This is a genomic window from Muricoccus roseus (assembly GCF_900141905.1).
In the GTDB taxonomy this organism is placed as follows: Bacteria; Pseudomonadota; Alphaproteobacteria; order Acetobacterales; family Acetobacteraceae; genus Roseomonas; species Roseomonas rosea.
This window is the reverse complement of the sequence record NZ_FQZF01000003.1, coordinates 1-56,356: the sequence shown is the minus strand read 5'-3', so window position 1 is coordinate 56,356 and position 56,356 is coordinate 1. Positions and strand designations below refer to the sequence as shown.

General features: G+C 72.0%; 48 protein-coding genes and 1 tRNA gene (1 of these 49 cut by a window edge). 36 read left to right on the top strand and 13 right to left on the bottom strand.

All coding sequences use genetic code 11. The annotated features are described in order from the left end of the window. The 5 genes from BUB97_RS25415 to BUB97_RS02655 all read left to right on the top strand — a co-directional run. Window positions 1-161 carry the 3' portion of an SH3 domain-containing protein gene (locus BUB97_RS25415; RefSeq protein ID WP_277614019.1) on the top strand. It extends 214 nt beyond the left edge of the window, so the window shows 161 of its 375 coding nt (coding positions 215-375); its start codon lies beyond the left edge, outside the window; the stop codon is at window positions 159-161. Window positions 162-278: 117 nt separating this feature from the next. Beyond that, window positions 279-1,253, top strand: a complete 975-nt coding sequence (locus BUB97_RS02670; protein WP_073131215.1) for a Bug family tripartite tricarboxylate transporter substrate binding protein — start codon at window positions 279-281, stop codon at window positions 1,251-1,253. A 194-nt stretch (window positions 1,254-1,447) separates the two neighbouring features. Further along, complete coding sequence (locus tag BUB97_RS02665) at window positions 1,448-3,319, top strand: hypothetical protein (RefSeq protein WP_073131213.1); 1,872 nt, start codon at window positions 1,448-1,450, stop codon at window positions 3,317-3,319. Further along, on the top strand, window positions 3,316-4,188 hold the full coding sequence (locus BUB97_RS02660; protein ID WP_245818160.1) for a DUF2272 domain-containing protein: 873 nt from the start codon (window positions 3,316-3,318) through the stop codon (window positions 4,186-4,188). Before BUB97_RS02665 ends, BUB97_RS02660 begins: the two co-directional genes overlap by 4 nt. 183 nt (window positions 4,189-4,371) lie before the next feature. Next, the gene (locus BUB97_RS02655) at window positions 4,372-4,743 is read left to right on the top strand and encodes an H-NS histone family protein (protein ID WP_217659553.1); all 372 of its coding nucleotides are present in this window, start codon (window positions 4,372-4,374) and stop codon (window positions 4,741-4,743) included. Window positions 4,744-4,818: 75 nt separating this feature from the next. On the opposite strand, the gene BUB97_RS02650 is transcribed toward BUB97_RS02655, so the two are convergent. Both BUB97_RS02650 and BUB97_RS02645 read right to left on the bottom strand, forming a co-directional pair. Further along, the gene (locus tag BUB97_RS02650) at window positions 4,819-6,780 is read right to left on the bottom strand and encodes an alpha/beta hydrolase domain-containing protein (RefSeq protein ID WP_086061840.1); all 1,962 of its coding nucleotides are present in this window, start codon (window positions 6,778-6,780) and stop codon (window positions 4,819-4,821) included. A gap of 75 nt (window positions 6,781-6,855) precedes the next feature. Further along, window positions 6,856-7,737, bottom strand: coding sequence for an aldose 1-epimerase family protein (locus BUB97_RS02645; RefSeq protein ID WP_073131211.1), 882 nt, complete (start codon window positions 7,735-7,737; stop codon window positions 6,856-6,858). A gap of 95 nt (window positions 7,738-7,832) precedes the next feature. Here BUB97_RS02645 and BUB97_RS02640 point away from each other — a divergent pair, with 95 nt between their 5' ends. Next, entirely contained in the window at window positions 7,833-8,414 is a 582-nt protein-coding gene (locus BUB97_RS02640; protein ID WP_073131209.1) for a YbhB/YbcL family Raf kinase inhibitor-like protein, read from the top strand. Between the two features lie 78 nt (window positions 8,415-8,492). Here the strand turns inward: BUB97_RS02640 and BUB97_RS27170 are convergent, their stop codons facing one another. After that, window positions 8,493-8,615 carry a hypothetical protein gene (locus tag BUB97_RS27170; protein WP_277614017.1) on the bottom strand — a complete coding sequence of 41 codons (123 nt, stop codon included), beginning with the start codon at window positions 8,613-8,615 and terminating at the stop codon, window positions 8,493-8,495. 191 nt (window positions 8,616-8,806) lie between these two features. Between BUB97_RS27170 and BUB97_RS02635 the strand changes: the two genes are divergently transcribed. Continuing rightward, window positions 8,807-9,205: a hypothetical protein gene (locus BUB97_RS02635; protein ID WP_073131207.1), complete on the top strand. Its 399-nt coding sequence runs from the start codon at window positions 8,807-8,809 to the stop codon at window positions 9,203-9,205. 111 nt (window positions 9,206-9,316) lie between these two features. Here BUB97_RS02635 and BUB97_RS02630 read toward each other — a convergent pair whose 3' ends face one another. Then, window positions 9,317-9,523: a cold-shock protein gene (locus BUB97_RS02630; RefSeq protein ID WP_073131205.1), complete on the bottom strand. Its 207-nt coding sequence runs from the start codon at window positions 9,521-9,523 to the stop codon at window positions 9,317-9,319. Between the two features lie 493 nt (window positions 9,524-10,016). On the opposite strand from BUB97_RS02630, the gene pnp reads away from it, so the two are divergent. Together pnp and BUB97_RS02620 are read left to right on the top strand one after the other, a co-directional pair. Beyond that, the gene (pnp, locus tag BUB97_RS02625; RefSeq protein ID WP_073131203.1) at window positions 10,017-12,260 is read left to right on the top strand and encodes a polyribonucleotide nucleotidyltransferase; all 2,244 of its coding nucleotides are present in this window, start codon (window positions 10,017-10,019) and stop codon (window positions 12,258-12,260) included. A 145-nt stretch (window positions 12,261-12,405) separates the two neighbouring features. Further along, complete coding sequence (locus BUB97_RS02620) at window positions 12,406-13,806, top strand: NAD(P)H-dependent flavin oxidoreductase (RefSeq protein WP_073131201.1); 1,401 nt, start codon at window positions 12,406-12,408, stop codon at window positions 13,804-13,806. 66 nt (window positions 13,807-13,872) lie between these two features. On the opposite strand, the gene BUB97_RS02615 is transcribed toward BUB97_RS02620, so the two are convergent. After that, window positions 13,873-15,222: an amidase gene (locus tag BUB97_RS02615; RefSeq protein ID WP_073131199.1), complete on the bottom strand. Its 1,350-nt coding sequence runs from the start codon at window positions 15,220-15,222 to the stop codon at window positions 13,873-13,875. A gap of 147 nt (window positions 15,223-15,369) precedes the next feature. On the opposite strand from BUB97_RS02615, the gene BUB97_RS02610 reads away from it, so the two are divergent. The 14 genes from BUB97_RS02610 to BUB97_RS02540 all read left to right on the top strand — a co-directional run bounded on the left by BUB97_RS02610 (window position 15,370) and on the right by BUB97_RS02540 (window position 31,437). After that, window positions 15,370-16,368, top strand: a complete 999-nt coding sequence (locus tag BUB97_RS02610; protein ID WP_073131197.1) for a TRAP transporter substrate-binding protein — start codon at window positions 15,370-15,372, stop codon at window positions 16,366-16,368. Between the two features lies 1 nt (window position 16,369). Next, window positions 16,370-16,903 carry a TRAP transporter small permease gene (locus tag BUB97_RS02605; RefSeq protein WP_073131195.1) on the top strand — a complete coding sequence of 178 codons (534 nt, stop codon included), beginning with the start codon at window positions 16,370-16,372 and terminating at the stop codon, window positions 16,901-16,903. Window positions 16,904-16,922: 19 nt separating this feature from the next. Further along, the gene (locus BUB97_RS02600; RefSeq protein WP_073131193.1) at window positions 16,923-18,203 is read left to right on the top strand and encodes a TRAP transporter large permease; all 1,281 of its coding nucleotides are present in this window, start codon (window positions 16,923-16,925) and stop codon (window positions 18,201-18,203) included. A gap of 7 nt (window positions 18,204-18,210) precedes the next feature. Further along, window positions 18,211-19,053 (top strand): NAD-dependent epimerase/dehydratase family protein, encoded by an 843-nt coding sequence (locus BUB97_RS02595; RefSeq protein WP_073131191.1) that lies wholly within the window; start codon window positions 18,211-18,213, stop codon window positions 19,051-19,053. Between the two features lie 7 nt (window positions 19,054-19,060). Continuing rightward, window positions 19,061-19,900 carry an aldose epimerase family protein gene (locus tag BUB97_RS02590; RefSeq protein ID WP_073131189.1) on the top strand — a complete coding sequence of 280 codons (840 nt, stop codon included), beginning with the start codon at window positions 19,061-19,063 and terminating at the stop codon, window positions 19,898-19,900. Window positions 19,901-19,961: 61 nt separating this feature from the next. After that, window positions 19,962-20,591, top strand: a complete 630-nt coding sequence (locus BUB97_RS02585; protein ID WP_073131186.1) for a DUF5872 domain-containing protein — start codon at window positions 19,962-19,964, stop codon at window positions 20,589-20,591. Between the two features lie 64 nt (window positions 20,592-20,655). Continuing rightward, entirely contained in the window at window positions 20,656-21,789 is a 1,134-nt protein-coding gene (locus tag BUB97_RS02580) for an FAD-dependent oxidoreductase (protein ID WP_073131184.1), read from the top strand. Continuing rightward, on the top strand, window positions 21,786-23,372 hold the full coding sequence (locus tag BUB97_RS02575) for an acyl-CoA dehydrogenase family protein (protein WP_073131182.1): 1,587 nt from the start codon (window positions 21,786-21,788) through the stop codon (window positions 23,370-23,372). The genes BUB97_RS02580 and BUB97_RS02575 overlap by 4 nt, the downstream gene beginning before the upstream one ends. 115 nt (window positions 23,373-23,487) lie before the next feature. After that, on the top strand, window positions 23,488-25,047 hold the full coding sequence (crtI, locus tag BUB97_RS02570; RefSeq protein ID WP_073131179.1) for a phytoene desaturase family protein: 1,560 nt from the start codon (window positions 23,488-23,490) through the stop codon (window positions 25,045-25,047). Window positions 25,048-25,049: 2 nt separating this feature from the next. Beyond that, complete coding sequence (locus tag BUB97_RS02565; RefSeq protein WP_217659552.1) at window positions 25,050-26,648, top strand: phytoene desaturase family protein; 1,599 nt, start codon at window positions 25,050-25,052, stop codon at window positions 26,646-26,648. 3 nt (window positions 26,649-26,651) lie between these two features. Further along, on the top strand, window positions 26,652-27,446 hold the full coding sequence (locus tag BUB97_RS02560) for a lysophospholipid acyltransferase family protein (protein ID WP_073131174.1): 795 nt from the start codon (window positions 26,652-26,654) through the stop codon (window positions 27,444-27,446). Window positions 27,447-27,490: 44 nt separating this feature from the next. Beyond that, window positions 27,491-28,585, top strand: a complete 1,095-nt coding sequence (locus BUB97_RS02555) for a glycosyltransferase family 2 protein (RefSeq protein ID WP_073131172.1) — start codon at window positions 27,491-27,493, stop codon at window positions 28,583-28,585. A gap of 10 nt (window positions 28,586-28,595) precedes the next feature. After that, window positions 28,596-30,200, top strand: a complete 1,605-nt coding sequence (locus BUB97_RS25410) for a squalene/phytoene synthase family protein (RefSeq protein ID WP_175562539.1) — start codon at window positions 28,596-28,598, stop codon at window positions 30,198-30,200. A gap of 37 nt (window positions 30,201-30,237) precedes the next feature. Next, window positions 30,238-31,437: an FAD-dependent oxidoreductase gene (locus BUB97_RS02540; RefSeq protein ID WP_073131169.1), complete on the top strand. Its 1,200-nt coding sequence runs from the start codon at window positions 30,238-30,240 to the stop codon at window positions 31,435-31,437. Here the strand turns inward: BUB97_RS02540 and BUB97_RS02535 are convergent. After that, complete coding sequence (locus BUB97_RS02535; RefSeq protein WP_086061837.1) at window positions 31,434-32,108, bottom strand: DsbA family oxidoreductase; 675 nt, start codon at window positions 32,106-32,108, stop codon at window positions 31,434-31,436. The two genes, BUB97_RS02540 and BUB97_RS02535, sit on opposite strands and share 4 nt — an antisense overlap. A gap of 134 nt (window positions 32,109-32,242) precedes the next feature. Between BUB97_RS02535 and BUB97_RS02530 the strand changes: the two genes are divergently transcribed. Continuing rightward, window positions 32,243-32,998, top strand: coding sequence for an SH3 domain-containing protein (locus BUB97_RS02530; RefSeq protein ID WP_073131164.1), 756 nt, complete (start codon window positions 32,243-32,245; stop codon window positions 32,996-32,998). Window positions 32,999-33,041: 43 nt separating this feature from the next. Here the strand turns inward: BUB97_RS02530 and BUB97_RS27165 are convergent, their stop codons facing one another. Beyond that, the gene (locus BUB97_RS27165; RefSeq protein ID WP_073131162.1) at window positions 33,042-34,112 is read right to left on the bottom strand and encodes a methyl-accepting chemotaxis protein; all 1,071 of its coding nucleotides are present in this window, start codon (window positions 34,110-34,112) and stop codon (window positions 33,042-33,044) included. Between the two features lie 160 nt (window positions 34,113-34,272). Here BUB97_RS27165 and BUB97_RS02520 point away from each other — a divergent pair, with 160 nt between their 5' ends. Then, complete coding sequence (locus tag BUB97_RS02520; RefSeq protein WP_073131160.1) at window positions 34,273-34,710, top strand: hypothetical protein; 438 nt, start codon at window positions 34,273-34,275, stop codon at window positions 34,708-34,710. Window positions 34,711-35,075: 365 nt separating this feature from the next. Here BUB97_RS02520 and BUB97_RS02515 read toward each other — a convergent pair. The 5 genes from BUB97_RS02515 to BUB97_RS27160 all read right to left on the bottom strand — a co-directional run bounded on the left by BUB97_RS02515 (window position 35,076) and on the right by BUB97_RS27160 (window position 41,757). Then, a tRNA-Leu gene (locus BUB97_RS02515) sits at window positions 35,076-35,161 on the bottom strand. 421 nt (window positions 35,162-35,582) lie between these two features. Beyond that, entirely contained in the window at window positions 35,583-36,248 is a 666-nt protein-coding gene (locus tag BUB97_RS25740; protein WP_139281285.1) for a hypothetical protein, read from the bottom strand. 649 nt (window positions 36,249-36,897) lie between these two features. Then, a complete protein-coding gene (locus tag BUB97_RS02510) occupies window positions 36,898-38,994 on the bottom strand; it encodes a protein-disulfide reductase DsbD family protein (protein ID WP_073131158.1) in 2,097 nt (698 codons plus the stop codon). Next, window positions 38,994-39,944 carry an aldo/keto reductase gene (locus tag BUB97_RS02505; protein WP_073131156.1) on the bottom strand — a complete coding sequence of 317 codons (951 nt, stop codon included), beginning with the start codon at window positions 39,942-39,944 and terminating at the stop codon, window positions 38,994-38,996. Before BUB97_RS02505 ends, BUB97_RS02510 begins: the two co-directional genes overlap by 1 nt. 61 nt (window positions 39,945-40,005) lie before the next feature. Further along, window positions 40,006-41,757: a sensor histidine kinase gene (locus tag BUB97_RS27160; RefSeq protein WP_073131154.1), complete on the bottom strand. Its 1,752-nt coding sequence runs from the start codon at window positions 41,755-41,757 to the stop codon at window positions 40,006-40,008. A gap of 193 nt (window positions 41,758-41,950) precedes the next feature. On the opposite strand from BUB97_RS27160, the gene hrpB reads away from it, so the two are divergent. From hrpB to BUB97_RS02470, 6 genes are all read left to right on the top strand, one after another. After that, the gene (gene hrpB / locus BUB97_RS02495) at window positions 41,951-44,395 is read left to right on the top strand and encodes an ATP-dependent helicase HrpB (protein WP_073131152.1); all 2,445 of its coding nucleotides are present in this window, start codon (window positions 41,951-41,953) and stop codon (window positions 44,393-44,395) included. 79 nt (window positions 44,396-44,474) lie between these two features. Further along, window positions 44,475-45,572: a trypsin-like peptidase domain-containing protein gene (locus BUB97_RS02490; RefSeq protein ID WP_073131149.1), complete on the top strand. Its 1,098-nt coding sequence runs from the start codon at window positions 44,475-44,477 to the stop codon at window positions 45,570-45,572. Beyond that, window positions 45,569-45,898, top strand: a complete 330-nt coding sequence (locus tag BUB97_RS02485; protein ID WP_073131147.1) for a lysozyme inhibitor LprI family protein — start codon at window positions 45,569-45,571, stop codon at window positions 45,896-45,898. The genes BUB97_RS02490 and BUB97_RS02485 overlap by 4 nt, the downstream gene beginning before the upstream one ends. An 89-nt stretch (window positions 45,899-45,987) precedes the next feature. Then, window positions 45,988-46,674, top strand: coding sequence for a winged helix-turn-helix domain-containing protein (locus tag BUB97_RS02480; RefSeq protein ID WP_073131145.1), 687 nt, complete (start codon window positions 45,988-45,990; stop codon window positions 46,672-46,674). A gap of 10 nt (window positions 46,675-46,684) precedes the next feature. Then, window positions 46,685-48,127, top strand: coding sequence for a sensor histidine kinase (locus BUB97_RS02475; RefSeq protein WP_073131142.1), 1,443 nt, complete (start codon window positions 46,685-46,687; stop codon window positions 48,125-48,127). Then, the gene (locus BUB97_RS02470) at window positions 48,124-49,254 is read left to right on the top strand and encodes a YbfB/YjiJ family MFS transporter (protein WP_073131140.1); all 1,131 of its coding nucleotides are present in this window, start codon (window positions 48,124-48,126) and stop codon (window positions 49,252-49,254) included. Before BUB97_RS02475 ends, BUB97_RS02470 begins: the two co-directional genes overlap by 4 nt. 11 nt (window positions 49,255-49,265) lie before the next feature. Here BUB97_RS02470 and hemN read toward each other — a convergent pair whose 3' ends face one another. Next, window positions 49,266-50,660: an oxygen-independent coproporphyrinogen III oxidase gene (gene hemN, locus BUB97_RS02465; RefSeq protein ID WP_338141767.1), complete on the bottom strand. Its 1,395-nt coding sequence runs from the start codon at window positions 50,658-50,660 to the stop codon at window positions 49,266-49,268. A gap of 141 nt (window positions 50,661-50,801) precedes the next feature. Here hemN and BUB97_RS02460 point away from each other — a divergent pair, with 141 nt between their 5' ends. The 5 genes from BUB97_RS02460 to BUB97_RS02440 all read left to right on the top strand — a co-directional run bounded on the left by BUB97_RS02460 (window position 50,802) and on the right by BUB97_RS02440 (window position 56,236). Continuing rightward, window positions 50,802-51,773, top strand: coding sequence for a Bug family tripartite tricarboxylate transporter substrate binding protein (locus BUB97_RS02460; RefSeq protein ID WP_073131138.1), 972 nt, complete (start codon window positions 50,802-50,804; stop codon window positions 51,771-51,773). Then, window positions 51,773-53,062, top strand: a complete 1,290-nt coding sequence (locus tag BUB97_RS02455) for a M28 family peptidase (protein WP_073131136.1) — start codon at window positions 51,773-51,775, stop codon at window positions 53,060-53,062. The genes BUB97_RS02460 and BUB97_RS02455 overlap by 1 nt, the downstream gene beginning before the upstream one ends. A gap of 64 nt (window positions 53,063-53,126) precedes the next feature. Next, the gene (locus tag BUB97_RS02450) at window positions 53,127-54,038 is read left to right on the top strand and encodes an NmrA family NAD(P)-binding protein (protein ID WP_073131134.1); all 912 of its coding nucleotides are present in this window, start codon (window positions 53,127-53,129) and stop codon (window positions 54,036-54,038) included. A gap of 57 nt (window positions 54,039-54,095) precedes the next feature. Continuing rightward, on the top strand, window positions 54,096-55,337 hold the full coding sequence (locus tag BUB97_RS02445) for a CaiB/BaiF CoA transferase family protein (protein ID WP_073131132.1): 1,242 nt from the start codon (window positions 54,096-54,098) through the stop codon (window positions 55,335-55,337). After that, window positions 55,334-56,236: a hydroxymethylglutaryl-CoA lyase gene (locus BUB97_RS02440; protein ID WP_073131130.1), complete on the top strand. Its 903-nt coding sequence runs from the start codon at window positions 55,334-55,336 to the stop codon at window positions 56,234-56,236. Before BUB97_RS02445 ends, BUB97_RS02440 begins: the two co-directional genes overlap by 4 nt. Window positions 56,237-56,356 lie beyond the last annotated feature (120 nt).

The window sequence follows — 56,356 nt, the reverse complement described above, 5'->3', positions numbered from 1 at the left end:
AGAATGCCAATGTCGTCGCCCGGCTGAAGCCCGGCGTCCTCGGCCGCATCCGCCTCTGCGAGGCCGGGCAGGCCTGGTGCGAGGTGCAGGTCGGCGAGCATCGGGGCTGGCTGAAGCGGGCGGAGTTCTTCGGCGCCATGCCGGGCGAAGAGGTGAAGTAGGCGCCGGGCACCCCGCCTTCCGGCGCCCCTTTCCGGCGCCGGCTTGCCGCCCGGCCTGCGCCGGCTCTATCTCGCGGGAACGAAGCGGTTCGGACCGCGAAAAGGGGGAACGACGTCATGGCGCCACTGCACCGGATCAGCCGTAGGCTGCTGCTCGCCCTGCCCGCGGGGCTGGCCCTTGCCGCCGGCGCCGAGGCCCAGTCGCAGCCTGGCCCGCTCCGCGTCGTGGTCGGGTTCCCCGCGGGCACCACGCCGGACACGCTGGCTCGGCTCTACGGCGCCTCGCTCTCCACCACGCTCGGCCAGCCCGTGGTGGTGGACAACCGGGTCGGCGGCGGCGGCATCCTGGCCGCCGAGCTGGTGGCGCGCGCGGCGCCGGATGGCAGCACCCTCTTCGTGGCCGGCAACGGCCCGATCTCCATCAACAAGCACCTGACCGACCGCCTTCCCTTCGACCCCGACCGGGATTTCCGCCCCGTCGGCTTCCTCGGCGTCTCCATGCAGGTGCTGGTCGTCAGGCCCGGGCTGGCGACCGACCTGGCCGGCTTCATCACCCAGGCGAAGACGCAGGACATCAACTACGGAAGCGTCGGCGCCGGCTCGGCCAGCCATCTCTTCATGGCCGGGCTCTCGCAGCAGGCCGGGCTGAAGGCGCAGCACGTTCCCTATCGCGGCGCCCCCCAGGCGCTGGTCGAGATCGCCGCGGGCCGGCTGGACGCGATGGTGGCCGCGATCGGCTCGGCCCTTCCCCTGATCCGGGAGGGCAAGGTCATCCCGCTGGCCGTCACCGGCCCGGCCCGCGACCCGCTGCTGCCGGTGGTTCCCAGCTTCGAGCAGGCCGGCATTACCGGCTTTGCGCTGCCTGTCTGGAACGGCCTCTTCGCCCCGCGCGCCACGCCCGATGCGGTGGTAGAGCGTATCGCGGCCGCGCTGGCCGAGGCGCAGCGGGACGAGACGGTCCGGCGCGGCGTCGCGGCCGCGGGCTTCTCCATGGAGGCGCGCGACCCTGCCTCCATCACCCGCTTCATCGCCGCCGAGAGCGCCCGCTGGGGCGAGATCGCGCGCGCGACCGGGGTGCGCCTGACCGACTGACGATGAGGCTGACCGACGGGACTGACCGATGGGGCGGACCGACGGGGCCGACCGGCCGGGAGCCGCCGGAAGGCCGCGTTTTCCGGCGGGCGCCCTTTGGACCCGATGGATTTTCACCTGGGCATCATTCCAGCCAGGGGCGATCCGCTCTAGCATGGCTCGAGTGATCCAGATCCCGACGAGGCCGCGGCCGCATGCCTGACCTGCTGCACGTCCAGGAGCGTGACCGGCTCCTCGGTTCCCTGCGCCGGATGCTCCGGCAGGTGAGCATGGACGGCCAGCCCCTATCCGGCCTGGCGCACAGCGCCAATGCCGGCGCCAATACGCCACTCCGCACCCTCGACAACGCGATCGCGGCCGAGCTGATGGCGATCCCCGCCCTGCGGGCGGCCGATCCCGCCCTGGCCGATTCGGTGGTTTCCTTCGTGGTCGCCATGTCGGAGGAGGCCGGTCCGCCGCCGCGCGGTATCATCCCGCCCGCGGCGCCCCGTGCCGAGATCCTGCGCGGCGACCCGCGTGACCTGCGCGTGCTCACCCCGTGGCACGAGTTCACCGGCGACCTCTCCCACGGTGTCCTGCGCCAGCGCCTTCGCGGCGAGGGGCGGGAAAGCGACGTGCTGCACACCGGCAACATGGCGCGCCTCCGCCTTCAGGGCGGCGTGGCCGGCCTGATCGGCCGCCTTGCCCTCCGCGCCCGCACCCTCGATGTGGAGGAGGCGATCACCGCCCAGGGCGTGCAGCCCGAGGGTGCCAGCGTCCTGATGTGGCATGAGAGCGCGCTGCACCTGACCCCGGTTCCCGGCCTCACCGTCCTGGCCGCCACGCTCCGCTACGAGTACCGCGTTTCCGCGGCCGATCCGCTGCTCCGCGTCAGCGTCGTCCTTCGGGCCGGCCCGAAGGCGGGGCTGACCGGCGTGCGCCTGACCACGGGCGTGGACGCGCTCTCCGAAGGGGCGGTCACGCCCGCCCATGTCTCGGTCGGCCGCGCCGGCACCCAGGCCCGCCGCCCCGCCGAGCCCTTCCCGGATGAGGAGCTGGTCGCCCAGGGCGCCATCGATTCCCTCCATCTCTGGCAGGCTGGCCCGGAAGGGGAGGCGCTGGCCCTGCATATCCGCCCGCGCGCCGGGGAGTCCGTGTTCAGCACGCGCCTCTATTCGCGCAACGGGAGCCCCCACTGGCTCGTGCTCCGGCACACCCTTCCCGACGTCCCGCGCAGCGGCTCGGCGACGCTGCGCGAAGACCGGCTCCTTGCCCGGGGCGTCGCTCCCGGTACGCCGGAGGCGGCGCTGCGCCTGCTGCGCAACCCCGAGGCGCTGGCCGGCCGAGACCCGGGCCAGGCGGGCATCGGGGCGCCTTTCGCCGCGATGGCCGCCGTGCTGCTGAACGCGCCGGCCTTTACCCCGCCTATGGCACGCGACCGCCTGTCTCGCCTGCGGGAAGCGATGGACCGCCAGCTCGCCGCCCTTCCGGACGAGGAAACAACGCCTCTTCCGGCTTCCGAACTCGCCCCCCTGGCCCTTGGGCTCGATGCCCTGTGGCGCGCCAACGGCCTCCCGCGCGAGGGGCGGCGCCTGCGCCAGCTTCTGGGGCAGCTCATCGCCGCCGCATCGGCCGGAGGCGCCATCGGCAAGGACCTCACGGAGCATGGCGCCGCCCTTCTCGCCCTGGCCCGCGCCGCGACCCAAATCGCCGAGCCCTGGCTGCTGGAGGCGCTGCGGCGCGCCGTGATGGCGCTGGATCCGAACGGCCCGGTGCTGGCCGGCACGCCAGCCGAGACGCCGCCCTCCACCCGCGCCCTGGCCGCCGTTCTGCGCGGTGTGCGGGCGGTCGAGCTCGTGGCCCGCACCGGCCGGCTGGACCCGGACGCGGAAACGCTGGCCCAGGCCGCGGCGGTCCGGGATACCTGCCTCCAGCTGCTGTCCGGCCGTCTTCGTGCCCTGGAGGACCGGCTGGACGTCCTGCCGGGAGAGACGGGCGAGCCGGACGCGCCGAGCACCGCCGCCCTTCTCCTCGCGGTTCTTTCGCCGGACGAGGTGGCGCTCACCGCAGGCGGGGTTGCCGCTTGACGAAGCCCGCCCGGGCAGTGGCCCGGGCCTGGCGGGCGGCTCTGTCGGCGGCGCTCCCCATGCTCCTGGCCGTGGCGGGTTGCGCCGCGCCGCCGGTGGTGCGGGAGGCGCCGGTCGCCTATCCGCCATCGGTGCGGGACCGGATCCTGCGCATCGCCGAGGCGGAATGGAGGGAGTGGGGCGGGCTGATCGCCGGGCCTGGCCTGCCGCGCCTCCCGCCCGGCGCCGAGGGCTCCATCGAAGCCTTTCCCCGCGTGCTTGCCTATTGGCGCGCGGTGCCGGATGCGGAGGCCGAGGCGGCGGTCGCTCGCAACCGCGCCCTCTGGTCCGCCCAGCTGGCCGGGCAGCCCGGGCGCGGCGTGTGGTCCGATCCGGCCTGGTCGGCGGCCTTCGTGTCCTATGTCATGCGGACGGCCGGGGTGGATCAGCGGGAATTCCATGCGTCCGCCGCCCATGCGTTTTATCTCGATGCCATCCTGCGGGATGCCGCCGAATTCCCGGACCGCGCGCCGTTCATCCCGCATGATCCCGCCGCCCGTGCTCCCGCGCCGGGCGACCTGATCTGCGCCGACCGATCTTCGCGCCCCCTGGCTTCCTGGCGGGAGCGCCTGCCGGAAGCCGGCGAATTCCGGCCCATGCATTGCGATATCGTGGTTCGCGTTTCTCCCGGCATGGCCGAGGCGGTGGGCGGCAATGTGGCCGATGCCGTGACCGTTACCCGCTATGCGACCGATCCGGCGGGGCGGCTGCTGCCGCGTCCACCCGGCGGGGCCGTGATCTTCGCCCTGATCGAAAACCGCCTTGGCCGCCTGCCGCCATTCCAGCCCGAACCCGCGACCGCATTCCGCCTCGGACAAAGACCGGGATAAACCGCCCATTGCCCGGGCGGCGTATTTGTGGTCCGTCCGAATGGTTACGTGCCGCTTCCGCCCGATGTGCCGAAGCACCCCTCGACAATATATCGGATGCCACGATATCCGCGCAGCAACCTGCCGGAGCGGCGTATTCGGGCGAATGCGGCGGCGGCAAGACGGATCCGAAGGGAATACGACATGGCTGACGCCAGCGAGTCCAACACGAAGCGGAAATTCGACCTCGATTCGATGACGGCGCAGGAACTGACCGCGCTTATCGAAGCCGCGCAGGCAAAGCGTTCGGAAAAACAGGAAGAAGCGCGCAGCGCGCTGATCGAGGAATTCCGGAGCAAGGCGGCCCAGCTCGGCCTGCAGCTGGAGGAGCTTATGCCCGGCGGCGTTCCCTCGGCTCCCGCTCCGACCCGCCGCACCCGCCGCGACGCGGGTGGTTCCGTGCCGGTGCGCTTCCGCGGCCCGAATGGCGAAACCTGGAGCGGCCGCGGTCGCATGCCGAAGTGGCTGACCGCCATGGAAGCGCAGGGGCGCAAGCGGGACGATTTCCGCGTCTGAGACCCGCGGGAGGCTTGGCCTCCCGCATCATCTTGGTGGAGGCGTTCGGCGGCGCATGGCCGCCGAACGCCTCCCCTAGCGCGATAGTCTCGCCAGCTTCCCTTCCCGTGCCTCCCGGAGTGCCGCCTCCGCATCGGCGGGCAGGAGCAGGCGCTCCGCCATCAGCCGCTCGGTGGCCGCGCGCACCGCGGCCTCATAGGCCTCGGCCGTCGGGTAGAGTTCCTCGATCGAGGGCCGGGGGTCACGCGCGGCCTCCCGCTCGGCGCGGGTGGCGGTCAGGGGCAGCACGCCCCCGACCTGGGTGCAGATCTCCTGCGGCCCTTCCGCGCCGGTCTGGGCGTTCCAGCCCACATAGGTCGCGCGTGGCGCCTCCAGGAGCGGCAGGCGAATACCGGCGATCGTGTTTCCGTCCAGCCCGGCGCGGGGCAGGAACAGCGGATAATGGCCTCGCGCCAGGGGCAGCGGGGCGGCCTGCTCGACCCACTCCGCGCGAGCGTGCTGGCCGCGATAGGGCAGCCCGGGAATGGCGGGATAAACCTGTTCCGGCGGGACCAGCGTGCCCTGGGCGCGCATGGGGAAGCGGCTGGCGGGTGGCTCCGTGCCGTCCCGCAGCCAGCTCTCCATGGCCACCATCAGGGCGCGGATGGCGGGCCCGCCATGAATGGGATTCAGGGGCATGGCGCAGGCCGGGCTCGGCCGCGCCACGGCATCCGCCGGATTGCCATGTGGCGCGCCGGACAGGAGGTACAGCCGGACGTCGGGCGGCATGTCGATATGCTGCCCCCGGGAATCGGTCACCAGCAGGCTCGCCTGTGATCCCCAGAATTCGAATTCCGAATCCATGTGGATCACCCGGGGGCAGGTATTATTCAGCCGGCAGCGCAGCAGGATGCCATCCCGCTTCCCGCTCAGGTGGTCCTCGGTCACCGGGTAGGTGAAGGGAAATTGCAGAACCGGGAACAGGCGGTCGTATTGCGGCCCGGGATTGCGGCCGGGCTGGGCGAAACGCGCATTGGTGAAACTGCGGCGTGCCCCGGGGATGATCGGCATCATGCCCTCGAAGACGATCCGCCCGGCCTCGTCCTCATTCATCCCGAAATAGAGTAAATCGCGCAGCGCGCGCCCGGATTGCGAAATACCGAGCCCAATGGCCCGCGTGATGCCGCTCCGCCCATCCGCGGCCAGGGGATTGGAAGCTCCGGTCTCCCGCCGCAGGAAGGAAGCGACATCACGCAGGGCCGCCAGCCCCATTCCGGAGAGCCTCGGATCGCGCGCGACATAGGTGATCTCGTAGAGCGCACCCGGCGCGGCCCCGGCCGGCCGGTCGATCTCCACCACGCCGTCCTCGACGAAACGCAGCCCAAGCCCCGCGGGGGTGGCGCGTTCCAGATCCGCGCGGTCGCGGACCGTTATCCGGGCGGAGCCCCGGTCGGCGGCGGGGTAGGAAAGGGTGACGCGTTGCGGCGTCGCCGCGTCCGGGAAGGTGAATTCCTCCCGCGAGGGGCCGGTGATGCCCGGCACCACCGGGACGTCCAGCCGCAGCAGGTTCGCGCCTTCCGGCGTGTCGAGCTGCCAGCCGGCCCAGACGAGAGTGTAGCCCTGCTCCAGCAGGAAGCCGTTCCCGATATCCCCCGGCTGCTCCAGGCGGTTGCCGCCGGTGCCGATCACGCCCCCCGCCCAGCCCGGCAGCAGCTTCCGCCCGCGATTGGGCACCTCCAGCACCAGCGTGCCGCTCGGCCGGGCGGGGCGGAGGATCACCACATCCGTGACTGCCTCCACACGCCCCTGGGCATTGCGGGGCGCGCGGTCGATATCCGCGATGACCGCGTTGCGCGGATCGGCGGGGTCGAGGGCGATCGTCGCCCGCGCCGTGATCTTCTCAGCCTGGCCGCGCGGGCCGAATTCACGGCCGCCCAGGGCGGCGGTCTCGCGCGTCAGCACCTCGAAGCGCGTGACCTCGGAAAGCGCGGGGCTGGCCGCCAGGGCCAGCGCACAGGCCAGGGGCGCTGCCGCGCCCAGCCGACGGAACCGCTTCATGAAGCCTCTCCCCAAGCGCCGGTCTGTGCCGGCCCTGGGAAACGGTGGCGCAGAGGCGCTGGTCCGGCAATGGCCTTAGCTGGGTGAGGGAAGGGGCCGGACGGCCCAGCGAAACAGCCGCGACGCGCCCGGCGCCAGATGGGTGATGTCGGGCTTCTGCATGAACTCGCCGTCCCAGCCGAGGGGCGCGGCAGTTCCGCACCAGGGCTCCAGGCAGAGGAAGGCCGCGCCAGGCTTCGACCAGAGGCCGAGGTCGCCATATCCCTCCCACTCTATCTTCAGGGCGGCCCCGCCAGGTGCCGCATAGTGAAGGCGCCGTCCGGAAAAGGCGGGCAGCACGATGGCATCGCGCTCGAACAGCGCGGGAAGCAGGGCAAGGGCTCCGCACCTCAGCGGAATGGTCTCCGCCGCATTCAGGAGGCCGCCGGTCAGGCGGCGGGCCGCCAGGGTTTCGAGTCCCGAACCGGGGAAGGAGAGGGTGTGCCCTTCCGCCGACGAGGCGCCCGGCAGAGGCCATGCGAAGGCCGGATGGGCCCCCAGCGAGAAGGGCAGCAGGCCTGCGCCGGGGTTGGAGACCAGGACGGTGCAGGACAGCACGCCATCCGCCACCGCCCAGGTCACGTCGAGGGTGAAGGGGAAGGGATAGGCCGCGCGTGTCGCCTCGTCATCCCTGAGGCGCAGGGTGCAGCCCGCCCTGTCGCGGCGCAGCCATTCGAAGCGCCGGTCCCGCGCGAAGCCGTGCTGCGTCATGCGGTGTGCCCGGCCCTGGTGGCGCAGAACATCGCCGGGCAGGCGTCCGACGACCGGAAACAGGAGGGGAGCGCGGCGCGGCCATTCCGGCCCGGCCTGCCATAGCCATTCGCTGCCGGCCGCATCCTGCAGGGAATGCAGCTCCGCGCCGGCCTCGGAGACGGTGGCGGTCAGGGATTCATCGCCGAAGCGGTGCAGCTCCATCATCCCTCAGGGATGGGGCACCCGCCCGGCGGCCGCAACCCGGCGCGACCAGGCGCGTCCCATTGAGGAGAGCCGCAACCCGCCCCAATGGAGGCCCCATGCTGCAGATCCTTCCCGCAGGCCTGGGCCGCGCCCTGTCGGGGCTGCGCCCCGGCATCAACGCGCTTCTTTTCGCCAGGGCCAATGTCCCCGCCACGATCGAGGTCACGAGCCCCGCCTTCGCGGCCGGTGGACGGATTCCCGCGCTGCACACCGCGGACGGCCCGGGTCTCTCCCCGCCGCTGGTCTGGCGTGGAATGCCGGACGGAACCGGCGCGCTGATCCTGGTGGTCGAGGATGCGGACAGCCCGACGCCCCGGCCTCTGGTCCATGCCATCGCCACGCACCTGCCGCTGGCGGATGCCTCTCTGGCGGCGGGCGACCTTCCCGGCCCCGGGCGCCCCGGCCTGCCTGGGCTTGGAATGGGACGGAACTCGTATTTCCGGGCGGGCTGGTTGCCGCCGGACCCGCCGCCCGGCCATGGGCCGCATCGCTACGCGTTCCAGATCTTCGCGCTGGCCGCCCGGCCAGACGGCTTCGCGGGGACGCCCGGCCGCGCGGCCGTGCAGCAGGCACTGGACCAAGGAGTTCTGGCGAAGGGGTGCCTGATCGGGAGCTATGAGCGCGCCCCGGTGCGCTGAACGCGGTTCATCTCGGGCCTGCCGGGATCCGGAAACGAAAAGGGCGCCCGCTGGGGCGCCCGTCGTGGGCCGGGCTGCTTAGCCCAGCATCTCCTGGATGATCTGGCGGATTTCAGCCTCCGTCAGAGTGCCGGCCGGCATGGGCCGGGCGGTGGGAAGCGGCTGGCGAAGGGCCGGCCGGTGGGTGGTCATGGTCTGCATTATCTTAGTCATTTCTTTCTTCTTGAGGCCCGGCGGCGCTCTGGCGCTCCCGGGCAAGTCCCTGATCTCTCCAGCCTCCTCCCGCAGGGGGACGGAACCGGGACGGATCCATGGCAATCCGATGATACGGCGCCAGGCCTTAGCCACCCCTTAACTCCAGGCGGCTCAGCCTCGGCGCCGGAGGAACGCCAATGCCCCAGGGTATCGTTGCAGCAGGTCCTGCAGAAACGATCCAGGAGGAGGCGCCTGAAGCCCGCCTTCGCATCGCCCGCCATCTGGCAGAGTTGCACCGGCTCCATCTCGCCCTCGCGCACAGCGCGCGGGATCTGAAGCGGTTCAGCCTCGGCGGCCATGCCCGGATCGAAGCCGAGATCGCCGCGGAGATGCTGGAAGGCTATCTGGGAGCGATCGGCGCCTTCCTGGAGAACATGCGAGGGCGCTTCGAGGCGCGGTTGCCGACGATCCGCCGCGGCGATCCGCGCGGCCCAGGACCCTCATCGGAAGAGGCGCCGGGCTACGGCAACTTTTGGCTGGTCTTCTCCCGGCTCCGCGCCGTGCTCCGTCATGTGGAACGGCGCGTCGCCGGTTAGCCGGATAGGATTCGGGCGCCGCCAGCCTGCCCGGCCAGCCGCGCCCGCCCCATTCAGAACCTCACCGGGCCAGCAAGGGCGGAGAGCCGCGCCTTCTCGGCCCGTAGGGCATCAGCCCATCTGGAGGTTGGAAGCGGACATCTTGCCCTTCGGGTCCTTCTGGACATCGAAGGAGAGCTTGTCGCCCTCGTTCAGGCCACGCAGGCCCGCACGGGTGACATCCGAGATGTGGACGAACACGTCCTTGGAGCCATCATCCGGCTGGATGAAGCCATAGCCCTTGGTCGCATTGAACCACTTCACGGTTCCGGTCGGCATCGATCGCGTATCTTTCGGTAGAAGGTTGCCCCTTGGCACGGCGCGGCGGCCATGGCGGAGGCGGGGAACCGGCAACTGGCGGCCCGGCGTCCTAACGGATCGGCGGACGGTCTGGGCCAGCACTGGCTCCTCGGATGTGGTGAGGCGCGGAGGGGATTGCAACCGGGGGCGGGCGGGAGCAGAGGCGACTGCGTTTTCCCTGGCCTTTGCGGCCCGAAACGGTCATATAGCCGCCCGCCGGGCGAAGCCGAGAGGTTCCGCCCGCCCTCCGCGCATGCGGTGGGCTGACAGGAACGGCCGCGCCGCGGCGTTTCCGGCCACATGGAACCCCGCCTCGCGATGCTCGCGGGCGGACCCCATGCCGCCCGAGACGCCGGGCATGCCTCGCCCGGATACAGTGGGGCGGGGTGGCGCAGAGACCCTTCATCCCATCCGTGTGTCGCACCACCGCCCCGCCGGCAATCCGGCCTGCCGGGGCCGACAGGACGCACGCATGTTCGACAGCTACTACCGCAAGGACATCGACTGGGGGGGCAAGACCCTCACGCTCGAGACCGGCAAGATTGCCCGCCAGGCCGATGGCGCCGTCATGGCCCGCCTGGGCGACACCATCGTCCTCTGCACCGCGGTCGGTTCCCGCTCCGTGAAGCCGGGCCAGGACTTCTTCCCGCTGACCGTGAACTACCAGGAGAAGGCCTTCGCCGCGGGCAAGATCCCCGGCGGCTTCTTCAAGCGCGAGGGTCGCCCCTCCGAGTTCGAGACCCTCACCTCCCGCCTGATCGACCGCCCGATCCGTCCCCTCTTCCCCGAGGGCTTCCGGAACGAGGTGCAGGTCGTCGCGACCGTGCTCTCCCATGACATGGAGAACAGCCCGGACATCGTGGCCATGGTCGGCTGCTCCGCCGCCCTGACCCTTTCGGGCATCCCCTTCTTCGGCCCGATCGCCGCCGCCCGCGTGGGCTATGCCGCCGGCGAGTACATCCTGAACCCGACGCTGGAGCAGACCAAGACGAGCGAGCTCGAGCTCGTTGTCGCCGGCACCGCCGAAGGCGTGCTGATGGTCGAGTCCGAGGCAAAGGAGCTGTCCGAGGAGATCATGCTCGGCGCCGTGGAGTTCGGCCACAAGGCGTTCCAGCCGGTCATCCAGGGCATCATCGAGCTGGCCGAGCGCGCCGCGAAGGAGCCCTGGGCCCTGACCGAGGTCTCGGAGGCCGAGCGCGCCCTGAAGGCCCGCATCTCCGAGCTGGGCCGCGCCGACATGGCCGAGGCCTATAAGGAGACGGTGAAGCAGGCCCGCTACGCCAAGGTCGGCGCGGTGAAGAAGGCCATCGCCGAGAAGCTCGAGGCCGAGGGCCTCGACGTGGCGGCCGCCAAGGGGATGATGAAGGAGCTGGAGGCGGACGTGGTCCGCAACACCATCCTCGACACCGGCATCCGCATCGACGGCCGCGACACCAAGACCGTGCGCCCGATCGTGGCCGAGGTCGGCATCTTGCCGCGCAGCCACGGCTCCGCCCTCTTCACCCGTGGCGAGACCCAGGCCCTTTGCGTGGCCACCCTCGGCACCGGCCAGGACGAGCAGATCATCGACGCCCTCGCGGGCGAGTACCGCGAGGACTTCATGCTGCACTACAACTTCCCCCCCTACTCCGTGGGTGAGACGGGCCGCATGGGCTCCCCGGGCCGCCGCGAGGTCGGGCACGGCAAGCTCGCCTGGCGCGCCGTGCACCCGCTGCTGCCGGAGAAGGAGAAGTTCCCCTACACGATCCGCGTCGTGTCGGAGATCACGGAGTCCAACGGCTCCTCCTCGATGGCGACCGTCTGCGGCACCTCCCTGTCGCTGATGGATGCGGGCGTGCCGCTGAAGCGCCCCGTGGCCGGCATCGCCATGGGCCTCATCAAGGAGGAGAAGGGCTTCGCCGTCCTCTCCGACATCCTGGGCGACGAGGACCACCTCGGCGACATGGACTTCAAGGTGGCCGGCACGGAGCAGGGCATCACCGCCCTGCAGATGGACATCAAGATCACGTCCATCACCTTCGATATCATGAAGACCGCGCTGGCCCAGGCCAAGGACGGCCGCGTCCACATCCTCGGCGAGATGGCGAAGGGCCTGTCGGGCTCGCGCAACGAGGTGGCCGCCACGGCGCCGCGCATCACCGTGATCCAGGTCCCCAAGGACAAGATCCGCGAAGTGATCGGCACCGGCGGCAAGGTGATCCGCGAGATCGTCGAGCAGACCGGCACGAAGATCGACATCGAGGATGACGGCACGATCAAGATCGCGTCGAGCAGCCCCGAGGCGACCCAGGCCGCGATCGACCGCATCCGCGGCATCACCGCCGAGGCCGAGGTTGGCGCGATCTACAACGGCACCGTCGTGAAGGTCGCCGATTTCGGCGCCTTCGTGAACTTTCTCGGCGCCAAGGACGGCCTGGTCCACATCTCCGAGCTGGGCCAGGACCGCGTGTCCAAGACCTCCGACGTCGTCTCCGTGGGCGACAAGGTGAAGGTCAAGGTCATCGGCTTCGACGACCGCGGCAAGGTGAAGCTCTCGATGCGCGTGGTGGATCAGGCCACAGGCGCCGACATCACCGACCAGGTCGGCGCCAAGCGCCCGCGCCCGGAAGGGGAGGAAGGCGAGGGCGAGCGCCGCGAGCGCAGCGACCGTCCCCGCCGCGGCGGGGACCGGGGCGGCGAGCGGGGCGGCGACCGTCCCCGGCGCTTCAACGACTGAGTGAACCGGCGCCGCGGCTCGCCGCGGCGTTGCAAAACAGCGTAAGAGCCGGGTCCGGGGACTGTTCTATTCCCCGGGCCCGGACCATATGCGGCCATCGTGGTGGTCCTTCGGCCACCCCCAGATTTCAGGGAAGAACTCGGCCTTGAAGGCGATCAACACCATCCGCATGGGCGGGGCCGAGGTCCTCCCCCTCGTTGAGGGTGGAAAGGGCGTCTCCGCTTCCAACGGCGCCTCCTGCGGCCATTGGGCCGCTGAGGGTGGTGTCGGCACTTTCTCTGCCGTGAACGCGGATAGCTACGACGCCCAGGGGCGCATCATTCCCCAGGAGTATCACGGCAAGACCCGGCGCGAGCGGCATGAGGAGCTCGTCGCCTATGGCATCGCCGGCGGCATCGCCCAGGCGCGCGAGGCCCATGAGCGCTCGAACGGCAAGGGCCGCATCCACGCCAACATCCTGTGGGAGATGGGCGGGGCGGAGCGCGTGGCGCGCGGCATGCTGGAGGGGGCCAAGGGCCTGATCCACGGCATCACCTGCGGCGCCGGCATGCCCTATCGCCTGGCCGACATCGCGCGGGAATACCGCGTCCACATCTACCCCATCGTCTCCTCCGCCCGCGCCTTCAACGCGCTGTGGAAGCGCGCCTATTCCAAGGCCAGCGAGTGGCTGGGCGGCGTGGTCTACGAGGATCCCTGGCTCGCGGGCGGCCATAACGGCCTGTCCAACTCCGAGGACCCGCGCCGGCCCGAGGCCCCCTACGCCCGCGTGCTGAAGCTGCGCGAGCAGATGCGCGAGTTCGGCCTGGGCGAGGTTCCCATCATCATGGCCGGCGGCGTCTGGTGGCTGGAGGAGTGGGAGGACTGGATCGACAATCCCGAGCTCGGCCCTATCGCCTTCCAGTTCGGCACCCGCCCGCTGGTGACGCGCGAGAGCCCGATCCCGGACGCCTGGAAGCAGAGGCTGCTCACGCTGAAGCCGGGCGACGTGTCGCTGCAGAACTTCTCCCCCACGGGCTTCTACAGCAGCGCCGTGCGCAACAGCTTCCTGCGTGAGCTGGAGGACCGCAGCGCGCGGCAGGTGGCCTATACCGCCGAGCCGATGGGCGAGCATTCGGCCATGTTCGGCGTCGGGCCGCGCAAGCGCCCGGTCTATCTCGTGCCCGGCGATCTGGACCGGGTGAAGGGCTGGGAGGCTCAGGGCTATACCGAGGCGCTGCGCACCCCGGACGAGACCCTCGTCTTCGAGACGCCGGAGGCGAGCCGCCAGATCCTGGCTGACCAAGTCGCCTGCATGGGCTGCCTTTCCCAGTGCCGCTTCTCCAACTGGGCGCAGCACACGGACGATCATTCCAACGGCAAGAAGGCAGATCCGCGCAGCTTCTGCATCCAGAAGACCCTGCAGGAGATCGGCCATGGCGGCGACCCCGACCGGAACCTGATGTTCGCCGGGCACAACGCCTTCCGCTTCGGCCAGGACCCCTTCTATTCCAACGGGTTCATCCCGACGGTGAAGGAACTCGTCGGCCGGATCATGACGGGGCGCTGAACGGCCCCAAGGCACCGAACGGCCCGGCTCCCGCAAGGGAGCCGGGCCGTTCTCGTTCCGGCGCCCTCAATCGGTCCGCAGCGCGGCCTCCACGGCCTGTGCGACCGCGAAGAGCCGCGCGTCGCCCCCATGCTCGCCGGTCAGCATCAGCCCCACGGGGGCCTCGCCCTCCGCATGGCAGGGCAGGCTGATGGAGCAGCGGTCCAGGAAGTTCGCGACCGCCGTGTTGCGGAGCAACAGCATGTTGATGCGGTTGAAGTCCTCGGCCTGTTCCAGCTCCGCCAGGGCGGGCGGCGTGAGTGGGGAGGTCGGGGCGATGATGGCGTCGAAGGGCGCGGTGCGCGGGGCGATGGCCGCGATGATCCGCTGCCGCTCCGCCATCAGCGCAATCAGCTCCGCCGCGCTCATGCTGGCGCCACGCTCGATCCGGGCGAGGATCAGCGGGTCGTAGCGGTCCCGGGCCCGGCCGATCATCTCCCGGTGCAGGGCCCAGGATTCGGCCGCGGCGAAGCCGCCTGTGGCATTGGCCGCCGGGATCTCGGAAAGCTCGGGCAGCGGCAGGTCGATCAACTTCGCCCCTGCCGCCTCCAGCCGCCGCAGCGCGATGTCGAAGGCGGCGATGACGGGCTGGGAAAGGCCATCGAACAGATAGGTCTCGCTCGGCAGGCCCAGCCGCAGCCCCTCCAGCGGCATGGCGGCGGGCGGGGCAAGATCTTCCGCCCCCGCCATCGCCGCGTCCAGCACGGCGCAGCAGGCGACGCTGGGCGCCAGCGGCCCGATGCTGTCGAGCGAGGTCGAGAGCGGGAAGGCCCCGGTGAGGGGCACGCGGCGCGCGGTGGGCTTGAATCCGGTGATCCCGCAGAGCGCCGCGGGCACGCGGCAGGAGCCGCCGGTGTCGGAGCCGATCGCGCCGAAGCCCATGCCGTCCGCCACGGCCACCGCCGCACCGGAGGAGGAGCCGCCCGGCGCCCGTCCGGTGGCCCGGTCATAGGGCGAGCGGGGCGTGCCGTGATGCGGGTTCAGCCCGGTGCCGGAAAAGGCGAACTCCACCATGTTCGTGCGCCCCAGCACGATGAAGCCCGCCCTTTCGAGCCGGGCGATGGCAGGGGCGGTGGCGCGGGCGGGAACCTCGTCACGGCGCGCGACCGAGCCGGCGGCCGTCACCACTCCCGCCTGGTCGAACAGGTCCTTGATGCTGATCGGGATGCCCGCGTAGGGGGAGGGCGCCCGGCCCACGCCGCGCAGCGCGTCCATGGCCGCCGCTGCGGCCCGGGCGGCCTCCGCCTGCACCGCGACGAAGGCGCGTGAACCCTCCCCGCCGGGAGCGGCGATGCGCGCCAGCGCCTCTTCCGTCAGTCGCGCGGCGGTGGTCCTGCCCCCGGCAAGAGCCTGGGCGGCTTCGTCGATCGTCCTCATCGCCTGAGGATGCGGCGTCCATGACGCCCCTGCAATGCGAGCGCCGTTGACAGTGGGTTGGCCGCCGAAGCAACTTGTCGGACAAGTTGGGGGCGACGGTGTCGGAGCCCCCGATCAGGGAAAACCCTGAACACCGGGAGAGAGTCCATGACCACCCACGCCCCCCGCCGGGCCGTGCTGCTCGGTGCGCTCGCCGCGCCGCTGGCCGCCCCCTTCATCGCGAACCCCGCCAAGGCGCAGACCATCACCCTGCGCTCGGCCGATGTGCATCCCGACGGCTATCCCACCGTAGAAGCCGTGAAGTTCATGAGCCGGCAGATCGAGGAGAAGTCCGGCGGCCGCATCCGCATCCAGGTCTTCGGCTCCCGCCAGCTCGGCGAGGAGAAGGACACGCTGGAGCAGACCCGCTTCGGCGTCATCGACCTGAACCGCGTGAACTCCGCCAGCCTGAACAGCCTGGTGCCCGAGACGGTGATCCCCGGCCTACCCTTCCTGTTCCGCAGCGAGGAGCACATGCACCGCGTGCTGGACGGCGCGATCGGCGACGAGATGGCCTCGGGCCTGCCGCGGCACAACCTCATCCCGCTGGCCTATTACGACAGCGGCGCACGCAGCTTCTACACCCGTGCCAAGGCGATCAACGAGCCGGGTGACCTGCGCGGCCTCAAGATCCGCGTGCAGCCCTCCGACATGTGGGTCTCGATGATGCGGGCCTTCGGCGCCAACGCCACCCCGCTGCCGACCGGCGAAATCTACTCCGCCCTGCAGACCGGCGTGGTGGACGGCGCGGAGAACAACTACCCCTCCTACCAGTCCTTCCGGCATTTCGAGGTGGCGAAGTTCTACTCCGTCTCCGAGCACTCGATGGCGCCGGAGATGCTGGTCATGTCCAAGCGTTCCTATGACCGCCTGCCGAAGGAGACGCAGGACGTGCTGCGCCAGGCGGCCAAGGACAGCGTGCCCGAGATGCGCCGCCTGTGGCAGGCCCGGAGCAACGAGGCCAAGGCCGCCGTCATCGCCGCCGGCTCGCAGATCAACACGCTGGACAAGGCGCCGTTCGAGCGGAACATGGGCCCGGTCTACGACCAGTTCGTGCGGGATGCCCGGATGAAGGGCATCGTCTCCCGCATCCGGGAAACCACCTGAGATGGTGCAGCGAGCGCAGCGCGGCCTCTCGGCCGCGCTCGACGCCATCTGCCGCGTCACCCTGTTCATCGCGGGCTTCGCCCTGCTCGCGATGACGGGGGTGGTGGCCTATGCGGTGTTCGGCCGCTTCGTCCTCAACGACACCCCGGCCTGGGCGGAATCGGCGGCGATGCTGCTGATGGCCTGGACCATCATGGGCGCTGCCGCGGTGGGCGTGCGGGAGGGCTTCCATATGGGGTTCGACACGCTGAAGGCCGTGCTCCCCAAGCCCATCGGCCGTGTCTTCGACGTCATCTCCGACCTCTGCATCACCGCATTCGGCATCGGCATGGCCTGGTTCACCGGCGAGCTGGCCCTGGAGGTGGCGGACACCACCCTGCCCACGCTCGGGCTGAACGGTGCCGTGGAGTACATGCCCCTGACCCTCGGCGGCGTGCTCATCACCCTGTTCGGGATCGAGCGGCTCCTGGCCCATGCGGCCGGTCATCTCGCCCCCGCCGACACGCACCCCCATCCCATCCTGACCGACGCCTGAGCGCGTCCGAGGTTCCTCCATGGACATCGCCGTCCTGCTCGGCAGCTTCACGCTGCTGCTGCTGATCGGCACGCCGGTCGCGTTCGCGCTCGGCATCGCCGCCTTCGTCACCGTGCTCTGGATGGACCTGCCCGCGGTGGTCGTGTTCCAGCAGATCGCCTCCGGCATGAACATCTTCTCCATGCTGGCGATCCCGTTCTTCATTTTCGCCGGCGACTTGATGATGCGCGGGCAGATCGCGGACCGGCTGGTGGCCCTTGCCTCCGCCATGGTCGGGCATCTCCGCGGCGGGCTGGGGCAGGTGAACGTCGTCGCGGCCACGCTGTTCGGCGGCGTGTCGGGCTCGGCGGTGGCCGATGCCTCCGCCGTGGGCGGCGTGATGATCCCGCAGATGCGGGCGCGCGGCTATGCGCCGGATTATGCGGTGAACGTCACCGCCAACGCGGCGCTGATCGACCTGCTGATCCCGCCCAGCCACAACATGATCCTCTATGTCATCGCCGCCGGCGGCGCGATCTCGGTGGCGGACCTGTTCACCGCCGGCCTCGTCCCCGGCGCGCTGCTGATGGTCGCCATCATGTTCGCCGCCTGGCTGGTCGCCGTGCGGCGCGGCTACCCGCGGGAGACCTTCCCCGGCTGGTTGGTCCTGCTGCGCCTCCTCTTCGGCGCCATCCCCGGGCTGATGCTGATCGTCATCATCTTCGCCGGCGTGCGCTCCGGCATCTTCACCGCGACGGAAAGCGCCTGCGTCGCCGTGATCTACGCACTGCTGGTGATCGGCCTCGTCTACCGCTCCCTCACCCTGGAGGCCTTCCGCGAAGCCGTGCTCGGCGCCTGCCGCACCACGGGCATGGTGTTGCTGATCATCGGCACGGCCTCGGCCTTCGGCTGGCTGATGGCGCTGATGCAGGTCCCGGCCATGGCCGTTGGCCTCATGCAGAGCATCACCTCGGACCCGCTGATGATGATGCTGCTGATCAACATCTTCCTGCTCCTGCTCGGCACCTTCATGGACATGGCGCCGCTGATCATGATCGGCACGCCGGTCTTCCTGCCCGTCGCCGTCGCGGCGGGGATGGATCCGGTGCAGTTCGGGATCGTGCTCATCCTCAACCTCGGCATCGGCCTGATCACCCCGCCCGTCGGCCCGCTGCTCTTCGTGGCCTGCGCGGTGGGCAAGGTCTCGATGTGGGAGGCGACGAGGACCAGCGCGCCCTTCTACATCGCCAGCTGTATCGTCTTAATGATCGTGACCTATATTCCCTGGGTCTCCCTCTGGCTTCCATCCGTCTTCCGCTGAGGATTGTATGACCGATAAGACCCGCCCCGTCCTGCTGACCGGGGCGTCCGGCAATCTCGGCCGCGCCCTCGCGCCCGCCCTGGCCTCGGCCGGCTACAGGCTGCGGCTGACCGATATCGCGCCCTTTCCCGATGCGGTGCCGGACGGCTCGGCCTTCACCAAGGCCGACCTGAATGACGGCCCGACCATCCTCCGCCTCGCGGAGGGCTGCCAGGCCATCCTGCATTTCGGCGGAATCAGCACCGAGCACCCGTTCGAGGTCGTGCTCGGCCCGAATATCCGCGGCCTCTACCATGTCTATGAGGCCGCCCGGCGGGAGAAGGCGCGGGTGCTCTTCGCCAGCAGCAACCACGCCATTGGCTTCCACGAGCGCCCCTCGGGCAATGCGGAACGGCTGGATGCGGATTGCGCTTTCCGCCCCGACAGCTTCTATGGGCTTTCCAAGGCCTATGGCGAGCTCATGGGCCGGATGTACTGGGACAAGCACGGCGTTGAGAACCTGAACGTCCGCATCGGCTCTTCCTTCCCGGAGCCGGTGGATGCCCGGATGCTCTCCACCTGGCTCTCCTATGCCGATCTCGCCCGCATGATGGAGAAGTTCCTGGAGGCGCCCCGCATCGGCCATGCCGTGGTCTGGGGCGCGTCGAACAACCCCGCCACCTATTGGGGCAAGGACCATCGCGACCGCATCGGCTGGGAGCCGCAGGATACGGCCGAGGAGTTCCGGGACAAGGTCGGCGGCAAGCTCTCGGGCGACCCCGTGACCGAGCGCTACCAGGGCGGCGGCTACACGGCCATGGACTACACGCGCGGGACGCCCTCTCCGAAGGACGCCTTCTCGCTGGACTGAACCCACCGTGATCGACATCGCGGGCGGCGCCTGGCGTGCCGCGCTGCTCCCCTCGCGGGGCGGCGCCCTCGCCAGGCTCACCCATGCCGGGCGGGACGTGCTCGTCCCGCTGCCGGACGGCGCCGACCCCAATGACAGCTGGGCCGGGGCCTTCGTCATGCTGCCCTGGACCAACCGGCTGGATGAGGGACGGCTGCCGCATCCCGGCGGCGTCCACCACTTCGCCTGCAACCGGATCGGCGAACGCACCGCGCTGCACGGCCTGTCGCGGGAGCATGGCTGGGCGGTCGAGGGCACCGCGCCGGATCGCGCCGTGCTGACCCAGGCCATCGCGGAGGGTCCCTATCGCTACGCCGCCCGCATGGAGGTGGCGCTGGGCCAGGACTTCGCGCTGACCATCTCCGTCACCAATACCGGGCCTGACGGCACGCCCTTTGGCACGGGCTGGCATCCGTTCTTCGTCCGCCCGCCGGGCACGCGCCTCGCTTTCCATGCGACGGGGCTGCTGACGCGCGACGAGCGCAACCTGCCGGTGGATTCCGTCCCTTCCGCGGGAATCGACGGCGGCGAGGAAGCCTTCGCGGGGTTGGACACCCACTTCACGGGCTGGGACGGCCAGGCCCGGCTCGTGCTGGGCGAGGCCGGCTTCCTGCTGCGGGGGGAGGACGCCTGGTCGCGCAACATCCAGGTCTTCGCCCCGCATGGCGCCGGCATTCTCTGCGCCGAGCCAGTGAGCCATGTCCCCGATGCGGCCAACCGTCCGGATCTCTCGCCCCTGGGCGCCATGCGTCGCCTTGCGCCCGGCGAGACGCTCACCGGCCGAGTGGTTCTCCAGCCGGAGCCCTGACCCGCTCCGCAACCTTGCTGAATCCCGCCGCGTTCGGCCGGCGATCAGCGAGGAACCCAGCATGGCGACCGGCAGGGCGACCAGGACCGACCCGAAGCTCTGGGATCGCGTGAAGGCGCGCATCCAGCGCGGCAGCAAGGGCGGCGATGCCGGAGAATGGTCCGCCCGGAAGGCGCAGCTCGCGGTGCAGGCCTATAAGAAAGCCGGTGGCGGCTACGAGGGCGGCAAGAGCGCGTCCAATCACCTGACCCAGTGGACCGAGGAGGAGTGGGGCACAAAATCCGGCCGCAAGAGCGCGGAAACGGGGGAGCGCTACCTGCCCCGCAAGGCACGGGAAGCCCTGAGCGACGAGGAATATGCCAGCACCACGGCCGCGAAGCGCCGCGATACGGCCAAGGGCCGGCAGTTCTCCCGGCAGCCCGCGGATCTGGCCCGCAAGACGGCCAGCGCCCGGAAGGCGGCCCCGGCCACCGCGACCCGGCGCACCGCCGCCGCCAAAGCCGGTAGCCCGGGCAAGCCTGCCGCTCCGCGCAAGGCGCCCGACAAGGCGCCGCGCAAATCGGCCGCCACCAAGCGGCCCACGCCCTCCAACGCGGCGGGCCGCAAGGCGCCCGCGCGCCGCACCGCGGCAGCCGGCGGCAGCACCGCCGCGCGGCGTGCCGCGCCGGCGAAGAAGCGGCCGCGCGCCTGAGCCGGTGGTGGAACCCGCCTCGGCCGGGTTCCACCGCGCCCCGCCCTGGCGCAGGATGCGCGGCATGGGAGACGCGCTCGTCCTCGGGGCCGGGATCATGGGCCTTTCCGCCGCCTGGGCGCTGGATGCCGCCGGCCACCGTGTCACGGTGATCGAGCAGGACCCCATTCCGAACCCGCGTGGCGCCTCGGTGGACGACCACCGGCTGATCCGCCACGCCTATGGCGCGGCCACCGGCTATATGCGGATGGTCGAGGAAGCCTATGCCGCCTGGGAGGCGCTGTTCGAGGCGATCGGCGAGCGCCCCTATGTCGAGACCGGGGTGCTGGCCCTGGCCGATGGCGGCGCCTCGGAAGCCGATTGGCTCGCGGCCAGCCGCCGCAATCTCCGGGCCGATTCGCATGAGGTCCAGGATCTGCCTCCGGCGCGCCTGACCGCCCTGTTTCCCTGGCTGCGCCCGGATGGGCTGTCGGACGGCTTCCTCGCCCCGCGTGGCGGCGTGCTGCTGGCGCGCCCCATCGTCGCCGCCCTGTTCCGGCACCTGCAGTCGCGCGGGGTGGCCTTCCACCAGGCCCGTGCCACGGCGGTCGATGCGGCGCGCGGCCGCATCACCCTTTCCGATGGCCGCGTGCTGGAAGGCGACCAGCTCGTCGTCGCCGCCGGGCCCTGGGCTCCGCGCCTGCTCCCGTCCGTTGCGCCGCGCGTCACCCCCTCCCGCCAGATCGTCGTCTATCTCGAGCCCCCGCCGCAGCACCGGGAGGCCTGGGCCAGCGCCCCCATGGTGCTCGACCTTTCGGAATCCGGCGGCTTCTACGCCGTGCCCCCCGTCGCCGGCACAGGGCTGAAGATCGGCGACCACCGCTTCTCCTGCACCGGCAGCCCGGACGACCCGCGCGAGGCGAGCGCGGAGGAGCGCGACGCCATCCTCGCCCTCGCCATGCCGCGCCTGCGCGACGCCGCCGCCTATCGCGTGGTGGAGGCCCGGGCCTGCTATTACGACGTGGAGCCGCGGGAGCGCTTCGTGGTCGAGCCCCTTTCGGAGTGCTGCGTGGTGATGAGCGGCTTCTCCGGCCATGGCTTCAAGTTCGGCCCCGTGCTCGGCCAGGCCGTTGCCGCCGCCTTCCGGGACCCGGCCCGGATGGCGGCCCTGCCGGGCTGGGCGGCCGGGGACGCGCAGGGCCAGGATGTCGCGGCATGACCGCCGCCTCGCTCGCCTTCGCCCTCAACCGGCTGCACGGGCTGCCCGCCCTGTCCGAGCGCCTGGGCACGCCGCTGGCCGAGGAGGACATCGCCGCCATCCTCGAGGAAGCGGCCCGCTTCGCCGAGGAGCGCATCGCCCCCGGCCGTGGGCAGGCCGACCGCGAGGGATGCGTGCTGGAGAACGGCCGCGTCCGGACCCCCGCCCATTACGGCCCCCTGCTGAAGGAATGGCGGGAGGCCGGCTGGCAGGGGCTGGCCGCCCCGGCCGAGCATGGCGGGCAGAACCTGCCGCACGCTCTCTGGGCCGCGGTCTTCGAGCTCGCCTCCTCCGCCGACATGGCCTTCGCCCTCATGCCCATGCTGTCGGCGGGCGCCATCGAGCTGCTCGCCCATCATGCGAGCCCCGAGCAGGCCGCGCGCTTCCTGCCGCCCCTCGTCTCGGCCGCCTGGAACGGCACCATGTGCCTTACCGAGCCCCAGGCGGGCAGCGACCTCTCGGCCATCCGCAGCCGGGCGGTTCCCGATCGCGCGGGCGGGTTCCGCCTCTCCGGGCAGAAGATCTTCATCACCTGGGGCGAGAACGACATCGCGGAGAACACCCTCCACCTCGTCCTCGCCCGCCTGCCGGACGCGCCGCCCGGCTCGCGAGGCATCTCGCTCTTCGCCTGTCCGAAGATCCTGCCCGACGGCCGTCGCAACGCGCTGCGCTGCGGGGGCATCGAGCACAAGCCGGGCATCCACGCCTCGCCCACCTGCACCATGCTGTTCGAGGAGGCCGAGGGGGAGCTGATCGGCGAGCCCCATCGCGGCCTGGCGGCCATGTTTTCCATGATGAACGCCGCGCGCCTCGCCGTGGGGGTGGAGGGCGTCGGGCAATGCGCCCGCGCCACCCAGCTGGCGGAAGCCTATGCCGCCGGCCGCGCCCAGGGCGGCCGCCCCATCGCCGAATACCCGGATGTCGCCCGCATGCTATCGGAGATGCGGAGCATCACCCTGGCGGCCCGCCTTCTCGCCCTGGATTGCGCCGTCGCGCTGGACCGCGCCAGGCTCGAAGGGGAGGGCGAGGCGGGGTCCCGCCTCGCCCTCCTCACCCCTATCGTGAAGGCCTGGTGCACCGAGCGCGGGGTGGAGGTCGCCAGCCTCGGCATCCAGGTGCATGGCGGCGCCGGCTATGTGGAGGAGACGGGCGCGGCCCAAATCTGGCGCGACGCCCGCATCGCCCCGATCTACGAGGGCACCAACGGCATTCAGGCGCTGGACCTCGTGGCCCGGAAGCTGCCCCGGGAGCTTCCGGCCTTTCTGGCCCTGGCCCGGGAGGCCGGCGCGGCGCACCCCGCCCTCCGGTCTCCCGCCGAGGCGCTGGGGGAGGCCGCCCGGCAGCTTGCCTCCGCCAGCCCCGAGGTTGCGGGCGGCGCCGCGGCGCCCTTCCTGGATGCGGCCGGATGGATCCTCGGCGGGGCATGGCTCGCCCGGGCCGCCCAGGCGGATCCCGCCCTCGCGGGCAAGGCTGACTTCTTTCTCCGGCGCCTGCTGCCCCGCGCCTCGGCGCGGCTGGCCGAGGCCTTGGCAACGGAGGGATGACGGCAGGTCCGGGCCGCATCACGCCGGCGCAATCCGCCCGATGCAACGCATGGGGCACCTTGCGCCTTTGTCATCCGGCCAAACATGCTCATCCCCACTGAGCGCCGGAGTCCGAGTGAACGCCCTGAGCCGCCCCGCCCTACGTCCCGAACGGCCCCATGCCGTCATCATCGGGGCCGGCCCCGGCGGGCTCGCCTCCGCCATGCTCCTCGCCGCGCGCGGGCTTCGGGTGACGGTGCTGGAGAAGGACCGGGTCGTCGGTGGCCGCAGCCGCACCATCGAGGCGCCGGACGGGCACGGGGGCGGCTACCGCTTCGATCTCGGCCCCACCTTCTTCCTCTATCCCCGCATCCTCGCCGAGGTCTTCGCCGAATGCGGCGCGCGGCTGGAGGAGGAGGTGGAGCTGATCCGGCTCGACCCGCAATACCGCCTGGTCTTCGAGGACGCCGCCGGCCACGTCACCCTCGACGCCACGCCGGACCTCGCGCGCATGGAGGCGGAGGTCGCGAAGATCGACCCCCGCGACGCGGCCGGGGTCCGCCCCTTCATGGAGGAGAACCGCCGCAAGCTGGCCGCCTTCCGCCCGGTTCTGGAGCGCGCCTTCACCCGGACGGCGGACGTGATGGGGGCGGACATGCTGCGTGCCCTGCCGCTGCTGAAGCCTGGCCGCTCGGTGGATGCCGACCTGCGCCGCCACTTCCGCGACCCCCGTACGCGGCTCGCCTTCTCCTTCCAGACGAAATACCTGGGGATGAGCCCGTTCCGCTGCCCCAGCCTCTTCACCATCCTTTCCTTCCTCGAATACGAGCATGGCGTGTTCCACCCGCGCGGCGGTTGCGGCAGCGTGGCGGCGGCGATGGCGCGCGTGGCGGCCGATCTCGGCGTGGAGTTCCGCTTCGAGACGCCGGTGGACCGCGTGACCTTCGAGGGCAACAGGGCGACCGGCGTGGATGCCGGCGGCCGGCATATCGCGGCCGATGCGGTGGTGATGAACGCCGACTTCGCGCATGCCATGCCGCGGCTGGTGCCCGACGCCGTCCGGCGCAAATGGTCCGACCGGAAGATCGGCCAGGCGCGCTACTCCTGCTCCACCTTCATGCTCTACCTGGGCGTGGAGGGCACCTTTCCCGATCTCGCGCATCACAGCATCCTGCTCTCCCAGGACTATCAGCGAAACATCCAGGAGATCGAACAGGGCACGGTGCCCGATACGCCTTCCCTCTACCTCCACAACCCTGTGGCGACGGACGCGACCATGGCCCCGCCGGGCCATTCCAGCCTTTACCTGCTGGTGCCCGTGCCGAACCTGACGCATGGCCATGAGTGGAGCGAGGCCGACACCGCGCGCTACCGCAAGGTCGCCCTCGATCGCCTCCGCGCCCTGGGCGTTCCCGATATCGAGGCCCGGATCCGCTTCGAGAAGGTGGTCACCCCGCGCGACTGGCGGGACGACTACGCCGTGGGCTACGGCGCCACCTTCAACCTGGCGCATGATCTGCGCCAGATGCTGATGTTCCGCCCCGGCAACCGCTTCGGCGATACCCAGGGCCTGTATCTCGTGGGTGGCGGCACCCATCCCGGTTCCGGCCTGCCCGTGATCTATGAGGGCGCGCGCATCAGCGCCAACCTGCTGCTGCGCGACCTCGGCCGCGCGCCTGTTTCGACGAGGATCTGAGCATGGCGAAGGTTGCCATCATCGGCGGTGGTCTCGGTGGCCTGGCGGCGGCCTGCGTGGCCCAGGCGCGCGGCCACGAGGTCACGCTGTTCGACAAGAACGAGTGGCTCGGCGGCAAGGCCGCCGTGCTGCATCTGGACGCGCCGCACGAGGCGGGGGGCCGCAACGGCGGAACCTTCCGCTTCGACATGGGGCCCACCATCCTCACCGTGCCCCGCGTCCTGCGCCGCATCTTCGCGGAGGCCGGGCGCGAGCAGGCGCGCGACCTGCCGCTGATCCGCCTGGACCCGCAATGGCGTTGCTTCTTCGACGACGGCACGCGGATCGACCTGCGCGAGAATGTCGAGGCCATGGCGCGCGAGATGGAGGAGTTTGCCCCCGGCAACGGCCAGGGCTACCGCGAATTCCAGAAGATGTCGGAGAACCTGCACCGCATCTCCGAGGGCTTCTTCTTCTGGAAGTCCGTGGAGGGCATCGGCGACACGATGGACTTCCGCGCCAATATGCGCGCCGACACGCTGAAGGACGTGATGGCCCTCGGCATGGGCAAGCGCGTCGCGAAGGTCATCCGCGGCCATGTGCCGGATGCGCGGTTGGCGCAGATGCTGGACCATTACTGCCAGTATGTCGGCTCCTCGCCCTATCTCGCCCCCGCCGTGCTGTGCTCCATCGGCGACATGCAGGCGAGCGAGGGCATCTGGTACCCCGTGGGCGGCACGCGCGCCGTGGCGGAGGGGCTGGCGAAGCTGGCGGAATCCCTCGGCGCCGACCTGCGCCCGAACACGGAGGTCACCGGCCTCGACCTGCGCGACAACGGCACCCGCGTGGCCGGCGTCGTCGCGAAGGGCGAGACCATCCCCTTCGATGCCGTCATCTCCAACATGGATGCCATCCGCACCTACAAGGAGCTGGTCGGCGGCAGGACCGGCCGCAAGTATGAGAAGAAGGGCTTCGAGCCCGCCTGCTCCGGCGTCGTGCTCTATCTCGGCCTGAACAAGCGCTACGACCACCTCGCCCATCACGACTTCGTCTTCTCCCGCGACGCGGAGGAGGAGTTCGACGCCATCTACAAGAAGGGTGTGCCCGCCCCCGATCCCACGGCCTATCTCGCGGCGCCCTCCGCCACGGACCCGACGGTGGCGCCCGATGGCGGCGAGGCCCTCTATGTCCTCGTCCACACGCCGCATCTCCGCCCCGGCCAGGACTGGTCGAAGATGCTCCCGGCCTATCGCCAGACCATCCTCGACAAGCTGAAGCGCACGGCGGGGATGGAGGACATCGAGAGCCGCATCGTGGTGGAGCAGGCTCTCACGCCGCAGGACATCCACGACCGCTATAAGGTGCTGGACGGCGCCATCTACGGCCTCGCCTCCCACGGCGCCTGGACGGGCGCCTTCAAGCCCGGCAACCGTTCCAAGGCGGTGAAGGGCCTCTATCTTGCGGGCGGCGCCGCGCATCCCGGCCCGGGGATGCCGATGGTGATGATGTCCGGCTGGATCGCCGCCGATGCCATGGACCAGGACATGGGCGGCTGCGGCATGAGCGACGCCGCGCGCCTCGCCGGCACGCGCGACGCGCTGCTGCCCCAGGCCGCCGAGTAGGCCATGCTGGAGCCGTCGCCACTCGCGCTCCGCGATGCGCGGCTCTTCGGCTTCTTCCACCTCGTCTTCTCGCGCTTCTTCCGTCGCCACATGGGCGCGCTGCGGGTGCCCCCCTGGGGCATTCCGCAGGACCCGGAGGGAAGGCCCCTTATCGTCCTCGCCAACCACCCGTCCTGGTGGGATGGCGTGGCCTTCATGCTCCTTCCCGTGGCCTTCTTCCCCCGGCGCCAGGTCTTCATCCCCATGGAGGCCGCGGCGCTCGCGAAATACCGCTTCATGCGCCGCCTCGGCGTCTTCGGCATCGAGCCCGGCCCTCGCGGTGCGGTCGCCTTCCTTCGCACGGCGAAGGAGGTGGTGGCCGCGCCGGGTGCCATGCTCTGGATGAACGCCCCCGGACGGTTCCAGGACGTGCGCGAGCGCCCCGTCGCCATCGCCCCCGGCGTCACCCGCCTGCCCGAGATCGCGCCCGATGCCACGGTGCTGCCGCTGGCCCTGGACTATGTGCTCTGGACCGAGCGCCGCCCCGAGATGCTGGCCGCCTTCGGCCCGCCGCTGCGGGCCGCCGACCTCCTGGCCCTGGACCGCGACGCCCGGGAGGCCCGGATCCGTGAGGCGCTGACCGAGACCATGGACCGCCTGGCCGAGGAGGCCATCACCCGCGACCCCGCCCGCTTCACGACCCTGGCAGCGGGGCGGGAGGGCATGGGCGGCATCTACGACCTCTGGCGCCGCCTCTCCGCCTGGGCGCGCGGGCGGCGCTTCGAGCCGCGGCATGCCCATGGCACGAAATCCGGCTAGGATGGGCGGGTGACACAGGGGAGACGCAGCAAGGTGGCAGGGCGATGATGGAGGCGCTCGCCCTGGCACTCGCCAGCTTTCCTGCCAGCATGGCCGCCGCGAACCTGCTGCTGCAGGCCAGGGCGGCGGGCACGCCCGGTCCCGGCACCCTCGTTTCCATCCTCATTCCCGCGCGGGACGAGGCGGCGAACATCGCCACCTGCCTCGATGCCGCCCTGGCCAGCACCGGGGTGGAGATCGAGGTTCTGGTGATGGATGACGGCTCGCGCGACGAGACGCCCGACATCGTGGCCGCCCGCGCCGCCACGGACCCGCGCCTCCGTCTCCTCCACGCCCCGCCGCTGCCGCCGGGCTGGACCGGCAAGGTCCATGCCTGCGCCCGCCTCGCCGAGGCCGCTCGCGGCACCCACCTCCTCTTCATCGACGCCGATGTCCGCCTCGCCCCCGACGCCGCCGCGAACATGGCCGGCCATGCCGGGGCCGAGAACCTCGCCCTCGTCACCGGCGTCCCACGCCAGCGCATCCGGACCCTGGGGGAGGGGCTGACGGTTCCGGCGATCAACCTGCTGATGCTGGGCTACCTGCCCGGCGCCGGCCGGGCTTTCACGCGCCACCCGGCCATGGCCGCCGCCTGCGGCCAGCTCATCCTCGTGGAGCGCGCGGCCTACGAATCCGCTGGCGGCCATGCCGCCTTCCGCCACCGCCTGCATGACGGCCTGGCCCTGGCCCGGAACCTTCGCCTCGCCGGGCACCGGACGGAGGTGGTGGATGGCGCCCCGCTCGCGGCTTGCCGGATGTATGGGGGTTTCCGCGAGGCCTGGAACGGCTTCCTCAAGAATGCCCGGGAGGGCATGGCCACTCCGCTCGGCCTCCCGGTCTGGACACTCCTGCTCGCGGGCGGCCATCTTCTGCCCTGGCTGCTGCTGCCGGGTCCGCTGGCGGGCGCGGCCCTGATCCTCACCTATCTCACCCGCGCCGCCATCACCTGGCGCGGGCGGGAGCCGAGCTGGACCATCCCCCTGCACCCCGCCACCATCGCCGTCGCCCTCGCCATCCAATGGACGGCCCTCGCCCGATCCGCCCTCGGGCGGCCGGCCGGCTGGAAAGGCCGCGCCTACTCCGCCGCGGATGGGGCATAAGCGCCCCACCATGAGTGCCAGCATTGCCGCCGGCCCTGCCACGCGCGGGCCGGATTCCGAGAACTTTCCCGTCGCCTCCCGGCTGCTCGCGCCCGAGGTGCGGGGCCGCGTCCTCGCCTTCTACCGGGTGGTGCGCCTGGCCGACGACATCGCCGACGCGCCGGACCTGCCCGCCCAGGAGAAGCTCCGGCGGCTCGACCTGATCGAGGCCGCGCTCGATGGAGGCCCTGGCGTGCCCGAGGCCACCGCCCTGCGCGAGAGCGGCACGGGGGTGGAGGAGGCGCGGGCCATGCTCACCGCCTTCCGCCGCGATTCCCGCAGCGAGAGCTGCGCGGACTGGAACGCGCTGGCGGACTACTGCGCCTATTCCGCCAATCCGGTCGGCCGGATGCTCCTCCGCCTCCATGGGGAGGAGGATGCGGATGCAGTCCGCGCGGCGGATGCGCTGTGCACCGTCCTCCAGGTGCTGAACCATCTGCAGGACATGGGGGATGACCGGCGCGAGCTCGGCCGCATCTACCTGCCGCAGGACTGGATGGACCAGGTCGGCGGCGAGGAGGCCGTGTTCACCGAGGCGGCGCCGCGCCGGGCCGTGCTCGACGCGCTGCTGGACCGCACGGATACGCTTCTCGATGTCGCCGCCGCCCTGCCGCGCCTGCTGCGCAGCCGGCGCCTCGCCTTCCAGTCCGCCACCACCATCGGATGCGCCCGCCGCCTTCTGGCCCGGCTGCGCGCGGCCGACCCGATGGCGCGCCGGGTCGCGCTCACCAAGGGCGACGTCCTCTCCGCCCTGGCCGGCGCGCCGCGCGGTGGTCCTTCGGATGCCGCCCTCGTCCGGGCCCGGGTCGCCCGTGCCGGCTCCTCTTTTTCCAGGGGCATGGCATCCCTGCGCGGCGAAAGGCGTCGCGCCCTCTACGCCGTCTATGCCTTCTGCCGTTCCGTGGACGACATCGCCGATGGCGCGGCGCCCGAGGCCGAGAAGCGCCGCTTCCTCGCGGAATGGCGCGGCAAGCTCGATGCGCCGGACTGTGCCGTCTCCCGCGAGCTCGCCCGCGCCCGCGTGATCTTCGACCTGCCGAAATCCGAATGCGAGGCGATGATCGACGGCATGGAGACGGATTCCACCGCCCGTCTCCGCATCCCGGACGAGGCGGCGCTGGACCTCTACTGCCGCCGCGTGGCGGGCAGCGTCGGCGTGCTGTCCGTCCGCATCTTCGGCGCGCCGGAGGCCGAGGCTTTCGGCCTCGCGCTCGGCCGCACGCTCCAACTCGTCAACATCCTGCGCGACATCGACGAGGACGCCGTGCGCGACCGCGTCTACATCCCCCTCTCCTGGCTGGGCCCCGACGCGGATCCACAGACCCTGCTCGCCCGCCCGGATCTCCATGACGCCTGCGACCGCCTCCTCACCCGCGCGGAGGGGGGCTTCGCCGCGGCGGAAGCCGCGCTTGTCGGCGCCAATGCCCGGCCGCTGCGGCCGGCGCGGGTGATGATGTGGGCCTATCACCGCATCCTCCAGCGCCTGGCCACGCGCGGCTTCCAGCCGCCGCGCCTCCGCCCGCGCCTCGGACCGGCCGAGAAAGCCCGGCTAGCGGCCATGGCCCTGGGATGGTGATGCGGCACGCCGGGCAAGGGGCGGCCAGGGCGCGCCCATGACCACCCATGTCATCGGTGCCGGCTTGGCCGGCCTCGCTGCCGCCCTGGCCGTGCGCGGCCCCGTCGTGGTGCATGAGGCCGCCGTGGTGGCCGGTGGCCGGGCGCGCGCCCTGCCGGACGGAACCGACAACGGCACCCATGCGCTGCTGGGCGCCAACCGGGTGGCGCTGGACTTCCTGCGCGACGTCGGGGCGCTGGAGCATTGGGTGGAGCCGGAGCCGGAGGGGCTTCCCGTGCTCGACCTCGCCGATGGGCGGGCCCGGCGCATGGCGCTGTCGCCGCTAGGTTGGCTGCGCGCGGCCAAGCGGCCGGACGGGCTGACGGCGCGCGCCCTGGCCGCACTGATGCGCCTGGCCGGCCCGGGGGACCGTGCGGTGGGGCCGGCCCTGGCCGAGCATCCCGCCTTCCTGCGCGGCTTCGTCGAGCCACTGGTGATCGCGGCCCTCAACACGCCGGTCGCGGAGGCATCCTCCCGCCGGCTGGCCGCGGTGCTGCGGCGCGTGGGCACGCCGGGCGCCGCGCGGCTGCTGGTGGCCCGCCGCGGCCTCGGCCCGGACCTGGTGGAGCCGGCCCTGGCCGCGCTGCGCAGCCGCGGCGGCACGGTGCGCCACAATGCCCGGCTGCGCGCGTTGCGGATCGAGCATCACCGCCTGACCGCGCTCGACTTCGGGGATGAGCTGGTGGTGCTGGGGGAGGGGGATCGCGTCATCCTCGCCCTGCCGCCCTGGGAGGCCGCGCGCCTCGTCCCCGGGCTGCGCGTCCCGGCCGAGCATGCCCCGATCCTGAATCTGCATTTCACTCACGCCGCGCCGGGGCCGGTGCGCTTCCTCGGCGTGCTGGGCGGGCTTTGCCAATGGGTGCTGGTCCGCCCCGGCGCCATCGCCGTGACCGTGAGCGCGGCGGACGCGGAGGCACAGGAGGCGACCGCCGATCTCGCGCCCCGGGCCTGGTCCGAGATCCGCGCCCTGGCGCGGGCCTTCGCCCTGCCCGGCGAATGGCCGGAGGCGCCGCCCCCCTGCCGCGCCATCAAGGAGCGGCGCGCCACGCCACGCCACCGGCCGGGCGACCCGCCGCCGCCGCCGATCCTCGCCCTCCCGAACCTCGCCCTGGCGGGGGACTGGATGGAGCCTGTCCTGCCCGCGACCATCGACGCGGCCATCCGCGCCGGCCGCCGTGCCGCCAGGGCGCTGGGTTAGGGGGCGCTGGGCTGGACGGCCGCCCGCAGCCCCTCCCGGATCGCCGCCGCCATCGCCTCGGCCGGCTGCGCGCCGGAGATGATCATCTGCCGGTCCAGGATGACGGCCGGCACGCCGCCGATCCCCTGGGCGCGCGCCGCATCCCGCGCCACCTCCTCGCGGCCCTCCTCGCTTGTCAGAATGGCGGCGCTCCGCCCGGCCGGCAGCCCGGCGGCATCGCCGATCGCCGCCAGCACCGCCGGATCCCCGATATCGCGCCCTTCGGCGAAGTAGGCGGAGAAGATCCCCTCCGCCACGCGGTCCGTCACCTCAGGCCCGCCCTCCATCATCGCGAGGCGGATCAGCCGGTGGCTGTCCAGCGAGTTCGGGCTCCGCTCGATCCGCTCGAAATCGAAGGGCAGGCCGTCCTTCGCGCCTTCGGCCGCGAGCCGCGCGTCCAGCTGCCGCCCGCGCTCCACGCTGCCGAACTTCCGCGCCCGGTACTCCGCCCGGAGCATTCCGCCCGAGGGCATGTCGGGGTTCAGCTGGAAGGGGTGCCACTGGCGGGAGAGCTGCAATCCCTCCTCGGCAAGCGTCGCAAGAGCGGCGTCCAGCCGGCGCTTGCCGACCCAGCACCAGGGGCAGACCGTGTCCACGACGACGAGAAGCACTGGCGGGTTGAGGGAAGACACGGCGCGATCCTTCCTTGTCCTGTTCGGGCTTATCCGAAGACCTTGTTGGATTCGAGATGGGCACGGGATCGTGAAGCGGAGGCTTTCCGCGCAGCGGCGTTTCAGCAGGGAACACAACAACCCGGTGGAACAAGATGATGCGGAAGGGATTTCTCCTCGCCGGGCTGCTGGCGCTTGGCGGGTGCTTTGAGGACGCCGCGCCCAAGGGCCAGGCCGCTGCCGATTCCGAAGACCCGATGGCGCGTGTCCGCTTGGCCGCCGAACAGAAGCTGCGCGAAACCGCGCGCGATCGCGACAACCTGCGCTTCCGCGCCGTCGAAACCTATAAGCAGGCCATGGCCGATACCTATGCGGTCTGTGGGCAGGCGACTCTCGCGGGTGGCTCGGTCTTCCTCCCCTTCGTCTCCGTCGTGAACGCGAGCCAGGGCGGCATGGAGGTGGAGCAGCACGTGGCCCGCAACAATGTCGAGGCAACGCGCGTGTATGTTGAACTTGTCGGCCGCTGCTTCGAGGGCGGCGGGCCGCAGGCGCGCGGCAGCGGCACGCCGATGGCGCAGCTTCCACCGCCGCTGCCCAACGGGCTGCCGGTGCTGGACCAGATCCAACCCGAGCCGCCCCAGGTTCCCAACCTCGTCACGGAGGTTGCCACCTCGTCCCCGCGCCCCTCCGGCGTGGCCAATGGCACGCTGGTGATGCGCCAGAACGGCAATGTCCGCTCCTCTCCTAATGGCGGCGGCGCGGTTCTGCGGGTGGCGCGCAGCGGCTCGATGCTGAACGTCTTCGGCACGGCGCCAGGTGGCTGGTATCAGGTGGGGGAGACGGAGCCGGAAGGTTGGGTCCACCGGACGGTGGGTTCGCCGCAATCCGGCGCCATGGCCTCCGCGCAGTAGACTGCATCCATGACCCGTGGCCCCAGGGGCCACGGGACCGGCGTCAGGTGCCGGGGCCCTGCAGGATGGCGCCCGCCCAACCCAGTCCGCGATAGGTCTCGTAACCGGGTGTCCGGTGGTAAGCGACCGTGCGGCCCGAGCGATCCTGCGCACTGCCGCTCATGCCCGGCGGCAGATCCAGATGCTCCGACAGCTCGCCCCGTTCGTCCGAGGCGGCGAGCACGCGGCCCGCCGCATCCAGCAGCAGCACCCGCGACCGCTCTGCCTCGCCCGGCGGCAGGCGCACGCCCTGCACCACGGCGCGTGCCTGGGGCACCCAGTCGAAATGGATGCCGAGCACCCCGACGACACGGCCTCGCACCGCACCCTCCTCGCGGATCGCGGCCGCGTAGACGGCGGTGGGCGCGCCCGCCAGAGCTGGCTGCGGCGCGATATCCGCGACCGCGTAGTCATCGCCGGTGCCAGAGCGCAGTGCCTGCTGGAACCAGGCCTGGCCGGAGACATCCAGCCCCCGCAGCCCGGGATAGCGACCCGGCCGCCCATGCGCGATGACCCGCCCGCCGGGGGAGGCAATCCAGAGATCGAGATAAACCGTGTAAGCCGAGAGGATGACGCCCAGCCTCCGCTCCGCCTCGGCGAGAAGGGCGGGCGTCGGATCGGCTGCCGCGTCGACGACCGCCGAATCCGTCGCCCACCATCGCACGTCGCAGGTGCGCTCATAGAGATTGCGGTCGATGATTTCGACGGCATTCAGCGCCAGCCCGACGAGCCGCTCGCCCCGCGTTTCCGCCGCCATCCGCGCGCCCACCGCCGCCAGCTCGTCCAGGGCTGCGCGAAGCTCGCCCTCCATCTCGGCCGAGAGCCGGCCGATCTCGGCGCTGACAGCCTTCACCTCCTCCGCCACCACGGCAAAGCCTTTGCCCGCCTCGCCCGCCCGCGCCGCCTCGATGGTCGCGTTCAGCGCCAGGATGCGCGTCTGCCCGGTGATGGCCTGGATCTCTCGCACCTTGCGACGGGCGACTTCGGCCGTCTCACCAGCCAGGGCCACCACTCGCTCGGGCGTTGCCGTCCTGCCGGGTGCCATGGCGCTGACCGGGCCGGAAAAGCCATCCATTCCGCTGACCTCCCACCTGCCTGCCATCGTGGCGGGCCTCCCGGATGGTGGGGCAGGCGGGTGAATGCCCGGTGAACCCGCCGCAGCGTGCGAGCCGTGGCTCCCTGCTCCGGTAAGTTCGTGTTCATGAATTGTTCTAGTGTGGGCTATTCTCCCGCCCATGCCCGAGTCCATCGCATCCTGGGGGGCCGCCCCGCCCGATCTCGACGTGCTGGCCGCGCGCCGCGGCGCACGCTTGTTCCGCGCCGCCATCGCCAGAGGGGTTCCGGAGGGTGCCGCATGGGCCGATGCCGTCGAGGTGTTCCGCCATTACCACCCGAGCTGGCCGCTGCCCCTGGTGGAGCGCGAGGCGGCGCGGGTGGTGGCGGCGCTGATCGAGCGCGAGGATGTGGACGTGGTCGCGCGCAGCGCGGCGGCCACGCGGCGAAGCACCCCGCCGGTGCCCCTGCTGCAAGCCCTGGCGCGCCCGGTTATGCCGGCGGAGCAGGCCGCGGAGGCCGTGGCATCGGAGCCGCCCGGCGGCCGCGACGCGTGGCGGGCCTATGCGGGCCTGCTCAACCCGCCAGGGCTTCCGAAGGGCGGGCATCTCGGCGCCTGATCCCGGAGGGCAGTCCTGGAAGGCTGGTCCCGGGGAGCGGAAGAAGGGATCCTCCCTCTCCCCGGACCCGCCGAAGGCCATGCCTTCGACCCATCATCCTCTATCGGCTTGGAATCACCGGGCCGACGGTGCGCCTGAGGTCATCGACCTCAGGCGACTGCAAGGCCGGGAAAAAGCGCCCTTCAACCAGAGACCCCACTGATCCGGGGTATCCACGGCAGTCAGACGGGGTTCCAAGGGCCTCAGGCCCTTGGCGGGTGAGGGCGGAGCCCTCTCCGGAAGCGAGGCATGGTCCCCCCTGCCGGCTTCGAACCGGCACACCCGATGGGTGAGCGATTTTAGTTTGTTCAACATCGCACATGGGATGCGGGCGGGGGGACTTGAACCCCCACGTCATTGAAATGACTACGGATTTTAAGTCCGTTCCGGCTACCGATTTCGGCACGCCCGCGAATGGTGTGACAGGCTGTGGCAGGTTCCAGCACTGTGGCAGATAGCCGCCGGATGCAATGGAGTCGTCAGTCAACAAGGTCAACTACGTCGCTCTTGTCGGCTGCGTCGTCCTTCCGGCTTTCCACCTCCGATGCGACAGAATATTTCGCCGTAGTGTGTCGCGACGTCCTGTCGTATGTCACACGGCGGCGTCACGGTGCAGCCGACTGCGCGGAAGTAGGCATTGTGCGCTGTGAAGAAGGCCGCCCAATTGTCCTTGGCGTCGGCCTTTCGCATGGCTGCATCGGCTGCGTCCAGGCGCCAGGATCGCAGCCCAGTCCATCAGTCCGTCAACCCATCTCCCGGCTCTCGGCCCCCGCCCGCAGCTTGTGCGGTGGTGATCTTCGTAGCCGCCTTCCAGCTATGGCGCTGCACCCTTCTTATCGAACGCGCTCTTCCATCGATGTGACAAACAGGTCAGTAATTTCGCGCCACCTGTGCAGAATGTCGACCCGAAAACGCAAGCGCCAACGGGTGTTGCGCACATCGAGAACTAACTGGCAGATGTTACTTAGGGGGGAGCAGGATATCGGAATAATGAGACCCGAGATTTCGTTCACATGGACATACGTGTTCGGCATCTTTGTTCTTAAAAGCCCAAAATCAAAACGCTCTGGCTCCGAAGTGTCACCGAGAAAGAAGGTTCTTCTCCGATTAAATTCTTGTCGATCCACGGTTCGTGCCCCAGTGTAGTTAAATTGCACGACATCGCAATGAGTTAGGCCGAGATCGCCAAAACAGCTTATTGTATCCGCATCCGCGCCTCTAAGGCCCGGAATTGTACCCATCCCAAGTATAAAAGGGCGCGAATTAGCACTCGGCGGCGGCCCGAGCGATGTAAGCATATTGCGGGGCAATACAAAGCTGATCCCTCCATCTACGAAACGAACCGGCCATGTTTCAATGGAAGAATGTGAGAAGAAATATTTTCTCGAGTGAGAAGTGTTTTGCTCTTGCGCAAACATCACCTTGGCAAGGAAGGCTGAGCTGAGCAACATAACTGCGACTGCAAACACAATTAGTGTTCTGGAGTGTTTCGTCGTCATGGTGCTGCTCTATATCACACAGCAGCCCCTCCGGCAGCCCATTTTGCCAAGTACGAAGCGGCCGGGCCGCTTCGGGCCACACTTGGTCTTAGATACGTCAGCGCGCAGTGCCCCTGTGGTCTATGCCTCATCCTCAATCGCAGGTAGCACGTCGCGCGTGACTCAATCCTGGAAACCACAGGCCTTAGGCTTATCAGAGCGGGGAACCAGCTTATAGAGGTCGCTCTCCGAGATGACGGTCTTGTCGGGAAGCCGCGAATACTGTGAGCCAGCTTCACGGTGTTCCGCTCGTACTCCCGGATACGCTGTAGATAGGCGTAACGCCCTGGTTCGGAACCTCGAGGGCAAGCGCCCCGAGGCGGCAGGGGTCTCTTGTTTTGTCACACGGGGTGCCATTCCGACTCGCTCGGACCCCCAGCTGTCACAAGCTGTCCTCTGACCTGTTACAATGTTGCAAGGGCCGTGTTGCAGTGCCTTTGCCGGGACCGCCGGTGGCACGCAACAAGTTAACGGGACGGTCCGTATTTGCCGGAAGGTCCGGGTCTTTCCTGGCAGCGGGATTACCTGCCAGTCCCCTTCCAGTCGCCTGCGTCTACCGTTCCGCCAAGGGGGGGCGATGCCGGCCAGCATACCGTCCCGGCCCGCCACGTCACGCCGCCGGCCGCGAGCCCTCCCGGCCAGCGGTGATCGCCTCGATCACCATCCGCTCCGTCAGGATCTGCGGCAGCACGACCGGCGCCCCGCCACCGGCGGGATAGAAAAGGTAGAGCGGCACGCCCTCTCGCCCCTGGGCGCGCAGCAGGGCGGAGATGGCGGGATCGCCCCGGGTCCAATCGCCCGTCAGCAGCACCACGCCTTCCCGTGCGAAGGCGGCGCGAGTGGCGGCGGTCTCCAGTGCCACCCGCTCGTTCACACGGCAGGTGATGCACCAGGCGGCGGTGAGGTTGACGAAAACCGGCCGCCCCTCGGCCCGCAGGGCCGCCACGCGCGCCTCGGACCAGGCCTCCTCCGGCCGCTCGGCCGCGAGGGCGGGGGAGGGCGCCGCCGACAGTTGCGGCAGCAGCGCGAGCGCGCCCAGCACGGCCGCCCCGGCCAGCCCGCGCCCGATCCAGCCGCGCCGGCCGGAGAGCTGCGCCACGCCCAGCACCCAGGCGCCGAAGCCCACCAGCAGCGCGCCGGCCAGCACCGGGATCAACCCGTCCGGCCCCAGCTGGACCGAAACCACCCAGGCCAGCCAGGCGGCCGCGCCATACATCGGGAAGGCCAGCGCCTGGCGCAGCCGCTCCATCCAGGCGCCGGGCCGGGGCAGCAGCCGCGCCAGGGCCGGAAAGGTGCCCAGCAGCGCATGGGGCAGGGCCATGCCGAGGCCCATGGCGCCGAATACGGCGAGGGCGGCGGCGGGCGGCATCGCCATGGCTGCCCCGAGCGCCGCCGCCATGAAAGGCGCCGTGCAGGGCGTGGCGACCGCCACGGCCAGAAGCCCGGTGCCGAAGCTGCCCCAGCGCGAGCCGCCAAGGCTGGGCCCGCCCACGGCGAAGACGCCCGAAAGGTTCAGCCCGACCGCCAGCATCAGCCAGGCCATGCCGCCGACGAAGACCGGCGAGGTGAACTGGAACCCCCAGCCCGCAACCATGCCGCCCGCCCGCAGCGCCACCAGCGCCCCGCCGATCGCGAGGAAGGCGAGGACCACGCCCGCGACATAGGCCAGGGCCTCGTTCCGCACCGCGCGGCGGGAGGCGCCGGAGAGCCGCGCCAGCCCCATGGCCTTCATGGCCAGCACGGGAAAGACGCAGGGCATCAGGTTCAGCACCAGCCCGCCCAGCGCCGCGAAGAGCGCCGCCTGCCAGAGCGGCAGGGCGGAGGGCGCGGCCGGCATCGCGCCCGGTTCAGCCGAGACGGCATAGGCGCTGCGCACCCCGGCCGCATCCGTGAGGGTCACCACCCCGGAAAGGCTGGCCGGCAGCGGCGAGGCGCCGCGCGTGAGGGAGAGCACCATCGCGCCGTTCCGCAGCGCGAGGCGCTGGGGCGCGGTGTTGTCGATCACGCCCAGAGGCTCGGGGAAGAAGAAGGCATCTTTCACCGCGCCCGGCGCGATGCCCGGCCCGGACAGCTCGATGGCGCCTTTCGTGCCCTCGAAGCCCAGGCGGACGGTGAAGGGGAAGGGGCGGGGCAGGGCCGCCTCGGCCGCGCGGAACAGATCCGCGGCGGCGGGGTCGGGCCGCGCCTCGGCCTCCACCGGCAGGTCCAGGCGGAAGGCGCCTTCCTCGGGGATGCAGACATCGGCGCAGACCAGCCAGCGCCCCGTGCCCTCGATGGTGTAGAGCCGCCCGGGTTGCAGATCGGCGGGCGGCGTGACCGTCAGCGGGAACACCGCCTCGCCGAGATAGCCGAAGTTCACCAGCGGCCCGTAGGGGATGCGCAGCGGTGCCGGGAAGGACAGCGCCCCGGCCTGCCCCCCATCCGGCAGCGCGAGCTCCAGCGAGGGCGCTTCTCCCGCATCGCCCGGATTGGTCCAGTAGGTGTGCCAGCCCTCGGCCAGCACCTGCCGCAACGCCAGGCGGAAGGGCTGCCCCGGCGCCACGGCGGCCTGCTCGGCCACCAGCGTCACCCGGGCGCGGGGCGACGCCGCCGCCTCGCTCTCCACCGCATGGGCGGCGAGGGGCGCGGTCAGCAGGGCCAGGAGGAGCACGAGGGCGCGCATCGGCGCGGCATAGGCCCGATGCGCCACCTGCCGCAACACGCGCATCAGGCGCTGGCGGCGTCCAGAAGCGCGATGTCCTGGGCGGAGAGGGCGAGGTGCACCGCGCGGACGAGGCTGGCCAGCTGCTCCAGGCCCGTGGCGCTCGCGATCGGGGCTGTCACGCCCTCCCGCGCGATCACCCAAGCCAGCGCCACCTCGGCGGGCTTCGCGCCCAGCCGCGCCGAAACCTCGTCCAGCGCCGCCAGGATCTTCATGCCGCGCGCGTCCAGGTACTTCTCCACGCCCTTGCCGCGCTGGCTCTTCGAGAGATCCTCCTTCGAGCGGTACTTGCCCGAGAGGAAGCCGGAGGCGAGGGAGTAGTAGGTGATGACGCCGATCCCCTCCCGCATCGCCAGGTCGCGCAGCGCGCCATCGAAACCGGAGCGGTCATAGAGGTTGTACTGGGGCTGGAGCGACTCGTAGCGCGGCAGACCCTTTTCCCGCGCGACCTTCAGAGATTCCTCCAGCAGCGCCGCGTCGTAGTTGGAAGTGCCGATCGCCCGGATCTTCCCGGCGCGCAGCAGTCGCTCATAGGCGCGCAGCGTCTCCTCCTGCGGCGTGTTCGGATCGGGCCAGTGCGACTGGTAGAGGTCAATCACATCGGTGTTCAGGCGCCGCAGGGAATCCTCCACCGCCTTCTCGATCCACCTCGCCGAGAGGTCCTTGTGCCCCTGGCCCATGTCGGAGCCGACCTTGGTGAGGATCAGCACGCGCTTCCGCTTGCCGGGGTTCGCGCGCAGCCAGTTGCCGATGATCGTTTCGGATTCGCCGCCCTGGTTGCCCGGCGCCCAGCGGGAATAGGCATCCGCCGTGTCGACCGCGTTCAGCCCGGCATCGACGAAGGCATCGAGCAGGGAGAAGCTCGTCCTTTCATCGACCGTCCAGCCGAAGACATTGCCGCCGAAGACCAGGGGGGCGATCTCCAGGCCGGAACGGCCGAGCGGGCGCTTCTGCATGGGGGAATCCTTTCCAACGGGTGCCCGGCAGGTGGGGCGCCCCCGGGCCGCTGCCCAGGGATCAACCGGACTTTCCCGCGGGCTCCTGCGCGGTGCCCCGGATCCGGATCTCGGCCCGCAGCCCTTCCCGCGCGAAGTCGAGCACCACCTCCGAGCCCGGTCCAAGCTCCCGCGGCAGGGCGCGCTCCAGCAGCCGGGTGCCGAAGCCGCGGCGCGGCGCCGAAGCCTCCTCCACCGGGGGGCCGCCCTGCTCGGTCCATTGCACCAGGGCGCCGCCCTCGGTCGCCGCGCAGCACAGGGCGACCGCCCCTTCCGAGCGGGAGAGGGCGCCGTATTTCGCTGCGTTGGTGGCCAGCTCATGAAGCGCGAGGACGAGGGCCTGCGCCTGGGCGGGCCGCAGCGTGGGAAAGGACGTGCCGCACAGGCAGGCGATCCGCACCCGCCCCGCCTCGGTCCAGGGGGCCAGCGCGGCCCGGACCACATCCGGCAGCGGCGTGTCGCCCCAGGTGCCGGCCACCAGCAGGTCATGCGCCCGGGCCAGGGCCCGTAGCCGTTCGTCCAGATCGGCATAGGCCAGCGCCGGGTCACGCCCCTCCCGCCGCAGGGTCTGGGCGGCGATCGCTTGCACGGTGGCGAGGGTGTTCTTCACCCGGTGGTTCAGCTCGCGGATCAGGATGTCCTGCCGCCGGTCGGCCTCGGCACGCTCCGCCTCGCGCCCGGCCAGGGCCGCCGCCGCATCGGCGAGGGCCGTGCCGACGCGGCTGGCCTCCGAGACGCCGCGGGGCGGCTGCACCGGCTCCGCGCCGCGGCCGAGCGCCGACGCGCCCTGGGCGAGCGCCGAGAAGGCGACCGCGATCCGGCGCCCCTGCCAGGCCGCGCCGCTCAGCCCGAGCAGCAACAGCCCGCCCCCCGTGGCCGCCGCGGCGAGAAGCCCAGCCTCCAGCGGCGCCGAGAGTTCCTCCTGCGGGACCACCACCGCCACCCGCCAGCCGGTTCCCGGCACGGCCGCATGGGCGCCGCGCGCCGGCGCGCCCTCATGCGACACGGTGTCGAAGGGGGAGATCCCGGCGGCGATCGCCATCATGGAGAGGGGCGTCGCCTGGCGCCCGATGAAGGTGCTGGAATCATGGGTGCGCGCGACCACCAGCCCGCGCCCGTCCAGCAGTGCCGCGCGCCATGTGTCCGGCAGGCGCTGCTCGGTCAGCACCTGGTCGAGCGAGGCGGCGCGCAAGCCCATGTTGAGGTCGTAGGCCACCCCGCCCTCCGTGCTCCGGACCGGCACGTCCACCGCCACCAGATGCTCGCGCGTGACCGACCCGCGATAGAGGTCGGAGACCTGCACCTCGCCTGTCTCGAAGACGCGCCGCACCACCTCGGGATCGCCCCTCGGCGGCAGGGGAGTGCCCATGGGAGCCTTCGAGCTGACCAGCATGCGGCCATCCATCGCCGTCAGCCCGATCCGCGCCTCCGCCGGGCGGGGCGTTCGCCCGACCTGCTCTCGGAAGGCATCCAGCCGCCCCTCCGCCAAGGCGGGCGAGGCGGCCAGCGTCTCCAGCGTTCCCCGCACCGCTGCCAGTTCCCGGACGATGGCGGCCGAGAGCGCCTCCGTGCGGGCGGTCAGCGCCCCGTCCGTCCGCTCCCGCGCGGTGCGCCAGCCCTCGAGCGCTGCCAGCCCCAGGGCCAGGGCGGCGGGCAGCGCGACCGAGAGGGCGAGGATGACGAGCCGCGTTCGGACCGACCACTCGGCGCGCGGGGCGCGGCGTGGCGAGCTGTCCCGCGATGAGGCCTCGAGCCCGGTCGTGCTGGATTCCATCAGGGCTGGCCGGGGACCTCGAAAGGGGGCATGCCTCGCGCCATAGAGGGCCGGGCCGTGCTTGTCACCGAAGCGCGGGGGCTTCCGGCGCGCCTTGTCGGAGTCGTGACCCCAGGCCCGATCCCCAAGCTGGCGGCCACGGGCTATTCCCGCATTTGACAAGCCGCTTCCCCGCCCCGAGACCCCCGGGACGATGGACCTGCCCCAACTTCCCGTCTCCGAGGCCCTGCCCGCTCTGCTAACGACCCTGCGGGAGCGGTCCAACGCCGTCCTCGTCGCCCCGCCCGGCGCCGGCAAGACCACCATCGTGCCGCTCGCCCTGCTGGAGGAGCCCTGGGCCACGGGGAAGATCCTGGTGCTGGAGCCCCGCCGCGTGGCCGCCCGCGCCGCCGCGCGCCGCATGGCGGAGCTGGCGGGGGAGGGAGGACCCGGCGGGCTCGTCGGCCTCTCCACCCGGCTCGACCGCGCCGTGTCCGACCGCACCCGCGTGGAGGTGGTGACGGAGGGGCTGCTGGTGCGCCGCCTGCAATCCGATCCGGGGCTGGAGGGCGTCTCGGCCGTGCTGTTCGACGAGGCGCATGAGCGGCATCTGGACACCGATCTCGGCCTCGCCCTCTGCCTCGACCTCCAGAGGGAATTGCGGCCGGAGCTGCGGCTGCTGGCCATGTCCGCGACGCTGGATGCGGCGGGCTTCGCGACGCTGCTGGACGGCCCCGTGATCGAGAGCGCCGGGCGGGCCTATCCCGTCGTCGTCCATCATCGTCCCCGCGACATCAAGGAGCCGCGCGACCTGCCGGAGGCCATGGCGGCGGCCATCCGGGAGGCCCTGCGCGAGCACCCCGGTGATGTGCTCGCCTTCCTCCCGGGCTGGGGCGAGATCCGCCGCACGGCCGAGCGGCTGGGCGGGGTGGATGCCGAGATCCTGCCCCTGCATGGCGAGATGCCGCCGGCCGAGCAGGACCGCGCGCTCACCCCCCACCCGCAGGGCCGCCGCAAGGTGGTGCTGGCCACCTCGATCGCGGAAACCTCGCTGACCGTGCCCGGCGTTCGCATCGTCGTGGATGGCGGCTTCCGCCGCGCGCCCCGGCTGGACGCGGCCACGGGGCTGACCCGCCTGGCCACGATCCGCATCTCCCGCGCCGCCGCCGAGCAGCGGGCCGGCCGCGCGGGCCGCACCGAGCCGGGCGTTGCCATCCGCCTCTGGACCGAGGCCCTGCATCGCGGGCTGCCGCTGGCCGACCGGCCGGAAATGCTGGAGGCCGAGCTGTCCGGCCTGGCCCTGGATTGCGCGGCCTGGGGTGCCGAGCCCCGCGCGCTGCCCTTCCTGGACCCGCCCCCCGAAGGCGCCCTGGCCGCCGCCCGCACCCTTCTGAACGAGCTGGACGCGCTGGACGCCGAAGGGCGGATCACCCCGACCGGGCGCCGCATGGCCCGCATGGGTGCCCATCCGCGCCTCGCCCGCGTCATGGTCGAGACCCGGACGCCGGGGGAGGGGGCGCTGGCCGCCGACCTCGCCGCGCTGCTGGAGGAGCGCGACCCCATCCGGAACCGGGAGGCGCCGAGCGACCTGCATCTGCGGCTGGACCTCCTCCATGGCGGCGACCATCCGGAGGCCGACCGGCCGACGGTCCAGCGCATCCGCCGCACCGCCCAGCTCCACCGCCGCCGCCTTTCCGTGCCGGAACGCACGGCGCCGGAGGGCGACCCCGCCGCGCTCCTCGCCGCCGGCTTCCCCGACCGCATCGCCGCCCGCCGCGGCGCGATGGAGGGCGCCTTCCGCCTGGCCTCCGGCCAGGGCGCCCGCCTTTCCGCCACCGACCCGCTGCGCAAGGCGCCGCTCCTGGCGGTGGCCGCGCTGGAGCTGGCGGGGACGGAGGCCCGCATCCGCATGGCCGCGCCGCTCGACCGCGCCACGCTGGAGGCCCGCTTCCCCGGGCGCTTCGTGCGGGAGGAGGTGACGGAGTTCGACAGCCGGACCAATGCCGTGGTGGCGCGCAGGCGCCTCCGCTTCGGCCCGCTGGTGCTGGAGGAGGCCACCCTTCCCCATGCGGACCCGGCCGCCGTGGCCGAGGCCCTGGCCCGCGCCGCCGCCGGCCGCGGCTTCCGGGACCTGGACTGGACCAAACCCGCCACCCAGCTCCGCGCCCGCCTCCGCTGGGCCCATGCGACCGAGGGCGCCCCCTGGCCGGATGTCTCCGATGCCGCCCTGGCCGCCTCGGCCGCCGAATGGCTCGCCCCCTATCTGAGCGGCCTGTCCCGCCTCTCGGAGCTGCGCGGCCTGGATGCCGTGGCCATCCTGCGCGGGCTGGTGCCCTGGGAGCTCCAGCGCCGGCTGGACAGCGACCTGCCGCCCCGCGTGGATCTGCCCGAGGGGCGCAGCGCCATGATCGACTATGACCGCGAGGTGCCGGCGCTGGAGGCCCGCGCCCAGCACCTGTTCGGCCTGGCCGCCGCGCCGCCGCTGATGGGCGGCCGCATCCCCCTGCAGGTCTCGCTCCTCTCCCCGGCCGGCCGGCCGATCGCCGTCACCTCCGACCTCGCGGGCTTCTGGCGGGGCGGCTGGGCGGAGGTCCGGCGGGAGATGCGGGGGCGCTATCCCCGGCATAGCTGGCCCGAAGACCCCTCTCAGGGCGGCTGATGCCTTGAACCCGCTGCCGTCGTTCCCTCTCTATGGGGGAGCCACTTCCTCCCGAATCGCTGGAGAGTTCCAACCCCCCATGCGTCAGCCCCTGCCCCGCCGTGCCGCCCTGCTCGGCTTCGCGGCCCTCGCCGCAGCGCCCGGCTGCACCCCGCTGGAAGCCCAGGCCCAGACCGCGGCGCCGGGAACCCGGTTCACCGTGCTGCCGGATTTCGCCGACCTCGCCCAGGCCGTGCTCCCCGCCGTGGTGAACATCGCCGTGACGGGGGAGCAGACCACCCAGATCCCGCCCGAGCTGCGGGGCACGCCCTTCGAGCGCTACTTCAGGGACCGCCGGGGCGGCCGCCAGCAGGTGCAGGGCGCCGGCTCCGGCTTCATCATCGACCCGACCGGCTATGTGGTCACGAACAACCATGTCGTCGGCTCGGCCGCGCGCGTCATCGTCTCCCTCCAGGATGGCAGCGAGCATCCGGCCCGCGTGGTGGGCACGGATGAGCTGACCGACCTGGCCCTGCTGCGGATCGAATCCCGCGTGCCGCTGACGGCCGTGCCCTGGGGCAGCACGCCCGTGCGGGTGGGCCAGTGGGTGATGGCCGCCGGCAATCCCTTCGGCCTGGGCGGCACCGTCACCACCGGCATCGTCTCCGCCCGCGGGCGCGAGATCGGCGCCGGGCCCTTCGACGACTTCATCCAGACCGACGCCGCCATCAACCCCGGCAATTCCGGCGGGCCGCTGTTCAACACGGCGGGCGAGGTGATCGGCATCAACACCGCCATCTACTCCCCCTCCGGCGCCTCGGCCGGCATCGGCTTCGCCACGCCGTCGGACCTCGCGCGGGGGGTGATCGAGCAGTTGCGGCGCGACGGGCGGGTGGAACGCGGCTGGCTGGGCGTCGCCGTGCAGGATATCGGCGCGGATGCACCCCGTGGCCGCCGTGGCGTGCAGATCCAGGGCGTGGAGCGGAACTCCCCGGCCGCCCGGGCGGGGCTGCGCCAGGGCGACCTGGTGACCGCCCTGAACGGCGAGAAGCTCGAGACCTCCCGGGCCCTCATCCGGTCTGTCGCGGGGATTGCCCCGGGGCAGAGCATCCGCCTGTCCCTGCTGCGGGACGGCCGGTCGCAGGACATCAACGTGCAGGTCGGCCGCCGCCCGCCGGGGACGGGCACGCCGCAGTGATCCGCCCCGCTCTGACCTTGGCCGCCCTTCTCTTTCCCGCTGTCCTCGCCAGTGCGGCGCGGGCCCAGCCCTCCTTCGACTGCACCGCGGCGATGCTGGCGGTGGAGCAGGCGATCTGCGGCTCGGCCCGCCTCTCCACGCTCGATCTGGAGATGAGCCAGGCCTATCTCCGCGTCGGTGGCCTGCCAGGCGTCGCCGCCGGCCAGCGCGCCTGGCTCGCCCGCCGGAACCGCGAATGCGGCGCGGCCGGCCAGAAGCAGGAGGCCTGCCTCGCTAGCCTCTACGCCCAGCGCCTGTCGGAGCTGCGCGGGATGGCCGGCCGGTAGGGCATCTTGCGTCGGGCCCCCGTGCGTGACGCTATGGGGCATGGAGCGGCCGGGTTGATGCCGCCCCGAACCAGAACCAGGGAAATGCCGTGCGTATCCTCCTTGTTGAGGACGACCCCGAGGTCGCCCGCTTCGTCCGCAAGGGCCTCACCGAGGCCGGCCACAGCGTCGAGCATCGCGACAACGGCAAGGATGGCCTTTTCGCCGCCGCTGGTGAGCCCTTCGACCTGCTGGTGCTGGACCGCATGCTGCCCGGCGGCGTGGATGGCCTCCGCCTCGTCGAAACCCTGCGCGCGCAGGACAACCGCACCCCGGTCCTCTTCCTCACCGCCCTCACGGCGGTGGATGAGCGCGTGCGTGGCCTGAAGGCCGGGGGTGACGACTACCTCACCAAGCCCTTCGCCTTCGCCGAGTTACTGGCCCGGGTGGAGGCGCTCGGCCGCCGCCCCGCCTCGGAGGTCCCGGCCACTCGCCTCCGCGTGGCGGATCTGGAGCTGGATCTCCTCTCCCGCACGGTCACGCGGGGCGGCAAGCGCATCGACGTCCAGCCGCGCGAGTTCCGCCTGCTGGAGCACCTGATGCGCCATGCCGGGCAGGTGGTCACCCGCACCATGCTGCTGGAGAAGGTCTGGGACTATCACTTCGACCCGCAGACCAACGTCATCGACGTGCATGTCTCGCGCCTGCGCCAGAAGCTGGACCGCGGCTTCGACAAGCCGCTGATCCATACGGTCCGCAACGCCGGCTACATGATCCGCGCCGAGGAGGCCGCCTAGGGCGGCCCCGATGCCCGCCGAGGAACTGCGCCGCGCACCGGTCCCGCGGCTGGTGGAAAGCGCGGGGTTCCGCTTCGCGGTGTTCTTCGCCGTCATGTTCCTGCTCGGCGGCGTCGCCTATTCCGGCATCGTCTGGTGGAACACCGCGGGCGGGCTGGACCGCCAGACCGATGCCGCCATCCGCGCCGATGTCGCATCGATGACCGCCCGCTTCCGCGAGGCGGGGCGGGAGGGCGTGCTGGACGCCCTGGCCTTGCGCCTGGCCCGGGACGGCGATGCGCAGGACCTCTACCGTCTCACGGATTCCGCCGGGCGCCATCTGGCCGGCAATCTCGACGCGACGCCGGACGAGCTGGATGGCCCCCCGCCGGAGGCGGAGGCCCTGCGCTGGCTGCGCGCGCCGCTGATGCGGGAGGGCTTGCTCACGGAAGCGCGCCTGTACCGCAGCGACCTGCCGAACGGGGACCGGCTGATCGTCGGGCGTGACGTGGAGGAACGCCTCCATCTCCGCCAGCTTCTCGCCCGCGGCCTTGGCTGGGCGGCCCTCGCCGCCTGCCTCCTCGCCGTCACCGGGGCCGTGCTGCTCCGTCGGGCGCTTCAGAACATGCTGCGCCCGGCGGCCGAGACCGTCACGGCCATCGCCGGCGGCGACCTCTCCCAGCGCGTGCCGCTCTCCGGCCGGGACGACGAGTTCGACCGCCTCGGACGCACGCTGAACGCCATGCTGGATCGGATCGGCACGCTGATGGCGGGCATCCGTGGCGTCTCGGACGCGATCGCGCATGACCTCCGCACGCCCGTCGCGCGTGCCCGCGGCCGGCTCGAGGAGGCGCTGGAGGCGGATCCGGAGACCATGCGCCGCGCGGTGGAGCAGGGGATCGCCGATCTGGACGGCATGATCCGCATCTTCCACGCGGTGCTGCGCATCACCGAGGCGGAGGCCGGCGCGCGCCGCGCCGCCTTCGCGCCGCTCGACCTCACCCCGCTCCTGGCCGATGCGGCCGAGCTGTACGAGGCCATCGCCGAGAGCCGTGGGGTCACGCTGGAGACGGCGCTGCCGCCCGGGCTGCGCATGACCGGAGATCGCGACCTCCTCCTGCAGGCCGTGGCCAACCTGCTGGACAATGCCGTGAAGTTCTCCCCCGCCGGGGGGCGCATCCGCCTCTCGGCCGAGGCGGCGGGGCCGATGGTTCGCATCACCGTCGCCGATGAGGGCCCCGGCCTCCCGCCCGCCGACCGTGCCCGGGCCGGCGAGCGCTTCTTCCGGGCCGACAATGCACGGGCGACGCCGGGATATGGGCTGGGCCTCTCCCTCGTCCGCGCGGTGGCGGGCCTGCATGGGGGCGACCTGATCCTGGCCGATGCGCATCCCGGGCAGGTGCCTCCCGGCCTGGCTGCCACCCTCAGCCTGGATGTCGGGCCTGCGGCCGGCAGCGGAGGGGCGGCGGAGTGACGGCCAGGGCGCCGCCCGCCGCGGCGCTGGCCGGCGGCGCCGCCCTCTGCACCACTATCGGTCTCGCCCGCTTTGGCTATGTGCCGCTGTTTCCCGCGCTGGTGGCGGCGGGATGGGTGGGCGGCGGGGAGGCGGGCGCGCTGGGGGCCACCACCTTCGCGGGCCATCTGATCGGCGCGCTCTCGGCGCCGTTCCTGGGTGCGCGGCTGGGCACGCGCCGGGCGCTCGACCTCACCATGGCCCTCGCCACCCTGTCCTTCCTCGCCTGCGCCGTGCCGCTCGGCTTCGCGTGGCTCGCGCCCTGGCGGTGCGTGGCGGGTGTCGCGGGCGGGGTGGCCATCTCGCTCGCGGGGCCGGCGGTGCAGGCCGTCACCCCTGACGGGCGCCGCGGCGCCGCGGGGGGCATCGTCATCGCGGGCGTCGGCGGCGGCGTGATCGCCGCGTCCCTTCTCCTGCCCCTCCTCCTCTCGGGCGGGGTGGCGGCCGCCTGGCTCGGTCTCGGCCTCCTCTCCGCCGCGCTTTGGGCCTTCGCGCATCCCCGCTGGCCCGATCCGCCGGCCCCGCCGCCCGCCGCGGCCGGCCCGACGGGTCCGGCCGGGCCGGTGGGTGCCGTCACCCTCGCCTATGCCTTCTCCGCCGCCGGGATGACGCCGCCCATGGTGTATCTGGCTGATCTGGCGGTGCGCGGGCGTGGAATGGGGCTCGCGGCGGGCGGTCTGGTCTGGGCGCTGTTCGGGCTGGGCGCCGTGGCGGGGACGCTAGGCGGAGGGCGTCTGGCGGACCGGCTGGGCCGCTGGGCCATGCCGCTCTGGCTGGGCGTGCAGGTAGCGGCGCTCGGCGCGGCCCTGCTGCCCCATCCGGCGGCCATCCCGCTGGCCGCGCTTCTCTCCGGCTTTTCCGGCGTGGGGATATCGGCGGTCACGCTCGGTCGTCTTCGCGGCCTCACCGGCCCCGGCACGGGCAAGGCCTGGGCCCGGGCCACGGCGGTCTATGCCGCCGCCCAGGCCGCGACGGGCTATGCCCTCGCCTGGCTCTTCGCGGCCACCGGCAATGCCCATGCGCCCGTCTTCCTGGCCGGGCTGGTCCTGAGCGCCATGGGTCTGGCGGTCGCGATCCGCCGGGGATAGGGCGCGGTGGGCTAGACGGCCGAGGAGTGCCGGGTGGCGGCAGGCACCCAATAGGCGTCGAAGCAGGCGGCCACCTGGCGAACGAAGCGTCGCCCGACCGGCGTGACCTCCAGCCGATCCGGGGAGAGCGCGACGAGCCCCTGTTCCACCAGCGGCGCCATCCGCGCCAGCGCCGAGGCCACGGCCGGGTCGCGCCGGTCCAAATCGAGGGCGAAGTCGCACATCAGCCGCTCGATCAGCGCGGCACGGTGGCGATCCTCCGCCGTCACCGCGACGCCCCGGGCCACGGGCAGCCGGCCTTCGGCCACCGCCGCCCCATAGGCCCGCTCGTCCAGCATGTTCTGCGCATGGCCACCGGGCAGCGTGCCGATCGCGGAGGGGCCGAGGCCGAGCAGCACCGGCGCGTCATCGGTCGTGTAGCCCTGGAAGTTTCGCCGCAGGCGCCCGGCGGCGGCGGCCCGCGCCAGCGGATCGGAGGGTTTCGCGAAGTGGTCCAGCCCCAGGGGCGCGTAGCCCGCTGCCTTCAGCTCGGCCTCCGCCGCCTCGGCCTGCTCCAGCCGCGCCTCGATCCCCGGCAGGGTGGCGGCGTCGATCGCCTTCTGGTGCGGCTTCATCCAGGCCACATGGGCATAGCCGAACACTGCGATGCGGTCCGCGCCCAGCGAGGCGGCGAAGCGCGCGCTGGCCCGCACATGCTCCACCGTCTGGGTGGGGAGGCCGTACATCAGGTCGATATTGATCCCGCCGATCCCGGCGCGGCGCAGGCGCTCCACGCCCACCGCCACCAGTTCCTTCGGCTGCGGGCGGCCGATCCGTGCCTGCACATCGGGCGCGATGTCCTGCACGCCGAGGCTCGCCCGGGTGAAGCCGAGGGCGCCGAGCATGTCCACCATCGCCTCGTCCAGCGTGCGCGGGTCCAGCTCGATCGCCACCTCCGCGCCGGGCCGAAGGCCGAAGCGGGCCCGCAGGGTCGCGACGAGGCCCGCCATGCGCGTCGGCCCGAGGATCGAGGGCGTGCCGCCGCCGAAATGGAGATGCGACACGCCGCCATGCGCGGGCAGGGCCGCTTCCAGCAGCGCCGCTTCGGCTTCCAGCGCCTCGGCGAAGGCCTGGATCCGCGCCTCGGACCGCGTGGCCTTCGTATGGCAGGCGCAGTACCAGCAGAGGTCCCGGCAATAGGGCACATGCAGGTAGAGGGAGAGTGGGTCCGAGGCGCGGACGCCTTCGCGCAGCCAGCGGCGATAGGTTGCCTCGTCCAGCGCCCCGAACTGCGCGGCCGTGGGGTAGCTCGTGTAGCGGGGCACCCGGGCCTCGGCGAGGGCGAGCAGCGCGCGGGAGGGGGCTTCGGCCTGGGACATGGGCTGGCGATAGGCCGGGCGCGCCCGGCCCGCCTTGACGCAGGTCAAGCGGGCCGATGGCTTGCCAGTCGCGCCGCCGGGGGCGAGGTTGCGCCCAACCCCGGCACAACGGGGGCAAGACCCCGGAGAGGGCGGCCCGGCCAGCCGGGCAGGGAGATCCCTAACCCGAGCTGACAGGTTCCCGTACCGATGAACGCCCCCCGCCGCGCCCTGCTCCTGGGCGGCCTTGCCGCCCCGCTGGCCCTGGCCGCCCGCGCGAACGCCCAGCCCGCCTGGCCGAGCCGCCCCATCCGGCTGATCGTGCCCTATGCCGCCGGCGGGCCCTCCGACGTGCTCGCCCGCGCGATCCAGTCGCCGCTCCAGGCCGCGCTCGGCCAGTCCGTGATCGTCGAGAACCGCCCGGGCGGCGGCGCCATCATCGGCACCGAAGCCGCGGCGCGGGCCGAGGACGGCCATACCTTCCTGGTGGCCGACAGCCCGCACACCATCATCCCCGCAGTGCAGACTCGCGTGCCCTACGACCCCGCGCGGGATTTCCGCCCGGTGACGCTGTTCGGCGCCGTCTCGATGATCCTCATGGTCAAGCCGAGCCTCGCCCCGCGCGACCTGCCGGCCTTCATCGCCGCGGCGAAGGCGCAGCCGGAGGGAATCACCTTCGGCAGCTCCGGCGTCGGCAGCCTGACGCATCTCGTGCCCGAATGGCTCGGCCAGCTCACGGGCGCCCGGTTCACCGTGGTGCCCTATCGCGGCTCGGGCCCGGCGCTGCTGGATGTGGTGGCGGGGCAGATCGACGCGATCATCTCCTCCACCCTCTCGGCGTCCGGCCCTCTGAAGGACGGGCAGGTGCGCCCGCTCGCGGTCGCCGCGCCCGCTCGCATCGCGGCGCTGCCCGAGCTGCCCACCATGCGGGAGGGCGGGGTGGACATGGTGTGCAGCAACTGGTGGGGCTTGCTAGCCCCGCGCGCGACGCCCGATGCCGTGCTCGCCCGGCTGGAGGCCGCGACGGCCACCGCGATGGAGGATGCGGCGGTGAAGGACCGTTTCGCGGCGCTGGGGATCGAGGTTCGCCCGCGTGGCCCGGCGCCCTTTGCCGCCCTGCTGGAAAGCGAGTTCGCCAACTGGTCGCGCGTGGCGCGCGCCGCCGGGGTGAGCGTGCCGTGATGCGCGACGCCTTCCTCGCCGCCCTCCGCGCCGATGCCCCGGCGCTGGAGGCCGACTTCAACGCCATCTGCGACACGGGCGGGCGCCTTCAGGGCTCGCCGAGCGCCGAGGCCGCCTTCGCGCTGCTGGCGGCGCGTCTACGCGCCATGGGCGCGGGCACGCTGAGCACCTTCCACGCCCCCTTCCGCGGCTGGACGCTGGACGCGGTTTCCATCGTCCTTCCCGGCGAGGCCGGGCCGGTGCCTTGCGCCGCCCTCCCGGGCTCCGTCTCCACGCCGGAGGAGGGGGTGGAGCTGGAGGTGGTGGATCTCGGCCGGGGCACGCCGGACGAGATCGCGGCGGCCGGGGAGAGGCTGCGCGGCCGCGCGGTGCTGCTGCGGCACGAATACGCCTTCTCGCCCGGCACCATCCATCGCCGCCTGAAGCTGGCGGCGGCGGCGGCGGCCGGTGCGGCCGCGGCGGTGATGGTGCAGCCCTTCGAGGGCTACGGCCCCGTGGCCGGCGGCGCCAATGCCTGCCCCGTCCCCTGCTTCGGGGTGGGGATCGAGGGGGCGCGCCGGCTGGTCGGGGCCGGTCGCGCGCGGTTCAGCCTCCAAGGCCGCCGCGCCATGACGGAGGCACCGAACCTGATCCTGGACATCCCCGGCGCCGGGCCGGGGCGCGTCGTCCTCTCCGCGCATCTGGATGGCCATGCGCTGGCCGAGAGCGCGATCGACAATGCCACCGGCGTGGCCGCCCTGCTGAGCCTGGCCCGCACCGCCGCGCCGCATCTGGCCGGCCTGCCGCGCGGGCTGCGCGTCTGCGTCTTTGGCGCGGAGGAATGGTCGCTCTGGGGCTCGCGCGCCTGGCTGGCGACGCTGCCGGAGGCCGAGATCGCGGGAATGGCGCTCAACATCAACCTCGATAGCATCGCCGGTTCGCCGCGCCTCACCGCGCTCACCTCGCAATATCCGGCGCTGCCCGGCTTCCTGCGCGAGGCCGCCGGCCCCGCCCTGGCGATGCACGAGCCCGTCTCCGTCAGCAGCGACCACGCGAATTTCGCCGCCCGGGGCGTGCCCGCCTTCCGCCTGATCGCGGGGTTCGGCGAGCCGGAGAGCCGCCTTTCCCGCCTGCTGACCGCCGCCGACACGCGCGACGCCGTGCCGATGGAAGAGCTGCGGGCCGCCACGGAGATCGCGGGCGCCATCCTCTGGCACGCCCTCACCGCCGATGCGGAGAGCATGGCCGCCCTGCGCCACGGCACCCCCGACCTCTCCGCCGCCGTCTCGGCCCTGGCGTCGCTACGCTGATCCGGCCTTGCGCCCGGGCGGTCTGCCCCAACATCCGCCCTCCGGGATGGTGGGGTAAGACGGCATGTCCGACCATGGCGCCGAGCCGCCCCGCATCCTGGTCGCCGGGGCGACCGGCGACCTTGGCGGGCGCATCGCCCGTGCCCTGCGCGCGCGCGGCGCCGCGGTCGTCGCCCCCATTCGCCGCGGCACCGAGGCCGGCCGCGTCCTCGCCCTACGCCACCAGGGCATCGAGCCGCTTGCCTTGGACCTGGACGACGAGGCCGCGATGACCGGGGCCTGCGAGGGCGCCGCCTGCATCGTCTCCGCCCTGAACGGGCTGGAGCACACCATCATCGGCACCCAGTCCGTCCTGCTCCGCGCCGCGGTGGCGGCCGGGGTTCCGCGCTTCATCCCCTCCGACTTCTCGCTGGACTTCACCAGGACCACCCCCGGCGGCAACCGCAACCTGGACCTGCGCCGCGCATTCCATGGCCTGCTGGACGCCGCTCCCATCCGTGCCACCTCGATCCTCAACGGCGGCTTCGCGGACATGCTGGCGGGGGAGATGCCTCTCATCCTCCCGCGCCTCGGCCGCGTCCTTTACTGGAACAGCCCCGACCAGAAGCTGGACTTCACCGCAAAGGACGACGTCGCCGCCTTCACCGCCGAGGCGGCGCTGGACGACGGCACCCCCCGCATCCTCCGCATCGCCGGCTCCGAGGCGAGCGCGCGCGACCTCGCGCGCATCGCCACCGAAGTCCACGGCCGCGCCTTCACCCCCACGGGCCTCGGCGGCACCCGCACCCTCTCGGCCATGATCCGCGCCGCGCGGATCCTCGCCCCCGGCAAGGGCCAGGTCTTCCCGCCCTGGCAGGGGCTGCAATACCTGCGCGACATGTTCAGCGGCCAGGGCAAGCTCACCCCGCTCGACAACGACCGCTACCCCCGGCTCACCTGGACCACGCTGCGCGAGGTCCTCGAAGGGGGGCGCTGACCCCTTGCCACGGCGGCGCGGCCGGGGAACATCGCCTCCCGCTCAGGAGGATCGCCCATGCCGGACCCCACCGGCCCCGCCGCGCCGCCGGAAGACCCCCGCCTGCCCCTGACCGGGCTGCGGGTGGTGGAGCTGGGCCATTACATCGCCGCCCCCTTCGCCACCCGCCTCCTCGCCGATCTCGGGGCCGAGGTGATCAAGGTGGAGCCGCCGGAGGGCGACCCGCACCGGGATTGGGGCGCGAGGGTGAACGGGCAGGCGGTGTGGTTCAGCATCCATGGCCGCAACAAGCTCTCGGTCACGCTGGACCTGAAGAGCGAGGAGGGGCAGCGGCGCGTGCGGGCGCTCTGTGCCCGTGCCGATGCGCTGGTGGAGAATTTCCGCCCCGGCTATCTCGAGCGCATCGGGCTCGGCCCGGAGGTGCTGCGGGCGGAGAATCCGCGCCTCGTCATCGCCCGCGTCTCCGGCTACGGCCAGGACGGGCCGTATCGCGATAAGCCCGCCTTCGGTGCCATCGGCGAGGCGATGGGCGGGTTGCGCCACCTGACCGCCAATCCCGGCCAGACCGACCTGCCGCCGCCGCGCTGCGGGGTCTCCATCAGCGACGACCTCGCGGGGATGTACGCGGCGCTGGCCCTCGTCTCGGCCTGCTGGGGGCGGGACCGCAACGCGGAAGGCCCCATGGGAGGCAAGGGGACGACGATCGACCTCGACCTCGTCTCCTCCGTCTTCTCGCTGATGGAGGGAATGCTGCCGGAATACGGGCTGCTCGGCCGCATCCGCCAGCCCATGGGTGCCGCCCTGCCCAGCGCCGCGCCGACCAACACCTATCCCTGCGCCGACGGGAAATGGCTGGCGGTGGCGGGGAATTCGGACCTGATTTACCGCCGCCTGATGACCCGCATCGGCCGCCCGGACCTAGCTGAGGATCCGCGCATGGCCGGCAATTCCGGCCGCTGCGCCCATGCGGCGGAGCTGGATGAGGCCATCGCCGCCTGGACCCGCACCCTGCCGGCGAAGGAGGCGCAGGATGCGCTGGAAGCCGTGCAGGTCCCGTGCTCCAGGCTCTACGACATGCGGGACTGCGTGGAGGACCCGCACTTCCAGGCCCGCGACATGATGCTGGCCGTGCCGGACCCGCTGGTGGGCACCGACGTGCCCCACCCCGCCGCCCCCTTCCGCTTCGAAGGCGTGCCGCCACGTGACATGGTGCGCTGGCCGGGGCCCGCCATCGGCCAACATAACGACCACGTCTTCGGGACCCTGCTGGGCGAGACGCTGAAGGAGGAAACGACATGACCGAGCGGGCCATCATCAGCGACGTCGCCCCGCGCGACGGCCTGCAATCCATCGGCCCCTTCGTCCCGACCGAGACGAAGATCGCCATGGTCCGCGCCCTCCATGCGGCCGGCATCCGGCGGATGGAGATCGGCTCCTTCGTCTCGCCGCGCGCCGTGCCGCAGATGGCGGATACGGGCGAGGTGCTGAAGGCGGCGCTGGCGCTGCCAGGGCTGGAATCCACCGTGCTGGTGCCGAACCGGAAGGGCTTCGAGCTGGCCGCGCGCTCCGGCGCGCAGCGGCTGGGCCTCTTCATGTCGGCCACCGAGAGCCACAACCGGTCCAACCTGAACCGCACGCGCGAGGAATCCTTCGCGGACCTGGCGGCCATCGTGCAGGACGCGAACGCGGCCGGGCTGCTGGTGCGCTTCAATCTCTCCACCGTCTTCCACTGCCCCTTCGAAGGGGTGGTGCCGGAGGAGGAGGCGCTGGGCTGGGTGGAGCGCATCGTGGCGCTGGACCCCGGCATGGAGATCGCGCTGGCCGACACCACCGGCAACGCATCCCCCGACCAGGTGCGCCGGATGTTCGAGCGGGCGCATCACCTCTGGGGGGAGCGCTTCGCCTTCCATGGCCACGACACCTACGGGATGGGCGTCGCCAATGTCTCCGCGGCCTGGGAAGCCGGGGTCCGCATCTTCGATTCCGCGGCCGGCGGGCTGGGCGGCTGCCCCTTCGCCCCGGGCGCGACGGGGAATGTGGCGACCGAGGACGTGGTCTGGCTGTTCCACCGCATGGGGGTGGAAACCGGGATCGACTGGAAGGGGCTGCTCGAGGCCGCGGACCTCGCGGCGGCCGTGCCGGGTGGCACGCCGGGCGGGCGGCTGCGCGGCGTGCCGGCGGTGCGGCAGGCGGCCTGATCCGGGGCTGATGGTCTGTCCCGGGGAGAGGAAGAAGGAATTCTTCCTCTCCCCGGACCCCTCACCTTCTTCTTTTTCTTCGAGTTGGAGTCATTCGGCTGACGGTGCGCCTCGGGTCAT

Excerpts from the sequence above, each read along its gene's own strand:
- BUB97_RS02520 (WP_073131160.1), top strand. The coding sequence starts at position 34,273 with ATGCCCGAGTCCATCGCATCCTGGGGGGCCGCCCCGCCCGATCTCGAC.
- BUB97_RS02540 (WP_073131169.1), top strand. The coding sequence starts at position 30,238 with ATGACCACCCATGTCATCGGTGCCGGCTTGGCCGGCCTCGCTGCCGCC.
- BUB97_RS02555 (WP_073131172.1), top strand. The coding sequence starts at position 27,491 with ATGATGGAGGCGCTCGCCCTGGCACTCGCCAGCTTTCCTGCCAGCATG.
- BUB97_RS27160 (WP_073131154.1), bottom strand. The coding sequence starts at position 41,757 with ATGGAATCCAGCACGACCGGGCTCGAGGCCTCATCGCGGGACAGCTCG.
- BUB97_RS25740 (WP_139281285.1), bottom strand. The coding sequence starts at position 36,248 with ATGACGACGAAACACTCCAGAACACTAATTGTGTTTGCAGTCGCAGTT.
- BUB97_RS02460 (WP_073131138.1), top strand. The coding sequence starts at position 50,802 with ATGAACGCCCCCCGCCGCGCCCTGCTCCTGGGCGGCCTTGCCGCCCCG.
- BUB97_RS02600 (WP_073131193.1), top strand. The coding sequence starts at position 16,923 with ATGGACATCGCCGTCCTGCTCGGCAGCTTCACGCTGCTGCTGCTGATC.
- BUB97_RS02655 (WP_217659553.1), top strand. The coding sequence starts at position 4,372 with ATGGCTGACGCCAGCGAGTCCAACACGAAGCGGAAATTCGACCTCGAT.
- pnp (WP_073131203.1), top strand. The coding sequence starts at position 10,017 with ATGTTCGACAGCTACTACCGCAAGGACATCGACTGGGGGGGCAAGACC.
- BUB97_RS02635 (WP_073131207.1), top strand. The coding sequence starts at position 8,807 with ATGCCCCAGGGTATCGTTGCAGCAGGTCCTGCAGAAACGATCCAGGAG.
- BUB97_RS02530 (WP_073131164.1), top strand. The coding sequence starts at position 32,243 with ATGATGCGGAAGGGATTTCTCCTCGCCGGGCTGCTGGCGCTTGGCGGG.
- BUB97_RS25410 (WP_175562539.1), top strand. The coding sequence starts at position 28,596 with ATGAGTGCCAGCATTGCCGCCGGCCCTGCCACGCGCGGGCCGGATTCC.
- BUB97_RS02455 (WP_073131136.1), top strand. The coding sequence starts at position 51,773 with ATGCGCGACGCCTTCCTCGCCGCCCTCCGCGCCGATGCCCCGGCGCTG.
- BUB97_RS02490 (WP_073131149.1), top strand. The coding sequence starts at position 44,475 with ATGCGTCAGCCCCTGCCCCGCCGTGCCGCCCTGCTCGGCTTCGCGGCC.
- BUB97_RS02595 (WP_073131191.1), top strand. The coding sequence starts at position 18,211 with ATGACCGATAAGACCCGCCCCGTCCTGCTGACCGGGGCGTCCGGCAAT.
- BUB97_RS02560 (WP_073131174.1), top strand. The coding sequence starts at position 26,652 with ATGCTGGAGCCGTCGCCACTCGCGCTCCGCGATGCGCGGCTCTTCGGC.
- BUB97_RS02615 (WP_073131199.1), bottom strand. The coding sequence starts at position 15,222 with ATGAGGACGATCGACGAAGCCGCCCAGGCTCTTGCCGGGGGCAGGACC.
- BUB97_RS02475 (WP_073131142.1), top strand. The coding sequence starts at position 46,685 with ATGCCCGCCGAGGAACTGCGCCGCGCACCGGTCCCGCGGCTGGTGGAA.
- BUB97_RS02650 (WP_086061840.1), bottom strand. The coding sequence starts at position 6,780 with ATGAAGCGGTTCCGTCGGCTGGGCGCGGCAGCGCCCCTGGCCTGTGCG.
- hrpB (WP_073131152.1), top strand. The coding sequence starts at position 41,951 with ATGGACCTGCCCCAACTTCCCGTCTCCGAGGCCCTGCCCGCTCTGCTA.
- BUB97_RS27165 (WP_073131162.1), bottom strand. The coding sequence starts at position 34,112 with ATGGATGGCTTTTCCGGCCCGGTCAGCGCCATGGCACCCGGCAGGACG.
- BUB97_RS02510 (WP_073131158.1), bottom strand. The coding sequence starts at position 38,994 with ATGCGCGTGTTGCGGCAGGTGGCGCATCGGGCCTATGCCGCGCCGATG.
- BUB97_RS02440 (WP_073131130.1), top strand. The coding sequence starts at position 55,334 with ATGACCGAGCGGGCCATCATCAGCGACGTCGCCCCGCGCGACGGCCTG.
- BUB97_RS02575 (WP_073131182.1), top strand. The coding sequence starts at position 21,786 with ATGACCGCCGCCTCGCTCGCCTTCGCCCTCAACCGGCTGCACGGGCTG.
- BUB97_RS02565 (WP_217659552.1), top strand. The coding sequence starts at position 25,050 with ATGGCGAAGGTTGCCATCATCGGCGGTGGTCTCGGTGGCCTGGCGGCG.
- BUB97_RS02445 (WP_073131132.1), top strand. The coding sequence starts at position 54,096 with ATGCCGGACCCCACCGGCCCCGCCGCGCCGCCGGAAGACCCCCGCCTG.
- BUB97_RS27170 (WP_277614017.1), bottom strand. The coding sequence starts at position 8,615 with ATGCAGACCATGACCACCCACCGGCCGGCCCTTCGCCAGCCGCTTCCC.
- BUB97_RS02670 (WP_073131215.1), top strand. The coding sequence starts at position 279 with ATGGCGCCACTGCACCGGATCAGCCGTAGGCTGCTGCTCGCCCTGCCC.
- BUB97_RS02585 (WP_073131186.1), top strand. The coding sequence starts at position 19,962 with ATGGCGACCGGCAGGGCGACCAGGACCGACCCGAAGCTCTGGGATCGC.
- BUB97_RS02580 (WP_073131184.1), top strand. The coding sequence starts at position 20,656 with ATGGGAGACGCGCTCGTCCTCGGGGCCGGGATCATGGGCCTTTCCGCC.
- BUB97_RS02630 (WP_073131205.1), bottom strand. The coding sequence starts at position 9,523 with ATGCCGACCGGAACCGTGAAGTGGTTCAATGCGACCAAGGGCTATGGC.
- BUB97_RS02665 (WP_073131213.1), top strand. The coding sequence starts at position 1,448 with ATGCCTGACCTGCTGCACGTCCAGGAGCGTGACCGGCTCCTCGGTTCC.
- BUB97_RS02610 (WP_073131197.1), top strand. The coding sequence starts at position 15,370 with ATGACCACCCACGCCCCCCGCCGGGCCGTGCTGCTCGGTGCGCTCGCC.
- BUB97_RS02645 (WP_073131211.1), bottom strand. The coding sequence starts at position 7,737 with ATGATGGAGCTGCACCGCTTCGGCGATGAATCCCTGACCGCCACCGTC.
- BUB97_RS02605 (WP_073131195.1), top strand. The coding sequence starts at position 16,370 with ATGGTGCAGCGAGCGCAGCGCGGCCTCTCGGCCGCGCTCGACGCCATC.
- BUB97_RS02505 (WP_073131156.1), bottom strand. The coding sequence starts at position 39,944 with ATGCAGAAGCGCCCGCTCGGCCGTTCCGGCCTGGAGATCGCCCCCCTG.
- BUB97_RS02640 (WP_073131209.1), top strand. The coding sequence starts at position 7,833 with ATGCTGCAGATCCTTCCCGCAGGCCTGGGCCGCGCCCTGTCGGGGCTG.
- BUB97_RS02450 (WP_073131134.1), top strand. The coding sequence starts at position 53,127 with ATGTCCGACCATGGCGCCGAGCCGCCCCGCATCCTGGTCGCCGGGGCG.